A 56,976-nucleotide genomic window follows, 5' to 3' on the forward strand; every position below is an offset into this window, starting at 1 on the left:
GTACACCATCTAAATGTGGCTGTGGCTCATGAACGATAAAGAATTGGCTACCGCCTGTGTTACGGCCAGCATGAGCCATAGAAAGTGATCCTACAAGGTGTCTATGAGGATTTCCATCAGTTTCACATGCGATAGAGTAACCTGGGCCACCTGCACCTGTTCCTGTTGGGTCTCCACCTTGGCTTACGAAGCCAGGAATAACACGGTGGAATGACACACCATCATAAAATCCTTGCTCTGCTAATTTTTTAAAGTTTTCTACTGTTTTCGGTGCTTCTTCTGGGAAAAATTCCAAGTCGATTTTTTCACCGTTTTCCATTAATATGTATCCTAAAGTTTTCATACGTATATGTCTCCTTTCAACTATCTCAGCACTATATTACCACATTCATGACTAGAAACAAAAAGAATCCGACAATCTACATACTTCTTTTTTGAAATGTGGAAAAAGCTAGGTGACAAATAAAAAAAATATACTATAATAACTGTGTTGCCCGAAAATTTTAGAAAGAGAAAGGGAGCGATTTTTCGTGAAAACGAAATTACTAGCTCTGCTATTAGCTGTAACGGTATTTATGATGCCAACAGCTTCATTTGCAGACATCATCGAGGGAGAATCAATTGTTACACTAGGAGAGAACTTATCCGAACAGCAAAAACAAGATCTGTTAAAAGAAATGAAAGCACCGAAAGATGCTACGATCATTACTGTATCTAATGCGGAAGAACATAAATTTCTAGAAGGCATTGTTCCAAAAGCACAAATTGGCACGAGAGCAATTTCCTCTTCTATGATTACATACACAAAACCAGGATCTGGTCTGATTGTACGTTCAAAAAACATTAATTCGATAACAGATGCAATGTACACAAACGCACTTATTACAGCGGGTGTGAAAGATGCGGAGATTCAAATCACCGCACCATTTAAAGTTTCAGGAACTGCTGCTTTAACAGGTTTAATGAAGGCCTATGAAACAACATCGAACAAAGCAATTCCTGAAGAAGTAAAAAAAGTAGCTAATGAAGAAATGGTTCAAACAGCCCAGCTCGGCGATAAAATTGGTGAAGAAAAAGCAGTTCAACTTGTTGCAAAAATTAAAGAAGAGATTGCAAAAGAGCAGCCACAAACGACTGAAGATTTACGTTCATTAATTAAAAAAATTGCTGATCAACTTGGTATTACATTAACGGATGAACAGTTAGATAACTTAGTTGCGCTATTTGATAAAATGAAAAATCTTAATATCGATTGGAATCAAGTTGGCAGTCAGTTAAATAAAGCAAAAGAACACGTTTCTGCCTTTTTAGGATCTGAAGAAGGGCAAAGTTTCCTAGATAAAGTGAAAGATTTCTTCTCAAGTATCATTGATTTTGTTAAATCTTTATTCAAGTAAAAAGAAGCTCGTCGCTGACGAGCTTCTTTTTTTATACGAGTAACGGCAATTTCATAATAGCTTCTTCAACCGAACGAACTATATGATTTGCCTTCTCCTTCACATATGGATGAGCATGATGAAGAGTAAATGAATGCGGGGTTACTTCAAACATAGAAATATCATTGAAAGAATCTCCAATGCATGCAACCTCATTTGCTTCAATTTGCAAATGTTCCATTAGTCTCCTTAAAGCACTTCCTTTACTTACTCCCCTCGGCATAATGTCAACATAGCGTTTACCAGACATGAAAACTTCCGCTTCGCTCTGAAATGTATATCGTAATTCTTGATCTAACGCTTCAATTGTCTCTTCTTCCCCAAAAACAAACAATTTCGCAGGGTGTACAGTTTTACCAAATTCCTCTTCTAATGCTTCTATTTCAGCAATATGTACGCCCATATACGTTTCAAAAGTATGATGATGTTCATTCTTTCTTTTTGTATATCGTTGCTCATTTGCACAAACAATATCTGCTAGTCCCTTTTTATGTATATATCGATATATTTCCTGGGCAATCCCATCTTCAAAGCTTGATTCATGAAATATTTTTCCATCCGGCAGTAACATCGTCGCTCCATTTAAACTAGTTGTGTAATACGGGAATGCAAATCTATTTACGACTTCATCAATTCGATGAGTAAAGCGGCCAGAGGCAAAACAAATCTTTGTCCCTTTTTCAGCTAACCAACAAAGTGCACGTTCATCTTCTTTTTGCATATGATTCACATCGTAAACGAGCGTGTCATCTAAATCACTTACAAATAATTTAATCATGTCCTCTTCCCCTTCCATACACAATATCTACTCTAAGTGTACACAAAAAATGTTTGATTTTTGTTAAAAAACAATAAATTTTCGATAAAAAAATAAGCAGGATTAATCCTGCTTATTTTTGCCTTCTTACATTTTGAGGTCTTACAATACTTGGGCGCACTTTTAAACTAGACATCGTTGGACGGAGTAGAATTTTTGTTAATGCCCCCCAATCAAATGGTAAAAACGGCCATAAATACGGTGTTTGCAGACTTTTTATAGACGTTAAAAATAAAATCAATATCGTCATTCCGACTACGAATCCCATTTCATGAAATATACCTGTCAAAATAATGACGAATAGCTTTCCGACTTTATTCCCAAGCCCTAGTTCATAACTCGGTGTTGCATATGCTCCAATCATAGAAACTGCTACGTATAAAATTACTTCTGGTACAAACAAACCTACATCAATTGCAATTTGACCAATTAATATGGCAGAAATTAACCCTGCTGCAGATGATAATGATGTTGGAGTATGAATGGCAGCCATCCTTAAAAACTCAAGCCCGACCTCTGCCATTAATACCTGTAATAGAATTGGTAAATGTGTCATCTTAGTCGGTCCAATAAAAGCAAGATTTGCCGGTAATAGGGTTGGATCAAATACAAACACTAACCAAAATGGTAGTAAAAATAAGGAGAATAAAACACCTAAAAAACGTACCCAACGTAAAAATGTACCGACAGCTGGATTTTGTCTAAACTCTTCTGCATGCTGTAAATGGTGGAAATACGTTGTTGGCGTAATCATGGCACTCGGTGATGTATCAACGAGCACTAGTACATGCCCTTCTAATAGATGATTCGCCGCTACATCTGGTCTTTCTGTATATCGAATAAGTGGGAAAGGATTATAACTTTGCTTTACAACAAATTCTTCCACGGTTTTATCCGCCATCGTAATTCCATCTACATCGATGTTATTTAATTCCTGTTTTATAATCTTAACTAAATCTGGATTTGCGACATCTTGTACATATGTAATACAAATATCCGTTTGTGATCGATCTCCCACTCGAAGCATTTCATTTCGAAGACGTGGATCCCGGATTCTCCTACGAATTAATGCCGTATTTACAACGATATTTTCAACAAATCCATCCCTCGCACCACGTACTACTTTTTCAGTATCTGGTTCTGTCGGTGTTCGTCCTGGATAGCTACGAACATCTATCGCAAACGCTTCCGTTTCTCCTTCCACAAATATAATAATGAGTCCTGATAATACTTGAAGCATTACCTCATCCATCGTTTTCACTTTACTTACTTGTTGATGAATTAAACGATTCTCTAAAAGCTTCACTGTATCTTCTTCTACATCCCTTATTTCATTTGTATCCACCGCTTCTTCTAGAATAGGGATAATATAATTTGTATCACAAAGTCCGTTTACAAATAACACACCAATTTCTTTATTTAAAATTTGAAATTTACGAATGCCAACATCGTATGTAACACCCAGTCCAGCTGTTTGCTTTAAGTAATTTTCATTATCACTGATGAAAGATGAAATAGGGATTTCTACTTTTTTAGGCTTCGTCATAAAAACCACTCCTTTCCAAAATTAATTGAATCGCTTTTCTAGTAATAGGTGACCCTCTCTCCCATTCATCATTTCCACACATCTTACCAATGTCACCGACACCAACAATGACAGGAACATTCAAGTCATCCAAACAATAAATTGTATCTCCGCTAATTCTGCCAACTTCACCATCTGGAAGTCCAAATTTGTCAACGCCATATTCGGTTAAATTCCCGTTTCGATCTACACTTACATCTACACGTGCCCATTCCCAATGATGTGTATTAGACGCTACTGCCAAAATCCCCAGTACATCAATTTGTTTATGCGTGGCTACATATTTTAAAGCTTTTTCACCAGATCCTTCTCCAATAAATCCGCTGTCATCAAACATGACAAATACAGGGTCATATGGCGTTTGCATAATAAGCTCAACAACTTTCTTCCCTGTCAATTTGGTTGGATTACTTTGTGTTGCTGAAATACACCTTCCCCCAAATTCCTTCGTTAAAAGCTCAATTGTTCGCTTTGCATATTCATCTCCATCTGTGACCAAAACAACCCTTCGTCTCATTTGATTTATCCTTTCGGTTTACATATAAGTGCTACAAAAAATGAAAATAATATCGCTGCAGAAATACCTGCAGACGTTAAACTAAACATACCCATACCAATCCCTATATATCCGTGTTTTTCTGCCGCATGCATTGCCCCGTGCAATAGTGAATGTCCAAAGCTTGTAATAGGAACTGTCGCCCCAGCACCAGCAAACTTTATTAGCTTATCGTACAGTCCGAATCCATCTAAAACTGCTCCTATGACTACAAAGGTAGCCATTAAATGGGCTGGTGTTAGCTTTGCGAAATCTAATAATACTTGTCCAATTACACAAATAGCGCCTCCTACAAGAAATGCATATATAAAATCCACAATTCACTCTCCCTTCACCCTCTCAAATACGACACCATGTGCAATTGTTGGAATTGTTTCTTTCTGCTGCATCATCATCGGACTTAATAACGCACCAGTAGCAACGACAAAAATTCGTTGTAAATTCCCTTTTTGCATCTCGCTTAATAAATGACCATATGTGACAACAGCTGAACAAGCACAACCACTACCACCTGCAAATACTTCTTCTTGATCGGAATCATAAATCATTAACCCGCAATCATTATATATATGCCCAATATCATAACCTTCTTCCAATAAAAGTTGTTTCGCAATTGGTGTCCCAATAGCTGATAAATCACCGGTAACAATCAAATCATAATCTGCTGCACTTCTCTTCAAATCTTCAAAATGTTGTTGAATTGTATGAGCAGCAGCCGGTGCCATCGCCGATCCCATATCTAAAGGATTCGCAATTCCTAAATCTTGCACTTTTCCAATCGTAGCTGCTGTAATTTTAATGGTACTTTTTTCTTTACTAATTAATATAGATCCTGCACCTGTAACAGTGGAATTTGCTGTTCCTGGTTTTTGTCCCCCATACTCTGTTGGATAACGAAACTGTCTTTCAGCCGTTGCATTATGACTACTCACCGTCGCTAAAACACGATTTGCGAATCCACCGTCTATAAAGGCTGATCCAACTGCTAAAGTCTCCATCGAAGTCGCACAAGCACTAAACATTCCTAAAAAAGGAATTCCCCACTTACGCGCAACATAATTTGCTGTCACTGTTTGATTTAATAAATCGCCAGCTAAAAAGAAATCAATTTGTGATGTTTTTACATTTCCTTTTTGTACAACTTGTTGAATCGAGTCTGACATTAATCTTCGTTCAGCAAGTTCCCAATTTTCCTCTCCGCAATGTAAATCATCATATGAAATATCAAAATCCTTTCCAAGAGGGCCTTCAGCTTCTTTCGGACCAACAGCCGTACCGGTTGCATTCACATAAATATCATTTTGAAATACCCACGTTTGTTTCCCTGTCAATCTCATACTAGCCCTCCTTTAAGACATCAAAATTTGAAATGTATATCTTATTAATCCAATAATATATGCACCAACGACCCCAAAAACGATAACACTTCCCGCAAGCTTAAACATATTTGTAGCAACACCAAGCACAATTCCTTCACTCTTATGTTCTAGCGCAGCGCTCGCCATAGAATTTGCAAATCCCGTAACAGGTACGGCCGATCCTGCTCCAGCAAATTGACCGATTTTATCATATACACCACAACCTGTTAAAATTGCTGATAATAAAACAAGAGTTGCAACTGTCGGATTTCCTGCCTCTTGTTCACTAAAATGAAAATAATGTATATAAAATTTCATCAATACTTCTCCAACAGTACAAATGAGTCCACCTACAAGAAATGCCTTAACACAATTTATGAAATAGTTTGGTTTTGGATGGTACTCCTTCACTTTATTTATGTAATCATCCTTTAGTTTTCGTCCTGTCATTTATATATTGCCTCCTACTTTACGAAATAAATCCAGTGAAACAATGAGCCTATTACTTTGCCAAGTACAAGAGCAACGAGTAAAACAACGATTTTCCCTTCTACCCCTACTCGTTTCGCTAAAATAGGTAAAACATTTAACACTTCTGTTAATGCAGCCGCAAGCATTCCAATGAATGTGCCACAAAATATTCCTAATATAACAAGCCAATATTGCGACGTTTGAAATGTAATGTTTTTCAAACTACACCAAGCTCCTGTTAATGTACCTGCAATAACTGCCCACTCAAAATATTGAATGTGCTTTCCACTTCTCGTTAATTGGGCTAATCGAGGGATTATACCAAGTACAGCTAAAAATGCGACATATCCGCTACCTACTGCAATTCCTCCCGCTAAACCAATTAAAATAACAAGACCAAACTCAATCATCGGCAAGTTGTTTCATATTGTCCTTGTTTTCATGAACAATTACATATTGATCAAGTGACTGCTGATATTGGAACATCTCCACTTCTAACGGGCTCGGCTCTTCATTAATTCGCTTTTGAAATACATGATTAAAAAATAAGACCATACCTAACCCAAGACCTATTGAATAAGGAATTTGAAATAGAAGTGGTTGCGCCTTAAATTCTCCCGTAATCATGTAATATAGTCGTTGGTGCACTTGTTGCATACTTACATCTTCATGGAAATAAATGATTGCAAGGGCCGCTCCAATGAAAAGTAACAACCATACAAGTCCGAAGAAAATCGGATGTACTTTCTTTTTTTCATATATAATTTCAACAAGAGTTTGTCCAGAACCGAGTAAATTAATTTGTATATTGGCCGCTTTTTGCCTAATAATCTCAATAATTTTCATAACATCAATTACAACATGCGTCTTATCATGCGCTGTTATTTTGTAAACTACCTCATCCTGTAACGACTGAACTACCAGAGCATCTCCTGCAAGTTGAGCAACATCACCTAGCTTTACCTCATACGTAGGAGAAACTTTTAATCGATTACGCATTTTAATATAAATTGTTCGTTCCAATTTTCATTCACCTCTTCACTCTTCCTCGTAGTTGTAGTATGGTTATTGAATTTTTTTCTAATACAATTTTTTCATAAAAAAACATCTGTACCATTTCGGTACAGATGTTTTTTAGTTTATGCCTTTTTCTTAAATAAATTTGCAATACTTAATGCGAGTCCTCCCCAAATGACTACTATACCAATAACCATCATCATAATCGCTGATCCACTCATTATGAAACACCCCGATCTTTCCATTCTTTTTCAAGCCTAGCAGAATCTGAATGTATTTGTGTATTCCATTTCTTTAGACAAATGATTAGCGCAACGATAAGGAACGCTGCTGCAATTGACCAACCATATGTTACAACAAACTCCGTTGGATAATCTCCGTAGTTCTTTTTAATATTTTGGATTGTGCCATCAATTAACATGTACCCTAACATAAGCGGGGTAATAACGAGTAAACTCACTCTCCAAAACGTCCCTAACTTTATATCAGATACGAAGTTTGCGTGATTTTGATACACTGGTAAACGGCGTAGAATGAGTCCTATCGTAACTACTTCCGCTAGCGCAATCGTAATTAATCCGAAATTATTAGCGAAGTAATCCACAACATCTAGGAACATAAGACCGCCACGTGTTGCAAAAACAAGAGAAACTAGTACAAGAAGCGTCCCCATAATTCCAATTGTTTTTTGGCGGCTTAAGCTGAACTTTTCAGATACGGCAGCAAAGCATACTTCTGCGAGTGAAATAAGTGATGTAATCCCGGCTACTGTTAACGATAAGAAGAATAATACGCCAAATAACGGTGACATCGGTAATTCATTAATAATTTGCGGGAATACTACGAACGCAAGTCCTACACCAGCACTCGCTACTTTATCAACCGGTACTCCCATATTATTTGCCATAAATCCAAGAGCTGCAAAGACCCCAATACCTGCTAATAATTCAAATCCTGAGTTTGCAAAGCCCGTAATAAAAGCATTATTTGTTGTATCTGAGTTTTTTGGTAAATAACTAGAATACGTAATCATAATTCCGAATGCTAAAGATAAGCTAAAGAAAATTTGGCCATAAGCTGCAAGCCATACTTTCCCATCAAAAATACGACTCCAATCTGGTTTGAAGAATGCATCTAACCCTTGCATCGCACCTTCCATCGTCACTGCACGAACTACGATAATAAGAAACATAACAACTAGTAAAGGAATGAAAATGCGGTTAACGACTTCGATTCCTTTTTTAACTCCTTTGAATGCTACACCGAGCACAATAATCCAAACGAGAGCTAACGGGATCAATACTTCTGGTACAAGCCCTCCAAATTGTCCTGGCTTATCTGCAACCTGTAAATATTCTTTAAATAAAAATGATTCCGTGTCTTTTCCCCATGCTCCAGTAATCGCAAAGTATGTATACGAAATAGACCAAGCAATAATTACTGCATAATATGTTGAAACGATAAACGTTACACACATTTGCCACCATCCGATAAATTCAGCACGCGGATGAATACGGAAGAACGTAAGTGGCGCTGAACCACGGTGACGATGCCCAAGAGCAAATTCAAACGCCAATAATGAAATACCAGTCGTTAATAATGCGAATAAGTACGGTAAAAAGAATGCGCCTCCCCCATTTTCATACGCTGTATAAGGAAAACGCCATATGTTGCCTAATCCAACGGCAGAGCCGACCGCTGCGAAAATAAATCCAGCCCTCGTTCCCCATTGTTGCCTCGTTTCCATATTTCCTTCCCCCTTTGTAACAAGTTCATAATTGGATTATATTTTAAATTTACTAAATTATCAATAAATTCTGTTAATTTTTACGAAAGTTTACAATCTCCTCCTAATTTAAGCCATAAAAAAAGATCGAATAGATAGCTATTCATCTATTCGATCTTTCATCTGTTTTAATATTTTCTTTTCAAGTCTTGAAACTTGTACTTGCGAAATACCTATTCGTTCCGCTACTTCTGATTGGGTTTGATCTTTATAGTAGCGTAAATACACAATTAAACGTTCTCGCTCATCTAATTCTCTAATTGCTTCTTTTAAAGCAATTTTATCAAACCATTTCGTTTCAGATTGATCTGCAATTTGATCCAAAATAGTAATCGGATCTCCATCGTTTTCATACACCGTTTCATGTATGGATGAAGGAGCACGACTCGCTTCTTGCGCCAGAACCACTTCCTCTGGCGTTAGTTCTAACGCTTCGGCTACTTCATTAATCGTTGGAGCCCTTCCAAATTCTTTCGAAAGCTCGTCTCTCATCTTTCGTATTTTATTTCCTGTTTCTTTTAAAGATCTACTTACTTTCACTGATCCATCATCACGTAGAAATCGCTGTATTTCACCAATAATCATTGGAACTGCATATGTTGAAAATTTCACGTCGAAAGATAAATCAAATTTATCTACCGATTTTAAGAGCCCAATACATCCAATTTGAAATAAATCATCTGGTTCGTATCCTCGATTAAGAAAACGCTGCACAACCGACCATACGAGACGCATATTACTTTGAACAATTGTATCTCTTGCTTGTTGATCTCCATCTTGACTTTTTTGAATTAACGCTTTTAGCTCGTGGTCCTTTAACTGAGGTTTCTTCTTCTCATTTTTGACCTCTATGTCCATAGGCTATTCTCCTTAATTGCATAGAGCGTTACTATTTGATAAGTATTTTGTCAAATGGATTGTTGTCCCGAAAGATTCGTTTGAAATAACTTCTACTTCATCCATAAAATTTTCCATGATAGTAAATCCCATTCCGGAACGCTCTAATTCAGGTTTAGTTGTAAAAAGGGGTTGTCTCGCTTCATCTAAATCAAAGATGCCAATCCCTTCATCTCGAATCGTGAGTTTCACCATTGCTTCTTCCAAAATTACAGAAATATAAACAACACCTTCTGCATTTCCTTCGTACCCATGAATAATTGCATTCGTAACTGCTTCTGACACAACTGTTTTAATCTCCGTAAGTTCTTCCATCGTTGGGTCAAGTTGCGCAATGAAAGCAGCCACTGTAACGCGAGCAAACGATTCATTTTGACTTAATGCTGAAAATTGAAGGTTCATTTCATTTCTCATCTATGCCACCCCCAACGTCGCGAGCGCATGCGCTTCACTTTCTTCTAAGCGAACAATTTTAAATAAGCCCGACATTTCAAATAGACGTTTAACAGGCGGTGAAATTGCACAAACAACCATTTCTCCACCTAATCCCTTTACATGCTTATATCGGCCTAATATAACACCTAAACCAGAACTATCCATAAACGATAAGTTCTCTAGGCTCAAAACAATATGATGAACACCATGTGTCTCAATCATATTTGTTACTTTCGTTCGCAACTCTTCAGCAGTATGATGATCCAATTCACCCGCTAGTCTCACACATAGGACGTCACGTTTTACTTCTAATTGCATGGAAAGACTCACACGATTTCCTCCTTATGCTCAAACTTTACTCATTTACATACATAAAGATTTTCGTGATACAACATTAGAATCCTTCCTACTGACAAAAGAAGAACTATTTCGCCATAAAGTGAAACCATTCAGCAATTATTTACTTACATACGAATAGAAAAACGGCAAAATGTTTGCCGCTACTTTGATGTTGAAAACATCCCAAAACTTCTTTTAAATAACTCCCACCAGCTCGCTGCTGCAACATCTTCTTTTGCTATAATTGTTTGCTTTAATAAAACATCTTTATCTTTTTTAATAACAAGTGTACCAAGCGCATCACCCTTTTTAATCGGCGCTTTCACTTTCTTTTCAGCAATTACTTCTTGCTTTACCTTGTCCATATTTTCACCCTTCTTCATAAGAAGAGACACATTGTCTGACGCAACTAAATCTACTTTTTCTTTTTTCCCTTTTCCTACTTGGACAGTCTTAATTTTTTCGCCTCGTGTATACAATTTCTTTGTCATATATTGACCAAATGCGTAGTCAAGAAGCTTCGTTACTTGATTGTTCCGTTCTTTCGATGTAGGTGCTCCCATAACAACTGAAATAATACGCATCCCATTCTTTTCAGCCGATGCTGTTAAACAATATTTTGCTTCTGTTGTAAAACCTGTTTTCACACCATCTACTCCAGGATAAAAACGCACTAACTTATTCGTATTAACGAGCCAAAACTTCTTATCCGTATCTTGACGTAAATAGTCTTCGTATTTACCTGTGTATTTGCGAATAAGTGGGTACTTCATCAATTCTTTCGCCATTATAGCCATATCATTTGCCGTGGAATAATGGTCTTTAGCCGGAAGACCTGTTGGGTTTTGAAAATGAGTATTTTTCAGTCCTAAATCTTTCGCCTTTTTGTTCATCATATTTACAAAACCTTCTTCTGAACCAGCGATATGCTCCGCTACTGCAACAGATGCATCATTTCCAGATGCAATGGCAATACCTTTTAGCATTTCATTTACAGTCATTTCTTCTCCAGGCTCTAAAAAGATTTGTGATCCACCCATTGAAGCTGCATGTTCACTCGCTCTAACTTTATCGGTCAGTTTTAGTTTTCCTTTTTCAACTTGTTCCATAATTAATAGCATTGTCATAATCTTCGTCATACTAGCAGGTGGTAATTTTTCATTTGGATTTTTATCAAACAAAACTTTACCTGTATCTTGTTCAATTACAATTGCTGATGATGCTTGTTCTGCTAACTTAGGCGTTGTTTCTTCTGTTTTCTCCTGCTTCGTCTTCTCAGATTGTGCGAAACCAACTGAAGTACCAGAAAGCAATAACATGAAACAAACAAGTATTCCAAAAACTCGCTTCATGACTAACCCTCCATTCTATATCAAACCTATTTTTTCCAATTTTTCATTTTTTAATACCATATTTTTCTAACATTTTCAGTTGACAAACACATTCATCACCTTTATTGTATTAAGTGTATTACACGAAGTAGTACACTTAATACATGTCAGAAAGGAGACATTGCTCTTGCATATTCAACTTGATCCAAGAAGCAACACTCCGATATGGGAACAAATTGTTCAAAATATAAAAGAACTCGTATTGAAAAAAATGTTAGCTCCAAGTGATAAACTTCCTTCTGTACGCGAACTCGCTTCTTTACTCGTTATCAATCCAAATACAGTGAGTAAAGCGTATCAAGAGTTAGAGCGACAAGGGATTATTGAAACATTACGAGGAAAAGGAACATTTGTATCCCAATCGATTACCCCAACATTAGACGAAAGGAAAATCGCTATGGTTGAAAAGCAATTTCATCAATTACTATTAGAAGCCTCTTATCTTGGTGTTACGAAAGATAAAATTCATGATTGGATAGATTCATACTACAAAGAGATTGGAGGAAATGCAGATGCTGAAAGTGACAAGCTTGAAGAAAACGATTGATAATCAAACAATCTTAGATGATGTTTCTTTCACATTACAAAGAGGAAGTATCATCGGATTACTTGGAAGAAACGGTGCAGGGAAAACAACTTTATTACGAACGATGGTCGGCATTTTAGACCCTGATGCAGGGACTGTTACATATGAAGATACAAACATTCATCAGTGTCCTGAAATAAAGCAAAAAATCGTATATGTTCCGGATTCTACTAACATACTGAACGGCTATACGATAAAAGAAATTGTAAAGTTTTATAAAGCAGTTTATGCCGCATTTGATGAAACACATTTCTATGAACTGTTAGAACGTTTTAACTTACCAAACAAAAGAATTCGTAGTTACTCAAAAGGAATGAAAGCACTGCTCGCCATCATTTTAGCTGTTTCTACAAAAGCAGAATATATCATTTTAGATGAACCGACAAATGGACTTGATCCTATTGTGAAAAGGCAGATTTTACAGTTTCTCGTTGGAGAAGTTGCAGAAAAAGAAATTACCATTTTCATCTCAACTCACCATTTAGATGAAGTGGAACAAATTGCAGATACAATTATTATATTAAAAGGCCATACTATATCTTCTATTACATCACTAGACGATGCAAAATCACGATTTGCTAAAATCCAAGTAGCTTATGAACGTTCACTACCTCAAAAACTAGAAAACTTAAGCAATATTAAAATATTAAATCAAATAGGAAAAGTATATACCATCTTAATTGAGGGAAATGTGGCTATAACACTGGAGAAGTTTTATAAAGAACAACCTATACTCATTGAAGAATTAACAATGTCACTTGAAGATGTCTTCGTTACGACACTGGAGGGGGATGAGTATGTTTCATAAGGCTTTGTGGATGTGGAATTGGAAGCGCGGGAAATATGCTGTGTTACTATTCTTCTTTAGTTCGCTTTACTTATTATCTTTTAGCTACTATAGAATCGCGCAGAAAGAACTTGATGCGTATTACAAATTACAAGAAAAAGGGAAGCAGTATTATTATTTTTATGCCTTTTCTTCGGGAGAAGGTAATAGTTTTTTGTTAACAGTTCTTATTATTGCTTTAGCCTGTTTATTGATAGGGTGGGAACGTAGCAACCAATCGAATACACTACTTATGACGATGCCGTTTAAAAGAAAAGATGTTTTCTTATCTAAATGGGCTTTTGGTTCATTTTGTATTTTGGGCTCGTTACTTATAAATTGGATCCTTATGTATGTTATTTATAGAACAACCATTCATTTTGATTATCAATCTTTTAGTCCATTTCATCGATACTTTCTTTATGCAATTGTTTCTTATGTTGCAGTATATACAGCCGCTTTATGTATCGGTACTTTTACTGGAAGCATTGTTTCACAGGTTGTTTTTTGTATTCCATGGTTACTAATGGGGCTTACATTTATTCCACTAGTGTACACTTTTACGATAAACCATTTAGAGGCTACCAATACTAAAAATAATAAATTAGATCAACAACTTTATGAAATCAATAAAAAAACAAATATAGTTGCACCAATATATAACTTCACGATTTATTACCATTATAATCCTGAATCACGTAAAAAAGAAAATGACTCAACTACTTTAAGAGATCCAGCATCTTATCACTATTATTCAGCTAAATCGATGTTAGTCCCTATTTTTTATACAATAGTTTACTTACTACTTGGAACATATTTATATAAACGATCGCCAAATGAAAACAGTCAAAAGATATTTATTTTCCAAAAGCATTTACGAATATGTATATGGGGGACAACCATTTACTTTGCATTACTAGGTGGCTATAAACTAAACCAATTTCATTTCTTACTTAACTACTATATCGCTTTGTTTTTCGCTGGAATTATTACTTATGTTGTATTATCACGCTTAACAAATTATAAAGTTTTTTAAAGGAGAGATCCTATGTTTCAAAAAGCACTATGGCTAAGAACGTATCAACAAAGTAAATATGTTGTATGGTTATTTTGGCTTGCCAGTTTCTATACTTTGTCATATTACTACTATATGACTTCTATTCAACAGCAACAATTTCTAAATGACAACAAAAAGTGGAACTCTGTATATCATTACACCTTTAATTTAACACTTCTAGATTCTGTCATGCTGTTAGGTATTGTGCTTATCGTTCTAGCTTGTACGTTAATTGGATGGGAAAGACAAGATAACTCTAGCGACTTGCTATGGTCTATGCCCTTTAAACGTTCACACCTCTATATAACAAAGTGGTTGTTTGGAATCTGTAATATCACCGCTGTTGTCGTTTTAAACTGGGGGCTATTTGCTATTATGAAAAAGTTAACTTTTCATAATAAATATCAAGTATTCTCCCCCTTTCATAGTTATTTTATATACATGTTAATTGTACTAATTGCTATTTATACACTTGCCTTATGTATAGGAACAATCGCTGGGAATGTTATATCGCAAGGAGTTCTCACTGCCGCTCTATTCATGTTCCCATTATTACTTCCAACACTTATTTCAGGCGTCATTGCTGTTCACTCAAACACTGAATTTCATGAGAACAGTGGCCTTATATATAATGTGACGGAAAACATACGTATTTCTAGTGCAGCAGAAGATTTCAATATTCACTTTAATTATGATCCACAAAATGCTTATACCGATCGAAACGGAGTACGTCATAACGAACCAAACTTTACAAAGATTCCACCGGTAAAAACATTGATTGGACCTATCGTACATATCATTGTTTTATTACCAATCGGTATATATTTATATGCCCGTTCAGTCAACGAGCGAAATGGTAACTACTTATTATATCCGAAACTACAAAAAGTAGTTATAGGTTGTGCGATTTTCTTTGGTGGAATCGTTGGAGGTTTAATACTAAGTCGTGCGCAGTCATTGTCCAGCTTTTACATCGGATTTTTGGTGACTAGTTTCATTACGTATTTCTTCCTACCTAAAATATTAAAATGGAAAGTCTCTTGGAATTTTAAATAAAATAACCTCCTCTCGATGAGGAGGTTATTTCACATTCTCTCTTCTTTTCCCATACTCTTTTTCTTGCTTCGTTCCAAACCCGTCACCATTTGCTACAATTTGATCTGTTGGAGCGACTATGCTTTCAGCAATTCTCCATTCTCCCCCTTGTTGAATAAACACTTGCATAAAATAATTCATTCCATTTAACTGATACGGATTTTCTTTTTTCACTTCATAACGAGCAGCAACATAGTACACTTGCACATTCTCAGCTTCAAACTTAGAAATATATTGCGATAATCTCGGGATATACTGCGATGCTTTCTGAAGTGGAAGTTGTTTTACTTTTACAAGAGAAGAATTTTTCACATTACTTATCGTATCTTCATGCCGAACGTTATCGCTATGATGAAATAAAATCGTATTCTGCATAGAGCGAATCCATAACTTCGAATATAAGACAGGTTGCTTATTTGAAATATGTTGTAATTCTTTTTGGACGACTTGAATTGGCGTTGCAGCATCCACGAATTGATGAAAGCAGAAAAAACTTCCAGTCATAATAAGAAGCGTAAAAATACGTTTCATAATTTTTCACTCCGATTCTTTTTAATTAAAGTATTGGAGTTTCAAAATGTTTTTATTCAAAAGAAAAAGGATAGGAAAGCTTTCGCTTCCTATCCTCATTTATTATAATACGCGGCCAAATAGCTCTAATACCATTTCTATTTCTTGGTCGCTCCAACCTTTAAATCTCTCTTTATAATATTCTTTACGCACAGCTTCAAGTTTTTCAGTTACTTCTCTTCCATGTTCTGTAATTTCTAAGTACACGATACGACGGTCTGAATTTGAACGCTTTCTTTCTACAAATCCTTTTCGTACGAGACGATCAGTAACAGCTGTAATATGACTGGAGGTTACGTTTACTTCACTCGCAATTTGCGAAGCCATCTGTGGACTGTTTAAAAATAACGCGCGTAATACAGAAAATTCATTATATGGCATATGTTCTGCAAAACGTGTATTAATATCATTTTGTAATAAACGTATCATCTTTCTAAATGATCCGGATAACTCTAAAATCAATGTTTCTCTTTTTTCGTTCACTAGCCTCGTCCCTTTTTTATCATATTTACACATATTATAATCTATAAATACCTATGTTGTATATGCTTTCTTTCCTCAACATTCTCATTTATGTAACTTTTTTCATATAAATTTCTTTTTTGTTCACACATATACATATAAAAAGGATGGTGATGGAAAATGCAAGGTGGAATGAATCCATATTTACATAATATCCGTACGACAAATACTGGTAAAGAAGCTACTATTACTGTACAAGGAGAAGGAATCGTAAAAGCAAAACCAAATGTTGTTATATTAACACTTGGCATTCGAACTGATAGTAAAAATGTGAAACAAGCGCAAGAAGAAAATGCAGTGCAATCAAAACAATTGTTAGATGCACTGAAACAACTAGGTATTGCCGACAAAGATATCGAAACCATTTCGTATACAATCACTCCTCAGTACGAATATGTAAATGATAAAGCATTGCTTCAGGGATACCGCGTGGAGCATTTGTATGAAATTACCGTTTTAAATGTACAAAAAGCAGGGGAAGTATATGATATAGCCGTTTCCAATGGGGCAAACGTAGCAAAAGGATTACGCTTTCGAATATCTCATCCAAATAAATATTATGAGCAAGCCCTCATTCAAGCTCTACAACAAGCGGTAGAAAAAGCTCGTGCTATTGCGAGTACATACAATTTAAACATTAATCCTGTTCCACTCTCATTCGTTGAGGAATCTGCTCAATTACCACGGGAAGTTGCATCCTATGCTACTTTACATGCACAAGCAGCTCCTCCCATTCAATCGGGAGAATTAGAAATCATTTCTACAATAAGGGCGATTTTTACGTATTTATAAATAATTTCATTTATAAGTAAACGTTATCATTTTCCTTGTTGTAAAAACATGATGTTCTGATATAATAAAGGACGGTGAGCTCTTACAAAAGAGATATCACGGGTGGGAGAGGGATATGAAAAAGAAGGTTTAACATGAAAGGAATACTTGAAAGAACATTTAAATTAGGTTTACACGAAACATCACCAAAACAAGAAGTTTTAGCTGGAGTTACGTCATTTTTCACAATCGTATATATTATGATTGTAAATGCATCCATTTTATCCGATGCTGGCATTCCTCTTGAAGCTGGAATTTTAGCAACTGTTTTCAGTTCATTTGTCGGATGTCTGCTCATGGCATTTTGGGCAAATGCACCTGCTATTCTTGTCCCTGGTATGGGTGTAAATGCATTCTTCACGTACACTGCTGTGCATACGCTCGGATTAACTTGGCAGGAAGCATTAGCAGCTGTCTTCATCTCTGGTATTATTTTTGCAATTGCTGCGTTTACACCAATCGCTCGCGTGCTTTCAGTATCGATTCCAAAGTCATTAAAGGAAGCTATTACTGTCGGCATTGGATTGTTTTTAGCGTTTATCGGATTGCAAAAAGGTGGTTTAGTCGTTTCGAATCCAAATACTGCTGTTGCAATGGGTAAATTAAGTAACCCTGTCGTTCTTGCGACCGTGCTTACTCTTATTGTTGCACTTGTATTATTTATTCGTAACGTACGTGGCAACTTTTTATGGACGATTGCAATAGGAACAGGTATTGCATGGCTATTTGGTCTTGTTGATACAAGTCAAATCGGAAATAGTTCATTCTCATTCGCTAATTACGGCGATGTGTTTGGTGCTATGTCATTTGGCAAACTTTCTTCCTTACCGTTTTGGATTGCAACATTCTCCTTAAGCATGGTGCTTATTTTTGAGAACATGGGACTTCTGCACGGTTTATTAGAAGATGACCGTAAATTCCCACGTGCTTACCAAGCCAATGCAATTTCAGCAATGACATGTGGTCTATTTGGCACAAGCCCTACCGTATCAACAGTAGAGAGTGCCGCAGGTATTACTGCAGGCGGAAAGACAGGTCTGACGTCTATCGTTACAGGGTTGTTATTCTTTGCATCACTGTTTGCACTTCCGTTTGTCAAACTAATTCCTGATAGTGCCATTGCACCAATCTTAATTATTATTGGCGGCCTGATGATTACAAGCATTCAGCAAATTCCTCTGAACGATTTTTCAGAAGGATTTCCAGCGTTCTTAATTATCGTCATGATCCCGCTCACATATAGTATCGCTGATGGCATTGCGTTCGGATTTATCGCTTATCCTATCTTAAAAATTGCTCTTGGAAAGCGTAAAGAAGTCGCACCTTCTATGTATATCGTTACATGCTTATTCTTAGCCATGTTCGTATTACATGCTATTGGTTAAGTAAAAAACACCGAGGAATTTTCCTCGGTGTTTTTTTACTTAAACCATCCTTTTTTATAAAACCAAGCCATCATGCCGCCGCCAATTAACGCCATGATAAGTAGACAAATAAAATAACTATATTGTCCACCAAGCTCTGGCATATGCGTAAAGTTCATTCCATATACTCCCGCAATAAATGTTAATGGCATGAAAATAGTCGAGAATACAGTTAATGTTTTCATAATGTTATTCATATGATGTGAGTTTAATGAAAAATAGCTATCTCGAATATCTGCCGTTAATTCTCGGCTTGCTTCAATCATTTCGGTCAGTTTAAGCAAATGATCATGTATATCTTTAAAGTAAATTTCATGATCACTTATACCGTAAAAACGAGTCGAGTTTAAAATACGATACAATAAATCACGCATCGGAATGATTGTACGCCTTAGCTTCGATAAATCTGCACGTATATCAAATACCTCTTCTAGTACACTTCCTGCTGTTTCACCCGTTAAATTATCATCAATTGCATTTAAATGATCCTCAATGTAATATACAGGCGCAAAATAGTCATCTACAATTTGATCGATAATTGTATGCGCTACGTGTAAAGGACTATTTTTAATACGCTTCTTTTCTCCAAGTGTTTTCCATACTCTTTCAATCGCATTGTTATGAGAAAAGTGGAAAGACACAATATAACGATCACTAATAAATAAATCAATCTCGTGCGGTTCTAATCCATCCTCACCAAATGCATGAAGAACTAAAAAGTTATATCCATCATAAAAATCAACTTTTGGCCTCTGTACATATTCTATACAGTCTTCAATTGCAAGGGGATGGAACTTAAAATGATCTTGCAAAATGTATGTATACTCTTCTTTCGTTGGCTTATATAAATCTAGCCAATACCATACAATATGGTCTTTCTTTGTTTCCTCTAGCGAAACATCATATAATACTTCATCTGTTTTTGTTATTGCACAAATTCTAATCATAATTTCACCCATTATTATTATAAACAAAAAACAGCAAAAAAAGCCAAGGAGAAATACTCCCTGGCTCTTCTTTATTACTCAGTAACGATGCCGTGCACTAATGTTGGTGCATCTACATGCTCGTTAGTAATCTTCATGTTCTCATAAATTTTTGCTTTTACATCTTCTACATTTTCACGGTTTGCGTAAATGGTAACAAGGGATTCACCTTTTTTCACGCTTTCCCCTACTTTTTTGCGAAGCATTAAGCCAACTGCTAAATCAATTTCAGATTCCTTCGTCGCACGTCCTGCTCCTAAAAGCATTGCTGCTGTTCCGATTTCATCTGCAACGATTTCTGATACATAACCGTCTTCCTTCGCTTCCACTTCAACTTTAAACTGTGCTTGTGGTAATTTAGAAGGATCATCAACAACAGATGCATCTCCGCCTTGCGCTGATAAGAACGTTTTAAATGATTCTAGCGCTTTACCGTTGTTCATTACTTCAATTAATTTCTCACGTGCATCTTCTAAAGATGAAGCTTGTCCAGCAAGGTATACCATTTGACTTCCAAGTGTTAAACATAACTCTTCTAAATCTTTCGGTCCTTTACCTTGTAATGTATCAATTGCTTCTTGTACTTCAAGTGCGTTACCAATAGCCTCACCAAGTGGTTGACTCATATCAGAAATAACAGCCATCGTATTACGACCAACGTTGTTACCAATGCGCACCATTGCCTCTGCTAAACGTTTTGCATCTTCATCTGTTTTCATAAATGCACCTGCTCCAGTTTTTACATCAAGAACAATTGCATCTGCACCAGCAGCAATTTTTTTACTCATAATTGAGCTTGCAATAAGCGGAATTGAGTTTACTGTTGCCGTTACATCACGAAGTGCATACAATTTTTTATCCGCAGGTGTTAAGTTTCCACTTTGACCAATAACTGCGATTTTATTTTCATTTACAAGACGCATGAATTCATCATTTTCGATTTCAACATGGAATCCTGGAACTGCTTCTAATTTATCAATTGTACCACCAGTATGTCCTAGACCACGTCCAGACATTTTTGCAACCGGTACACCTAAAGCGGCTACTAATGGACCTAATACAAGTGTTGTTGTATCACCAACACCACCTGTGGAGTGCTTATCTACTTTTACCCCTTCAATAGCTGATAAGTCGATTGTATCACCGCTATTGACCATTGCCATCGTTAAATCAGCACGTTCTTGATCGTTCATATCTTGGAAGAAAATTGCCATTGCAAGTGAACTTACTTGATAATCAGGAATATCACCATTCGTATATCCTTCAACAATAAAGTTGATTTCTTCTGTCGTTAATGCATGTCCGTCACGTTTTTTTGCAATTAGGTCCACCATTCTCATTGTGAGGTCACCCCTTCATTTGTTTTACGATTGCTTTTACTAATGCTAAGAAGTTAGCTTTAACACGTTCTGTCGTTTCGATTACTTCATCGTGGTGAAGTGGCTGATCTAAAATACCAGCTGCCATATTTGAAATACAAGAAATACCAAGTACTTTCATACCAGCGTGACGCGCTACAATTACTTCAGGTACTGTTGACATACCAACTGCATCTCCGCCAAGTGTACGAAGCATACGAATTTCAGCAGGTGTTTCATATACAGGACCTGTCATTCCAACGTATACACCTTCTTGTACTTTAATATTTAAGTCTGCTGCAACTTGTTTCGCCATTTCGCGAAGCTCTGTCGTATATGATGTAGACATATCAGGGAAACGCACACCCATTTCAGAATCATTTGGTCCGATTAATGGATTTGTACCCATGAAGTTAATGTGGTCTGAAATTAACATAAGATCGCCTGGTTCGAATGATGTATTTACACCACCAGCTGCATTTGTTACAACAACTGTTTCTACACCTAGTTCTTTCATAACACGAACTGGGAATGTTACTTTTTGCATGTCGTATCCTTCATAGAAGTGGAAACGTCCTTGCATTGCTACTACTGTTACACCTTGAAGTGTACCGAATACTAGTTGACCTGCATGGCCTTCTACAGTTGAAACTGGGAATTCAGGGATTTCACTGTAAGGTACTGTTACTGCGTTCTCGATTTCATCTGCTAATACACCTAGTCCAGATCCAAGGATTAGTCCTACTTGTGGTGTCTCTTGAAATTTCTCTTTTAAGTATGAAGCTGATTTTGTAATAAGTTCACGATTCATTTGTATATCCCCCTATTTCTTTAGCTCGTTTAAGAAGCTTGTTCCGTATTCTGGCATTTTCACACCGAAGTTTTCTGCTACAGTTGCACCAATATCAGCAAATGTTTGGCGAAGTGGTAACTCTTGTCCGCCTTCTTTCATGCTTGGACTATATGCTAATAACGGTACATATTCACGTGTATGGTCAGTACCAGGGTGAACTGGGTCATTACCGTGGTCTGCTGTAATTAATAATAAATCATCTTCTTTTAGTTTTTCGAATACTTCTGGAAGACGCGCATCATAGTCTTGCAGAGCTTCTCCGTATCCTTGTGGATCACGACGGTGACCGAATAATGCATCAAAGTCAACTAAGTTTAAGAAGCTAAGACCTGTAAAGTCCATATTTAATGTATCTACAAGCTTATCCATTCCATCCATGTTAGACTTCGTACGAAGTGATTCAGTTACCCCTTCACCATCATAGATATCAGAGATTTTACCGATAGCAATCACATCATAATCACTATCTTTTAGTTCATTCATTACTGTACGGCCAAATGGTTTTAATGCATAGTCATGACGGTTTGGCGTACGTGTAAAGTTTCCAGGCTCACCAACGAATGGACGAGCGATAACGCGACCTACCATGTACTTCTCATCTAACGTTAATTCACGTGCAATTTTACAAATTTTATATAACTCATCAAGCGGTACTACTTCTTCGTGTGCTGCGATTTGTAATACGCTATCAGCAGAAGTGTAAACGATTAAAGAGCCTGTTTCCATTTGTTCTTGACCAAGTTCATCAAGAATCTCAGTTCCAGAAGCTGGTTTATTACCGATGATTTTACGGCCTGTTTTTTCTTCTAATTCATCAAGTAATTCTTTCGGAAATCCTTCAGGGAACACTTGGAATGGTGTATCAATGTAAAGGCCCATGATTTCCCAGTGGCCTGTCATTGTATCTTTACCAGTAGATTTCTCTTGCATTTTTGTATAATATCCAAGTGGTTTTTCTACTTTAGAGATGCCTTTCATTTCACGAATGTTACCAAGACCTAATTTCACCATGTTAGGCATTTGTAATCCATTCATATGTTCAGCAATGTGACCAATTGTGTCAGATCCTAAATCACCAAATTGTTCAGCATCTGGTGCTTCACCGATTCCGACAGAGTCCATTACGACTAGGAATATACGTTTATATTTATTCATAACTGCGACCTCCTATAAGTTCAGTTCTACTTCTTGTAGTATGTTCAAAACGCTATAAAGTGAAACTGTTCTCCATAAGAATTATCTTTCGTTCTCATTGTCAAACAGTACTTCTTTAAATCATTCTCTAACCTATTTCGTTTACCTTGAAACGACGCAAAAACATTTCTAGTTTTTTCTAAGTCAGATGTCAGACATCTGATACTGATATCATAACATGTTTACGCTTTCTTTTTAATACATTTTCGTAGAATTTCTCATTTTTTTCACACTTCTATTGTAATCCATTATGCACAGAAGTGCTAATTATTTTATGATTTATTTCTTCATATAAAATGAAATTTTAATTAACCCGCAAATAACGAGACAAAAATAAAAAGCAGCTCCAAAGAGCTGCTTTTTATTTTACTTCTACTGTTTCTTCTTTATGTTCATGCAGCTCACCTTTTCTAACATGAACTTTCACTTTGTAAGAACCGTTTTCTTTGAAAGTATGCTTCGTTTCATACTCTCCTTTATTTCCTTCTTTCGCTGGAATAAATTCGTGTTTTTCAACACCATCTTTCCAAATCTCAAGTTGTACTTCAGCACCAGTTAACGCTTCTTCTTTTTGTTTTAAATGAACTTTCATTGTTGATTCAGCATTTGCTTTTATGTCACCAGCCATAAGGTGGATCATTGTATCGCTTTTATGATCGCCATGTCCTGCACCATGATCACTATTTTCTTTTTTCGCATCTTCTACTTTCGCATTTCCTACAGCCACTTTTACTTCTGGCATAACATGCATTTCACGCGCATTTGTGTGAGCGATAATATGGTACACTCCATCCGTCTCGAACGTTTTCTCTACAGCATAAACACCTTTACCTTTATGCTTACCATCTAACATCTCGTGCTTTTCGTCCCCAGCTTTCCAAATTTCAAACTTTACATCATCAGCATCCGTTACCTTTTCTTTTCCTTGTGTAACAAGTGCTTGTACTTCTGTTTTTTCACCAGGTTTAATTTCTTTCGGATTTGTTTGAACTGCTACTTTTACAGCTTCCAGTTTCTGTTCTTTTTTCGGTTCTTCTTTGTTTGTATTACAGCCAGCCAATGCTAGCATCGCGATAAATAAAGTCATAATAAGTTTTTTCATCATCATTTCCTCCTTCATACCTTATTTAGTATAGAGGAAATACATTGTAATATTCTAGTCTTCTGCTGAAAACAATGTACGAAATGTTTGTGAAGTTTCTGTGAAGTACTTCATCCTTTTGAATCTATGAAAAAAGAGCATAGTAACTATGCTCTCGGATGGAACTGTTTATATACATCTTTTAATCTAGTTTTTGAAACATGCGTATAAATTTGTGTCGTTGAAATATCTGCATGTCCAAGCATTTCTTGCACAGCACGCAAATCTGCTCCATTTTCCAATAAATGCGTAGCAAAAGAATGGCGCAACGTATGAGGTGTAAGCTCTTTTTCAATATTTGCTTCTTTCGCTAATCGTTTTAAAATTTTCCAAAACCCTTGTCTTGATAATCGATTCCCATGATGGTTTAAAAAGAGTGCATCTACTACTTTTTTACCCATCAATTCTCTTCTTCCCTTTTCAATATACTTTTGAATCGCTTCCGTCGCTAAACTTCCTAGTGGAATAATTCTTTCTTTATTCCCTTTCCCTATGCAACGAACAAATCCCATTGTTAAATGTACATCTTCTAAATTTAAGGCAATTAATTCCGAAACACGAAGTCCTGTTGCATACAGTAACTCTAGCATCGCTTTATCACGAACCCCAAAAGCACTCGTCATTTTTGGTGTCTGAAGTAACGCCTCTACTTCATCAACTGATAATACTTTCGGTAATTTCCGTTCTCCTTGCGGCGTTTCAATATGTACGGATGGATCGTGCTCTACCGCTCGTTCACGAAGTAGAAATTGGTGGAACGAACGAATCGACGCAATATGACGTGCTAATGTTTTTGAAGATTTTCCGTTTTCTTTTAAGTGCTGCAGAAAATTAACAATGTGCAAGCGTGTCACTTCATGAAAGCTTTTCGCTTGTTCTACGTTTTGCAAGTACTTTACATAACTTTTTAAATCACGTTCATAAGATACTACTGTATTTTTCGCTAACCCTTTCTCGACAACCATATAATGAATAAAATCTTTTAATTGATCTTCCAATCTACACTACTCCCCATTTTCATAGAAAAACATCATTCTATTTACGAAAGCATCCTTTGCCGGCTCTTCATTCCCTGATACTTTTTCTACAGTCTCTTCTTTTGGCTTTTCATAACGATGATAGCTTTCATATTCTTCATTTATCCATAGTATAGCGAAATAAAACAAAATCGTACAACTTGTAAATAATAAAAATACTTTTACCCCATCAAAAGTTAATTTTAAAGCTCGGCGCATTGTAAATTCCTCCAAAATATAAGTTATTACAACATATGCCAAGCTTTCACCAATTTATACCTTATTCAAATAAAAAACCTCTTCCTAGTTAAATAGGAAAAGGTTATTTTTCATCCGTTTCATTTTCTTGACAATTTTTACAAATCCCATGGAATGTTAAACGATGATCCTTCACCTTAAAGCTCCAGTCACGTTCTACTTTCCTTTCCACTTCACCAAGTAAATCTTCTTGTATTTCTTGTACAGCACCACATTGTGTACAAATCAAATGATGGTGGAAACGCTGCGCACCTTCTTGGCGTAAGTCATAGCGTGAAACACCGTCTCCGAAGTTAATCTTATCGACAACTTTTAACTCAGATAATAGTTCTAAAGTTCGATAGACGGTTGCTAATCCGATCTCTGGCGACTTTTCTTTTACAAGGAGGTAAACATCTTCTGCGCTTAAATGATCTTCTTCATTTTCTAGCAGCACACGAACTGTTGCTTCACGTTGCGGTGTTAATTTGTAGCTCGCTGCATGTAATTGCTTCTTAATTCGTTCAATTCTTTCTTCCATTCGGTACTACTCCCTCCTCGCCACTCTTACACCATTATATCAGAAGAAGGGCTTCTGTCAAAAGAAAAACAATAAAAACAAATTGATAATTATTCTCAAAAAGTATTTATTTTTTATTAATAGCCTCAACGACTTCTTTCATTAAAACTGGTGATGCGTAAGCCTCCACACTAGAAGCAAGTGCTAACACCACTCCAATTACGAGAAAGAAGCATGTATAACGGATTAATAATGGTAATAGTGGCTCGGTTATTTTTCTAATAAATTGATGCCTAATCATCCGTAAAGAAAAACTTGCAGCAATAGTTGTCATAACGAGAAAGACTGGAATGATAATTAAATTTTGTGGCAAAACAGATACAAATGCTAGTAATAATCCATTCCATCCATGCTGACTTACTAAAAAACCTACTGTAAATCCGACAACTACTCCTTTTACAAATAATAAAATAAAAATAAGTGGCAATCCAATAATTGAAATTCCCAAAATCCAAATAAATCCAATGTATTTTAATTGCGAAAAGTAACTTTCTCGAAACATTTCGCCTGCAATAGCAAATTCTCCTTTAGAAACTTGTCCAAAAAAACGTTGTAAATAAAATGATAAATCTTGTTTTTGATTTAATTGTAAACTATTTACAAGAATGGCCCCAAATATTACTCCCATCAATAATAAAACAGCGTTAAATATATATAATGAAGAGTTTTCCTGTATGTGAGACACTACACGGTCTTGCCAAGTTTTTCGCCACATTTTTCTTCCCTCCGTTCACACTCTTACTAAAAATGTATGAAAGAAAGAAAAAAGTATGACGAATTAACATTGAAATTCCGCTCTACTTTGCTAAACTAAAAAGTAGAGAATAGGAGGGATTTCTCTTGAAACCATTATTATTAGATTTTCCAACATTATTTCAAACTGAACGCTTACAAGTTCGTAAGCCATTTCCAGGTGATGGTGCAGAAGTGTATGAAGCAATCCAAGCTTCTCTAGAAGACTTAGTACCGTGGATGCCAATTAACGCTGAAACAGAAGAAAGTGCTGAAGAAATCGTTCGTAACGCTCACGGACAGTTTTTACTTCGTGAAACACTTGATTTTCACTTATACGATAAAGTATCTGGTACATTCATCGGAGCTATAACGCTCAAGCCTGAAAACTGGGATATTCCAAAGTTTTCACTTCACTTCTGGCTGCATAGCGCTTATACAAAACAAGGTTATATGACCGAAGCTGTTAAAGGTGCCATTCAATTTGCCTTTGATAAGCTAAGTGCTAGAAGAATTGAAATTCGTATTGATGCAACAAATACAAATGCATGTAACCTAGCAGAACGTTTAGAATTTATTCTAGAAGGTACAATGGAAAATGATTTCATAGCACCAGATGGTAGCTTACGTGATGCACGCGTATATGCAAAAATCAATTAAAAAACACTCGCCTTTGGCGAGTGTTTATTTTTGTAGTTGTAAATATTGTACTGCAAACATTGTCTTTGCATCATGAATACGAAGATCTTTCATAAGAATAACCGCTTCTTCTAACGATACTTCCATCAATTCCACAAACTCATCTTCATCTAACTCAGCTTTATTTTCTTTTTTCGTCAAACCTGTCGCTTTATATACATATAAAATTTCATCTGCGAACCCTGGAGATGTGTAGAAAGAAGTAATAAGCTCCATATTTTCACATACATATCCTGTTTCCTCTTCTAATTCACGAACTGCTGTCACCTCAGGTTTTTCACCAGGTTCTAACTTGCCGGCTGGAATTTCTATAATCGCCTTTTCAAGCGCTTTACGATACTGCTCAACAAGCACAATTTTCCCCTCATCAGTAATAGCAATAATAGCAACTGCACCAGGGTGATTTACAATTTCACGTTTACTCATTGCTCCATTTGGTAATACTACATCATCAACACGAACTTTTATAACTCTACCATCAAAAATTGGTTCAGTTTTTACGGTTCTCTCTGCAAGATTACTCATACTACTTCATCTCCCTGTTCTATTTCCTATTCTTTCCTCATACATTTTACCACATTGAAAGGAGCGTGATAGAAATGAAAGTTTATATTTTACCAAATCGCGTCACTTTAGTCGGAAAAGCGTGGCAAATTCGCCATAAGCTAAAACAATATGGCAAAGAGTATACCACTGTACAAGAGTGGATTACAGCAAATAAAGTAAAACTTTAATCAGAGGGGGCATCCCTCTAATTATTCGTCTTCACCAATCCGGATAAAAGTAAAACGTTTGTCAACCTCTTTTCCCTTGCGTACAATACAGGTAAGGAGGTTGACCTATGAAAAAACGTCAATTAGGAAACTCGGATTTATTTGTGACAGAAATGGGACTTGGCTGTATGTCTCTCGGTACATCTGAAACAGAAGTCCTGCGTATTATCGATGAAGCAATCGATTTAGGAATCAATTTTTTTGATACCGCGGATTTATATGATTATGGATTAAACGAAGAATTTGTTGGTAAAGCCTTAAAAGGGAAACGAAATCAAATCGTCCTTACAACGAAGGTTGGAAATCGATGGACAGAAGCAAAAAACGGCTGGTCTTGGGATCCTTCTAAGGATTACATAAAGGCTGAAGTGAAAGAAAGTTTACGTAGACTTCAAACTGACTATATTGACCTTTATCAACTTCACGGCGGGACGATTGAAGATCCTATAGATGAAACAATTGAAGCCTTTGAAGAATTAAAAAAAGAAGGTATCATTCGCCATTACGGTATTTCTTCTATACGTCCAAATGTCATCCGTGAGTATGCAAAGCGTTCAAATATCGTTAGTGTCCTAATGGAATATAGCCTTTTAAATCGTCGCCCTGAAGAATGGTTCCCATTTCTTAATGAACATCAAATTAGCGTCATTGCTCGCGGACCACTTGCAAAAGGAATTCTAACTGACAAGAATGCAAGAAAGATAGAAAGAGTAAAAGAAAAGGATTACCTTTCTTATTCTTATGATGAATTACATGCGACACTAGCGAGTGTAAAAGAAATAATCGGGGAAAGCTCTTTAACAGGAACAGCTATTCAATATTGCTTGCATAACGAAACTGTTGCAGCTGTTATACCTGGGGCTAGCTCTATTCAACAATTGCAAGAAAATGTACAAGCTAGTAAACAAACACAGTTAACAACAGCAAAATATATACAGCTTCAGCAAATTGCAAAATGTGATACCTATGCTTCACATCGTTAAAAAGACGCTACCAGTATGGTAGCGTCTTTTTATAACGTATCATATTTATCAGGATTCGTTCCTACATGTAAATTACGATTTAACGTATTAATTTGAGTCATCTCTTCTTCCGTGAGTGAAAAATCAAAAATAGTAAAATTCTCCTTAATGCGAGATGGTGTAACAGATTTAGGAATCGTTACTATCCCACTTTGAATATCCCATCTCAATATAACTTGCGCAGGTGTTTTTTCATATTTGTTAGCAATAGCCTGAATGATTGGATGCTCAAATACTTCTCCGCCCCTCATTAATGGACTCCACGCTTCCATTTGAATTTGCTCACCTTGACAGAAATTACGCAATTCAGATTGTGTTAACATTGGATGAAGTTCTACTTGGTTTACCATTGGCTTTACTTTGCAATTTGGTAATAGCAGCTCTAAATGGTGTTTATGGAAATTAGAAACACCAATCGCACGCACTTTACCTTCTTCATACAATTTTTCTAACGCTCGGTACGTATCAACATACTTCCCTCTTATTGGCCAATGTATTAAATATAAATCTACATAGTCCATTTGTAATTTCTTTAAACTTTTCTCAAATGCCTCAAGTGTTTCCTCGTATCCTTGATCGTCGTTCCAAACTTTTGTTGTAATAAATAAGTCTTCTCTCGGAATCCCTGATTCACGAACCGCTTCTCCGACACCGCTTTCATTTTCATATACAGTTGCTGTATCAATCGAACGGTATCCAACTTCTAACGCTGTTTTTACTGCTTGTTTTACTTCGTCGCCTTCTTTTGCTTTATAAACGCCTAGACCAATCATCGGCATTCTCACGCCATTATGAAGTGTAGTTGTTGGAATATGCACATTCGTTCTTCCTTTCCTTGTTACATTTTTATAAGCCACCACTTTATTTCAACAAGATTCAATTAAAAAGTCAAAACATATGTACAGTTTACATAATAAATTTATACATCTTCAAAAATAATGCGAACTCATTCATTCCCGTTTATTTTCTATCCAGTTCCTCGCTTTTTCATCAACATTACGTACAAACTCAGTTTTCCCTTCCGAATATAACGTACCATCATATGTATACTTTTCAGCTAACTCTTTCTTTAAAGTTGCATACGCCTCTGCTTCTTCACAATGAGCCATCATATAATCACGAAACGCTAAATGCCTTACTATCTCTGCATTTCCTTTTTCAAACACGTGTAAATGATACGAACGTTTTGCCTCCGTTCCATGAATAAAATAACGACGTCTTGAAATACCATTTTCCCCTTTTGCGATGTAACCAAGCTCTTTAAAACGTTCATTCCAATGATCTACTCTGTCGATACTCTCTACTTCCATAATCATATCTATAATTGGTTTAGCTGCCAGTCCTGGCACTGACGTACTTCCAATATGATGAATTTTCACGGTTTCTGGCATCGCCGATTTTAATCTTTCGGCTTCCATTTTAAATTTTTCACCCCAATGATTTTCATGCGGAACAACTACAATTTCCCTCATTCTAACTCCCCTTTTCTTACAAGCTCGTCAAAAAAATGATCAGTGAAATATCACTGATCATTTTTTTATTATTTAAAGTCTTTCCAAGTAAGGCTACTTTCACTTAACAGTTCTTCAAATGATTTATTCTTTTCACGTTCTTTTTGTTCTTGGCGCTTTCTTTCCAGCTCTGCTGCCTCTTTTTTCTCTTCTCTCACTTGCAATTCTTTCTTCTTATTCTTTAATTGCTGCATAAGTGAATCATTTAATTGATCACCTAATGTAACAGATTCTTTCTTTGGTTGATTCACTTGAGATTGTCTTTGCATTTGTCTTTGTTTCTTTTTCTTCATGCTGCTCACCTTTTACTTTTTTCTCCATTATAGTAGATACACGATGAAATCGACAACAAAAAAGGGTCATTACTCTATGATTCATCTTTTGTAAATATGTTAATTTTTCGAAAAAACTAAATTTTTATATAGATATAATCCTATGAATCTATTAAAATTATGTCGTATGATGTCAGATTATAAAAAAAGGAGAATTAAATTATGTGGAAAAAAATTATTCCTGCTGTTGCCGTTTTAAGCACCATTACTTTTTCAAGCGTATTTGCCGCTCCCCCATCTCAGACTCCAGCTGAACAAAACCGCTACATAGACGTACAAATGCTTGGTATTAATGATTTTCATGGACAACTAGATACTGTTAAAAAAATTAATAATAAAGAAGCTGGTGGCGCTGATTACTTAGCTACTTATTTAAAAGATCGGAAAAAACAAAACCCGAATACACTTCTCGTACATGCTGGTGATATTGTAGGTGCTAGCCCACCAGTTTCAGCATTATTACAAGATGAGCCTACTATTGAATTTTTAAATGACTTAAAGTTTGATGTTGGTACAATCGGAAACCATGAATTTGATGAGGGTATTGATGAAATGAAACGCCTCATTTACGGTGGATATCACGAAAAAACAGGAAATTTCAAAGGGGCTAACTTCCCTTATGTCGCTGCAAACTTCTATAACAAATCAACCGGTCGCCTATTTTTACCGCCATTTACTGTCAAAATGGTAAATGGTGTGCCTGTAGGATTCATTGGCGTTGTTACAACTGATACACCAAATGTCGTTATGCCTACTATGCTTAAAAATGTAGAAATCACTGACGAAGTAGAAGCAATTAATAAATCAGCGCAACAATTAAAGCGTCTCGGTGTTAAATCTATTGTCGTCCTTGCTCATGTCGGTGGAACAACAGATGAATCTGGTATAACAAATGGCGATCTCACTCGAATCGCAAATGAAACAGATCCAGAAGTTGATATTATTTTCGGTGGACATAGTCATACATATGTAAATGGTACAGTAAATAATAAACTAATTGTCCAAGCGAACTCTTACGGAACAGCTTTCTCTGATGTGGATGTAACAATTGATAGAAAGACAAAAGATATTGTGAAGAAAAAAGCTGAAGTGGTTACAACATACCATGAAGGTGTAGCACCTGATAAACAAGTAAAGCAAAAACTGGATCAATATAAAGAAAAAATCGCACCACTTGTAAATGAAGTTGTAGGAAAATCTACAGCACCTATCGATCGTAAACAAAATGCTGCTGGTGAGTCCACTCTTGGAAATTTAGTTGCCGATGCCCAGCGCCAAACGATGCAAACTCAAATCGCACTTATGAATCCGGGCGGCATTCGTAATGACTTAGATGCTGGCGATATTACATGGGGCGAATTATATGGTATTCAACCTTTTGGAAACCAATTGATTAAAGTAGGTTTAACAGGTCAAGATATTCGCGATATTTTAAATCAGCAATGGCAAAAAGGAACGACAAGAATGCTTCAAATTTCAGGTATTCAATATACGTGGGATGCAAACAAACCAAACGGTGAAAAAGTTACAAATATACATTTAACAAACGGAGAAGAATTATCTCCATCTAAAACGTATAGCGTAGTAGCGAATGCTTTCTTAGCTTCTGGTGGTGATGGATTTGTATCATTTAAAAATGGGAAGAATTCAGAAACTGGTCCAAACGACTTTGAAGCACTAGTCGATTACGTAAAACAATTAAAAGAACCAATTCAGCCAGTTATTGATGGAAGAATTCAAAAAGTAAATTAAGTATTTTCCGAATAAACAATCCAATTTTTTCACTGCAAAGGATATGCACTTATCCTGTATATTATTCGTAATATACAGGAAACAAAGAAAAGGATACTCGTTCTTACAATGAACATAGTATCCTTTTCTTTAGTTATCAAAATTTGATGTTTTATTAAAATCATATTGTTGTAAAAATTGTTGTAACGCCTCTTCTACAAGTTTAGATTTTTGAATTCCTTTCGATTCTGATATAGCGTCTAATTTTGCTAATATTTCTTTATTAATAGAAAAGGTACGTTTCTTTTTTTCTGTACTTATATTCATAATGGGCGCAATTACTTCTTCCCTCTTTCTTAATAGCTCATAAATACTTTGTAATTGCTCATAAATTAATAATTGATAATCCGTTGTCGCATATTGAAGGGCTGTCGCTTCTTGGAGTTGTAAGTGACGCGGTTCTTCTCCATCTCCTACAAAAATACGTTTTTTCTGTTCTCCATCATATTCGTATCCAATCAACCTTAATTTCTTTGATAATGTATACGGGCTTATTTCAAGACGTTTTGCTATAATAGCGATGGATTCACGTCTATTTAAACAATCTATAATTTCTCCAATCGTCACAATTTCCCACCTCCCGTGTTGAAATGACACTAGTATGGTATGTTACAATGATTTTCTAACAGTATATGCAAAACGAATAGCCTGTGCGATTCATAAGATTTCAGAAAAGGAGGTTTTCAATATGCTTTTTCGTAGCTATACCCCGCAGTTCCATAATGAAAATAAACAACTCATTCCTCATAGTATCGCTACGATGGAAAGCGTTATGATTAATAATCGAAAACAAACCCTCCTTATGCGCGGGCAAAACGTAGAGCAGCCTATTTTATTATGCTGTCACGGCGGACCTGGCATGGCACAAATCGGGTTTATTCGCCATTTTCAAAAAGAATTAGAGAAGCACTTTATCGTTATTAATTGGGATCAACGCGGGGCAGGAAAATCCTTTTCAATGAAAGATTTCGGAGCAAGTTTTACAATCGAACAATTCGTTTCCGATGCAAAAGAAGTGATTCAATATGTATTGAAAAAGTTCAACAAACAAAAACTCTTTCTCGCTGGTCATTCTTGGGGAAGTATTATTGGTCTTAAGATAGCACATCGATATCCACAGTATATAGAGGCTTATATCGGTATTGGTCAAATTGTACATATGAAACAAAACGAAGAATTGCTATATCAACATTTAATTCGTTCTGCTAAAAAACATGATCATAAAAAAGCATTAGCTTCCCTTTTAAAATTAGGCAAACCACCATTTTTAGATACGAGACGTCTCATTATTCAAAGAAAGTGGCTTGGCACATTTGGAGGAGCAATCCAAAACGGATCTTCCTTTTCTTTCATACGAAAAGGTTTCTTTTCTCCTGAATATACGCTATTAGATTGGTTCAAGTTTCTCGCAGGAAACTTGAAATCTGGCGTTTTATGGGAAGAAATGCTGACAATTGATTTCTTTTCGTCCATTTCAAGTTTATCTATTCCTGTTTACTTTTGTTCTGGTCGCTATGATTATCAAACTCCTTATGCACTCGTTCAGGAATATTGTGATGTTATGGAAGCACCCATAAAAAAGATGATTTGGTTTCCAAATTCAGCACATTCTCCTGATTTAGAAGAACCTGAATTATTTGCTAATTCTTTACGATCAATTAAACAAGAGCTAGCTTTTCAGCATTAGTAACAAAAGGCTCTTTTACATTTCATAGAAAACATTTTATAATAATATGTCGCAACTATGTATAAATCTAGCAAAGTGCTTCATATTTACTTGCCTTAACAGAATAAAAATTTAGGGAGATTACATTTATTATGAATGCTGTACTCGTCGCAGTAGCAGTTATGCTATTGCTTAGTTTGTTACGTGTCCAGGTCATTGTCGCCATCATTGTTGGAGCTTTAACAGGCGGAATTATCGGCGGACTCGGTATTTCAGAAACTATTAACACTTTTACAACTGGTCTTGGAAACAGCGCTCCAATCGCTTTAAGTTATGCAATGCTTGGCGGTTTCGCTATTTCTCTTTCCAAAACAGGACTTCCAGATGCCATGATTCAAACTGCATTAAAATGGATTGGCAATGAACAAGACACGAAAAAACAAGTTTATTCAAAAATACTTATTTTATTCATTATCTTAACGATGGCTTGTTTCTCACAAAATGTTATCCCTGTTCATATCGCTTTCATCCCCATCTTAATTCCAGCACTTTTAAAAGTATTAAATGAGCTGAAAGTAGATCGAAGACTTGTTACATGTATTATTACATTCGGATTAATTACTCCTTACATGTGGATTCCTGCAGGATTCGGAAAAATTTATCATGACGTATTACAAACAAATGCCGCGCAAAGTGGTCTTACATTTGACGTTACGCTTATTCCAAAAGCGATGACTATTCCATCAATCGGTATGATTATTGGATTATGTGTCGCGGTATTTATTACGTACCGAAAACCTCGTACGTATGAAACAGAACAAATTCATACTACCGAAAATGAAATCGTTCCCTATACAAAACGAAGCATTATTTTCGGACTAGTATCTATCTTAGCTACATTGACTGTTCAATTAGCAACAGAATCAATGATTTTCGGTGCTCTAGCGGGGATTATCGTTTTATCAGTTAGTGGTAGTCTACCTCTTAAAGAAGCAGATGCAATTTTAACAAGCGGAATGCGTATGATGTCCTTTATCGGATTTGTTATGATTTCTGCTGCTGGATTCGGTGCTGTCCTTCGAAAAACAGGACATGTTGAATCCCTTGTGCAAACGAGTGCACATATAATTGGAAATAACAAACCACTCGCTGCATTTCTTATGCTCGTTATTGGACTTCTCGTTACGATGGGAATTGGTTCATCCTTTTCAACCATCCCTATTTTAACAACAATTTTTGTACCTCTTTGCATTCAGCTTGGGTTTAGTCCAATGGCTACAATTGCAATTATCGGTACAGCCGGAGCGCTAGGCGATGCAGGATCTCCAGCATCAGATAGTACACTTGGACCAACATCCGGTTTAAATGCTGATGGTCAACACCATCATATATGGGATACATGTGTACCAACTTTTCTGCATTATAATATACCGTTACTTATATTTGGCTTTATTGCCGCAATTACATTATAAAAGGTGCGTTTTATACGCACCTTTTACTTTTTTATTTTTCCTTTTAATTGTTGCAAAGCTATTTTCCCATTTTCCTCGACATAACTTTCAATTTTCATGAGTGACGGGCCTATCCATTCACTGTCTACACTCCCGTTCAGTCCAATAATTTTCAATTTATCCGGTATACGGATATTTAAATTTTTCGCTGCTCGAATTAACTCAAAAGTAGTCTTATCACTTGAAGTTACAATTCCATCTATATACGGATTGTTTTGCAATAATGTAATAAACTGTTTATTCGTATACCCTTGTACACATTCTTCTCGATAAGAGATTCCTTCCTCCCAAACAGCATCTAAAAATCCTGATATGTGCTCTTCCATTTCTTCACTATCTTCTCCCTCACTGAAATAAGCAAGAAAGTGACAGCCTTTCTCTTTTAATAAAGAAACCGCTCTTTGTCCACTTTCATAATAATTTGCATGGGAGTTTTTTTCATCAATCACAACGAACGGAAGTGGAATTTCTCCTATACTTTTAAAAACGGATTTTGTCAAAATAACACCTGCAACGTTATTTCCCTCCAACATACGTATGTATCTCTCTTTATTCTCTATATTACAAACAATGATTTGATATCCTTCTTTATATGCTATTTCCTCAATACAATGTAGCAAAGTGATGTTTGATGGGTCATATAAATTATCTACAAGTAATGCAATTATCGTTGAATCTTGTTTAAACAATGGCTTCGCTGTAACATTTGGCCTATAACGTAATTCTTCAATTGCTTCCTTTACTTGTTTTACTGTGTCCTCATGAACGTATCCTTTTTCATTAATAACTCGTGAAACGGTTGCGACTGAAACACCTGCCAATTTTGCAACATCACGTATAGTTGCCACATCGTCACCCCTTAATATGGTAATAGATTACAATTTTACGGTAACCTATATTCTAATATTCGTCAAGATTAATAACTTATATTTCTGAAAATTGTTACATCATTTCGTTAAACGATACTCTAATTGAATTTCATGTAAAATTTGGATATTATCGTACCCAATACGCGGAATTTCTTTCTTTATCTTTCGTGCTTCATCCACTGCGTTCACATATAAATGAGTCATCACAAAATTACGTTTTTGGTAAAAACGTAACGCATTCATATTATCATTTGTTGTAATAAGCCAAACCTGCCTGCACCGCTCTTCTTCTGCAACTTGCAATACACAATCCACAAGCTTCGTCCCTATTCCTTTTCTTTCTTCAAAGCTATCTAACGATACAATTTCGCACATATTTCCTGTCACTTCATACGTTATAATTCCGATTATTCTGTCATCTGATAGCGCAATAAACCCTGGCAACCCTTCTAACTGATGCCTCTTCCCACGCGAAACCATCAATGAACTTCCCCAGTTCTCACACATGAACATTCGGATTGTTTCTCTCATCGCTGGCGTAATTTTTTGTATATGCAGCATTTCCTATTTCTCCCCTTTTCTATCATTGTGATACAATGTAAGTGTATCACATGTAACGGTATTTGGAGGATGAGGTAAAGTATGAAACGTTTTTTTGCAGCATTGTTTACTATACTAGGTGCGATAACTGCCCTTGGGATTTTCTTTACAAATAAAGTGATGTACTTAAAGAAAAAAACAGAGGAAGAAGTACTCGAAAGAGAAACGAAAAAACATTTTCGTTTAGAGGATTTTGATGCTCTTCATAAAGAAGAAATTCATATCCCTTCGCAATTTGGATATGATCTTCACGGATATTACATTCCTGCTGGTCATTCCAATAAGTTTATGGTTTTTTGTCACGGCGTAACTGTAAATAAAATGAACTCTGTAAAATATGCACAGTTATTTTTAAACAAAGGATATAATGTCGTTATTTATGATCATCGTCGTCATGGTAAAACTGGCGGAAAAACAACAAGCTATGGATACTATGAAAAACATGATTTAAAATCTGTAGTTGATTGGCTAAAAAGTCGTTTTGGCACAAATATAATCCTTGGTATTCATGGTGAATCTATGGGAGCTGCAACACTTCTTCAATACGCAGGACTTGTAGAAGATGGTGCTGATTTTTATATTGCGGATTGTCCTTTCTCTGATTTTTACGGGCAATTACAGCACCGTTTAAAAGTGGAATTCCATTTACCAAAATGGCCTTTATTACCTTTAGCAAACGCATTTTTAAAAGTTCGTGACGGTTATACAATTCGTGAAGTTTCACCAATCGACTGTATAAAAAACATTAACAATCCCGTTCTCTTTATTCATAGTAAAGATGACGATTATATTTTAGCTGATATGACAAAAGCGCTATATGAAGCAAAAGAAAATAATAAGCAACTTTATATTGCAGAACACGGTGCACATGCTTGCTCTTATAACGAAAATAAAGAAGAGTATGAAGCAGCCGTCGATCAATTTTTAAACACATATGTGAAAGAAACAAAAAACAGGCTTGCATAAGCCTGTTTTTTTATTGCGCTAAAACGTCTGTAACTTGTTCCATATTTTCAGAAATCCATTGCATTGCATCATCTAACGTTGGAAATTCTGTCGTTTGAAATGTTACTTCATCTTGAAGTAACCAAACATCCTTCGATTCTTGTCCTACACCTGCAATGGACCAATGTAACAAACTATATGGATGATTATCATTCAAAAATGATGCCCACGTGCGCTCATCTGCAATATTTCGTAATGTACGTAATTGTTTATCCATCTTTCGTCACCTTACTCTAGTCAGTTATAAAAAACATTATAACACTCTCTTCTCTTTCGAACAAAGTGCTCTTTTTGCCCCGCTATTTGCGGGCAGTAAAAATCCTACCTCAAAACTCGGCTGAATCAAAGAAGTTAGGTGGGATAGTAACTGCCCCTAAAAGCCCGATTGGTTCAACTAATAATCAGTGAGATGCCCCCCCACTAATTAAAGTTTCACTTTATATTGTCAAGTACTTCCCTTGATTATATGATGGAATTAAGCGTTTGGGAAGGAGGGATAGTGTTGGCAAAAGTACAAATTAAAGTAAATGACAATGGCTCTTTTCGCGTTACAGGGGACGTGGAATTAGTCGACTCACAAGGGAATGTATTCCCAGCAAAACCGGCATTTTCTTTATGCCGCTGTGGTTTATCAAAAAATATGCCTTATTGTGATGCTTCGCATAAAGGTAAGTTCGAGTCTGTTGTTAGAGCACCAGAGGCAGAATAATTTCACATGTGACATGCACATTTTTTTGTGCATGTTTTTTCTTTTTATCGACTCCGCTATATCCCTTCTCCTTACAATATTTCTAATACTTTTGTCTCCATTCCAGCCTACATATATTTTCACACAATTCTTCACATTCGAATACTTTTTACTAGCCTTTTATTTTTTTTGTGCTATAATTTGACCAAACAGCATCCTTCGGGGTCGGGTGAAATTCCCAACCGGCGGTGATGAAGCGAGCGCTTCTAAGTCCGTGACCCGTTTTCAACTCGAAAACGGTGGATCTAGTGAAACTCTAGGGCCGACAGTATAGTCTGGATGGGAGAAGGATATGTTTCTAGTTTTTTATATAGTGAATACACTTTTATTTCAGTATGCATATTTTTAAAGATTCATTTTGATTCTTTATATATGTTTTGTTTTCTATACTCATTTTTTATACTGAAATAAAAAGAGACAACTAGCGTTTAAAAAATCCGATATTTTGCTAGGTTTTTTCCTTATGCAGAAATATGGATTATCGTTAGGTTTCTTTCCTATGCTTTCGTATTCGGACTATATTTCTAGAAATCACGTCTCCCAAACCCCAAGGATATTAAAATCCTTGGGGTTTTTTGATTTTTTTAGGAGAGGTGAAGAAAATGACAGATCAAGAATATATGAGGATTGCCCTGCAGTTAGCAGTAGGAACATCAGGACAAACAAGTCCAAATCCTATGGTTGGTGCTGTTGTTGTAAAAGGTGGAAACATCGTCGGTATGGGAGCTCATTTACGTGCTGGTAAAGAACACGCAGAAGTTCATGCTCTTCATATGGCTGGTGAAAAAGCAAAAGGAGCTACAGTCTATGTCACACTTGAACCATGTAGCCATTTTGGAAAAACACCACCTTGCTGTGATTTGCTCATCAAAAAAGGAGTCAAACGGGTTGTAATTGCTACTCTTGATTGCAATCCTCTCGTTTCTGGTAATGGAAAAAGGAGATTAGAAGAAGCTGGAATCGAAGTAACTACCGGTGTCCTTGAAGCAGAAGCAGTTTTATTAAATCGCTACTTTTTTCACTACATGAAAACGAAACGCCCATTTGTAACAATAAAAACAGCGATGAGCTTAGATGGAAAAATAGCAACTGTAACTGGTGACAGTAAATGGATTACAGGTGAAGAAGCACGAGCTGATGTTCATCAATATCGCCATACACACGATGCAATTCTTGTTGGAGTGAATACAGTTATAGCTGATAATCCGCATTTAACAACAAGAATTCCTAATGGGGGTAAAAATCCTATACGCGTTATTTTAGATACTCATTTAAAAACGCCACCATCTTCTCATGTCATAACAGATTGTTTAGCACCGACATGGATTATGGTTGGTCAGGGTGTAAATAAAGAGAAAATAGCTTCTTTTGAATCTAAAAATATAGCTATATTCCAAATGAAAACGAAACAAATTGAAATTCAAGATGTTTTAGACCTACTCGGCGAAAAACAAATCCTATCTCTTTTCGTTGAGGGTGGTCAAACGGTTCATGCAAGTTTCTTACAAACAAATAATTTCAATGAAATTGTAACTTATATAAGTCCAAAGTTAATTGGCGGGAAAGATGCCCCTACTTTATTTGGCGGAAATGGTTTTTCAAAATTACAAGATGCGCTTTCCTTAAAAATTCAAGAGATGAAACAAATTGGCGATGATATAAAAATCGTTGCGAATGCCCGAAACGAGGTGACGAAATGTTTACAGGAATTGTAGAAGAATTAGGAACGATAACAAATATGCAACAAAGCGGGGAGGCAATGAAGTTAACGATACATGCAAATGAAATTTTATCAGATGTTCATTTAGGCGATAGTATAGCGGTTAACGGTATTTGCTTAACTGTAACGAGCTTTACACCTACTTCATTTACAGTTGATGCAATGCCCGAAACGATGAAATCAACATCACTTCGCCTGCTCAAATCACACTCTAAAGTAAATCTAGAGCGAGCTATGGCTGCAAACGGACGATTCGGTGGACATTTCGTTTCAGGACATATTGATGGCATCGGGACGATATTAAACAAAAAACAACACTATAATGCCATCTATTACAAAATAGCTATTTCGGATGAACTGCTACGCTATTGTTTGCATAAAGGATCCATTGCTGTTGATGGAACGAGTTTGACAATATTTGATATAGACGAATCTTCCATTACAATCTCACTCATCCCGCACACAGTAAGCGAATCTGTTATCGGAGAAAAGAATGCCGGTGACATCGTAAACATTGAGTGTGACATGATTGGTAAATATATCGAACGCTTTATTACTAAGCCTGTAAAACGAAAAGGTTCAATGACCGAAAGCTTTTTACAAGAAAACGGATTTCTATAAGGGGGAAGCATTATGTTTCATCGTATTGAAGAAGCTCTAGAAGATTTAAAACAAGGAAAAGTCGTTATCGTATGTGATGATGAAAACCGTGAAAACGAAGGCGATTTTATCGCTTTAGCAGAGTATATTACGCCAGAAACGATTAATTTTATGATTACACATGGACGCGGTCTCGTTTGTGTACCGATTACGGAAGAATACGCAGAACGCCTACAACTAGAACCAATGGTATCTCATAATACAGATTCGCATCATACTGCATTTACAGTGAGCATTGACCATGTTTCTACCACAACAGGGATTAGCGCTCACGAACGTGCAACTACGATACAAGAATTGTTAAACCCTGCATCAAAAGGTACTGATTTCAATCGTCCTGGACATATCTTTCCATTAATCGCGAAAGAAGGCGGTGTCCTGCGCCGTGCAGGTCATACAGAGGCTGCTGTCGATTTAGCACAGCTTTGCGGAGCAGAACCAGCTGGCGTCATTTGCGAAATTATTAATGAAGACGGTACGATGGCACGCGTACCTGATTTACTACAGTGCGCAAAACAATTTGATATAAAAATGATTACAATAGAAGATTTAATTGCTTATCGCCGCCACCATGAAACACTTGTGACGAGAGAAGTGGAAATTACATTACCTACAGATTTCGGTACTTTCCATGCAATTGGCTATTCTAACTCATTAGATACGAAAGAACATATCGCACTCGTAAAAGGTGATATTTCAACAGGTGAGCCTGTACTTGTACGCGTTCATTCAGAGTGCTTAACAGGAGATGTATTTGGCTCGTGCCGCTGTGATTGCGGACCACAACTCCATGCTGCACTTGCTCAAATTGAGCGTGAAGGAAAAGGCGTTCTTCTTTATATGAGACAAGAAGGACGAGGCATTGGGCTTCTTAATAAGCTTCGCGCTTATAAGTTACAGGAAGAAGGCTTCGATACTGTAGAAGCAAATGAAAAGCTTGGCTTCCCAGCTGATTTGCGTGATTACGGTATTGGCGCTCAAATATTAAAAGATTTAGGTTTACAACATTTACGATTATTAACGAATAATCCAAGAAAAATTGCTGGCTTACAAGGTTACGATTTAAAAGTTACGGAGCGTGTACCGTTGCAAATGCCAGCAAAAGAAGAGAATAAAGCGTATTTACAAACGAAAGTAAACAAATTAGGACATTTATTAAACTTATAATTAAAGGAGAGATTTATTATGGTATTCGAAGGTCATTTAGTTGGTACAGGATTAAAAGTTGGGGTTGTTGTTGGACGTTTTAATGAATTTATTACAAGTAAGTTACTTGGCGGCGCTTTAGACGGATTAAAGCGTCACGGTGTAGAAGAAACGGATATTGATGTTGCTTGGGTTCCTGGCGCATTTGAAATTCCTTTAATCGCTAAAAAGATGGCGAATAGCGGGAAGTATGATGCTGTTATTACGTTAGGTACTGTAATTCGCGGTGCTACAACACATTACGATTATGTTTGTAATGAAGTAGCAAAAGGTGTTGCATCTTTATCACTACAAACCGACATCCCAGTTATTTTCGGTGTATTGACGACAGAAACGATTGAGCAAGCGATCGAACGCGCGGGCACGAAAGCTGGTAATAAAGGCTACGAATCCGCCGTTGCTGCGATTGAAATGGCTCACTTATCAAAACAATGGGCATAAAAAAAGAGGCTGCGGCCTCTTTTTTATTTCTTTACTTTTTTCCGTACATCTTTTATTAATTCATTCATTGTTTTTCCTTCTGTTTGTATATGAAGAGTTTGTGCTGTTCTCCATACATTCTCTCTTTTCTTCGCTTCTTCTATAATAGTAATTTCTTTTCGTACTTCCTTTAAATCTTTCCCTTCTGTTTTCAATCCAAAATGTTCAGCTTTCGTTCGAAAATGTTGTTCAATTCGTTGTTGCATCTCTTTTTGTTCAGGATTTTCAGCGGCCTTAACTGGATCAGCACTTATTGCTTTTAGTAAAATGAGACAAGTCATAATCGCTAATATATATTTGTGCATGTAAAATCCTCCAACCCAATATAAATTACATATTTACTATGTACAATTGGCGCTTGGAAAATTCGTCCACCAAAATTCTTTTTTTCGCTCAAAATCCGTTCATATCAAGTGTTAACAGCTTTTTATTACATTTTATTTACAAAAAAAGCAAACTCTTTTACAAGTTTGCTTTTTCCTCTATCTTATAACGCACATTTTTCAATCTCAAATCCTAAATCTTCAATCATACCCCAATCTGCAGTCGGTTCTTGTCCAGCCGTTGTTAAGTAATCTCCAACAAAAATAGAGTTTGCTGCAAATAAACCGATTGGCTGTACAGAACGTAAATTGATTTCACGTCCTCCTGAAATACGAATTTCTTTCGTTGGGTTTACAAAGCGCATCATCGCCAGCACTTTTAAACATTCTACTGGTGTTAACTCCTTTTGCCCTTCAAGCGGCGTACCCTTTACAGCAACAAGGAAATTACATGGAATTGAATCTGCATCTATACGTTGTAATTCAAATGCAATTTCAGCACGCTCTTCTATTGTCTCCCCCATTCCAAAAATCGCCCCAGAGCATGGTGAAATACCCGCTTGTTTCGCCTTTTGAACCGTATCAACACGGTCGTCATACGTATGAGTGGAGCAAATACTTTCGTAATTATTTGCATGTGTATTTAAATTGTGGTTATAACGATGTACACCAGCTTCTGCTAAACGTCCTGCTTGATCTTCATTTAAGAAACCTAAACAACAACAAATCTTTAAATCTGTCGTTTCACGAATCTCCTTAACTGCTCCAATTACGTGATTCACCTCTTTATCTGTTGGGCGACGACCAGATGCTACAATACAATATGTACCCGCTTTACGGCGAATCGCTTCGTGTGCTCCTTCTACAATCTTTTCCTGCGTTAGCCATGCATATTTATCAATCGGTGCCTCTGAAATAATAGACTGAGAACAATATCCGCAATCTTCAGGACATAATCCAGACTTCGTATTAATAATCATATTCAATTTTACTTTCTTACCAAAGTGATGATGGCGAATAATATAAGCCGCATTCATAATTTCTAAAATCTCTGTATCGTCAGCTTCTAATATCGCTATTGCATCTTCTTTCGTAATCATTTTCTCTTCTACTACGTCGTATGCAAGTTTGTTCCAATCCCTTTTTGTTTGTACTTGTTTCATTTCATCTCTTCCCCTCTTTTGTTATATGCACAAATAAAGCATGATACGTTGCCATTATCCCGTCATTTCCCGTGAAGTCTCTTTCGTATATGCGAAGCATTGCGCGAAAGAGTGAGGGACTTTGGCAATATGGTTCTTCATTACTATTAGTCGCTCCTACTTTTCGAATAGAATGCAGAAACTCCCTAACTTCTGTAAAACTCTCTATGTAACATGTTTCAGAAACATGCACATCCCCTGTTTCTATTTCACATATATGTCGTAACTGATTTTTCGAATAAAAACGTTGCCCAATCGATGTTTCGTTTTGTATATTTTTTTCTTCTTTCGCCCGCCGGAACGAAGCATGCAATTCTTGAAATGTTTCATGTCCAAACGTTGAAAAGAGTACTATCCCATCTATAGACAGATGATCAAATAAATTTCTTATCACTTGTTTTAAATCATTTAGCCATTGAAATGTGGCATTTGAAATAATGACATCATATGTTTCTTCTAGTCGTAACCTTTCGATATCCTCACAGTAAAACGTTACATTTTTCACATTTTGTCTAGTTTTCGCAATTGCGATCATACTTTCAGCAAAATCAACAGCTGTAATATGCGCTTTCGGAAATAAGTTTGATAATTGCGCTGTAACATATCCTGTCCCGCATCCAAGTTCTAAAATACGTATCGATGAATTTGCACTATATCGCCGATTCAATATAGAAAGTAATGAGTGTGCCATCTTTTTTTGTACATTTGCATATTGATCGTAGGATACAGCTGCCACGTTAAACCGTTTTTGTAGTAACGTTTTGTTGATCATGTCGTATCCCCTCTACAAATTGAATTATCTCATTTCCGCAATATTCGAAATTCGTCACGCATAATGCGTGTCCAGCCTCACTTACTACCTTGAGCATGGCAGTCTCATTTTCAGCCATACTACGCGCTGCAGACAATGGACATATTACATCCTTCTCCCCATGAATAAGTAGTATAGGTACTTTCACTTCTTTCAGTTCTTCTCTCATATCTGTTTCTATTAAATAATCCAAACCTAATTGTAAAGACTGAATAGAATCACCTTTAAAACGGTCTACAATGTCTTCAAAGTTTTTATTCTCTTTTAGCTCATCTTTCGTAAACATATTTTCATAAAACCGCTTGAGCGTATCTTCTTTCTTTCTCGCCAAATTCTTTTTCAGCCGTTCCACATGCAAAGCATTCCATCCACTCGTATAGTCGCTCGTATTTGTAAATTTGGCAGTACCACCAATTAGTACAATACCTTTTGCCTTAATCTTTTTATGAGCTTGAACTGCCGCTAACGCTCCTAATGACCATCCAACTAAAATTACATTTTCATCCTTTGCTACATCTATTATTCGCCCCGCAAATTCACTTTGTTCTTTCACGTTACGCCAATTGATACATTGAACAGAATATCCTTTAAAATACGGCAGAACTAAAGTCCAAACACCTTCTTCCATTCCCCACCCAGAAATAAAAATAATCTTTAGCTCTTTCATACTAAAAACCTCTCTTCTTTACCAATGCGTATAATATGCTGAATAGCCCATTTCAAATCAGCTATTGTATGTTGTGATGTAACTGCAAAGCGAATTCGAGAACTATTGACTGGTACAGTTGGCGGACGAATTGCAATAGCTGCAATACCTGCCTCTTGTAACCCTTTACTAAACCGTAAAGCTGTTTCATTTGAACCGACCACAATCGGTACAATATGAGTTGAGCTATTCCCAATATCAAAACCAGCTTCTCGTAAATGGTTTCTGAAATAAGCTCCATTCTCTATAAGTCTCTCTCTTCTTTCATTATCTTCTTTCACAATTTCAATTGCTTTTTGTACCGCTCCTAAAGTCCCTGGTGGTAAAGCAGTAGTAAAAATAAAGCTTCTCATCATATTTTGTAAATACTCTATATAAATTGCATCACCTGTCAAATACGCACCATAACACCCTAAAGCCTTGCTAAACGTCCCCATATGTATATCAATTTTTTGAGCAAGATCTTTTTCTATATGAGATAATCCAGCTCCGCCGATTCCATATATTCCACTCGCATGCGCTTCATCAACTATAATGATTGCCCCGTATTTCTCTTTTAGCTGCACTAACTCCCTCAAATACGCAGTATCACCATCCATACTAAAAACAGTATCAGTTACAATTAATTTCCGCTTTTCAGGAGATGCTGTTTTCAACAACTTCTCTAAATGCTCCAAATCATTATGCCGATACCTTTTATGTTCTGCCCCGCTTAATATAATTCCATCAACAATGCTTGCGTGATTTAATTTATCACTAAATACAATATCGTGACGACAGGCTAAAGAAGATATTACCCCTACATTCGCTGTATACCCACTATTTACGATTAATGCTCTTTCAGTATCTTTCCAGTTGCATATACTTCTCTCCACCTCTTCATACAATGGATAATTTCCTACAACGAGACGAGAGGCAGTCGAACCAGTTCCATATTCTTTTGTACACGCAATAGCAGCTTCTTTTAACCTCACATCTCCAGCTAACCCTAAATAATTATTTGACGCTAAATTTAGCATCTTTTTCTCATCTCGAATAAGCCATGTCTCTTCTGCTTGCTCTGTTACATGCAAATTGCGATACTGCCCTTGCTCATGTAATTGTTGTAATTTAGATTGAAGATGTGTGCGCCACATTTGATTCATTTCGGATGAACTCCTCTAACTTTGAAATCATTATATATTCTTTAGCAGCTTCCAAGACTTCTTCTTTTGTAAACTCACCTTCAAAGAATGGTAATAAGCCTAAAACCGGTACCCCACTTAGCTCTTCAATCATTACTTTATTTTCTTGTACCCTTTCCATTTCGCATTCTTTGCAGCCAGATAAAATGACACCTGCTACTGTTAAGCCATGTGCCTTTGCATAATCAATCGTTAAAACTGTATGATTTACTGTTCCTAATGTAGGACGCGCTACTACAATAAGAGGGAGCTGTAATTCTTTTGCGAAATCAATTACTAAAGCGTCTTCTGTATATGGAACAGCTAATCCACCTGCACCTTCTACAAGTAGGCTATTAAACTCTTTCAATCGTTCATTATAGTGGTGAATAATGTCTTTTAACGTTACTGTCCTTCCAGCTCTTTTCATGGCAAGTCTCGGAGCAAGTGGTTCTTCAATAGAATAAGGGCAAATTTCATCTTCTTTTGTCGATACACCTGATAATACTTTTAACCTTGCTGCATCTCCCTCTGGATTCGATGCAACATGTCCACTTTGCAACGGTTTATATACCCCTACGTTATATCCTAATTCTCTAAATACACCTGCTAATGCACCTGCAACTACAGTTTTCCCCACTTCAGTATCCGTTGCTGTTATGAAAAAACCGCTCATCCTTCTCCCCCCGTAACATCCGAGATTGCTTTATATAAAATACGTAACATATCATCAATCTCATCAATTGTAGAAGCAAGCGGAGGCATAAATACAATCGTGTTGCCAAGCGGCCGCAAAATCATGCCCAACTCTCTTGAGCGTTTACATACTTGAACACCGACTCTCTCTGTCCATTCAAACGCTTCTTTCGTTTCCTTATTCTTCACAAGTTCAATTCCAACCATTAACCCACACTGACGAATATCCCCTACATGTTTAAATGCAAAGAGCTCTTCTAATTGCGTCGCCACATATTCTGTTTTACGTGCCACTTCTTCTATTAAATTTGTTTTTTCGTATAGTTCTAGATTCGCAATTGCTACCGCACACCCTAACGGATTCCCTGTATAACTATGACCATGGAAAAATGTTTTTTGTTCTTCATAGTCTCCTAAAAAGGCATTATAAATTTCATCTGTCGTTACGGTAATTGCAACTGGTAAATATCCACCTGTTAAACCTTTTCCGGCTGTTAAAATATCCGGCGTTACATTTTCATGTTCACATGCAAACATTTTCCCGGTACGCCCAAACCCAGTCGCTACCTCATCTGTAATAAATAAAACGTTATATTTTGTACATAAATTACGTAGTCCTCTTAAGTATCCTTTTGGCATTGTAATCATACCGCCAGCACCTTGCATTAAAGGTTCTACAATAATCGCTGCAATTTCTTCATGTTTATCTTTCAGCAGCTCTTCCATTTCTTCTAAATGTTTTTTCACAATTTCCTCCTTATTATTTCCATAAGGAGAACGATATGTATATGGATAAGGCATTTTAATTGCCTCAAATAAAAGTGAACTATACACTTGGTGAAACAAGTCTATTGCTCCTACTGAAACAGCTCCAATTGTATCACCGTGATACGCTTCTTTTAATGTTACAAATCTTTGTTTCTTCGGTTTTCCTTTATGCTGCCAATATTGAAATGCCATCTTAATTGCAATTTCAACAGCGCTAGAACCGGAGTCGGAATAGAATACTTTCTTCAAACCTTCTGGTACAACTTCGATTATTTTTTCTGCTAATAAAATAGATGGAACGTTAGCGAGTCCTAACATAGTAGAATGGGCAATTTTATTTAATTGCTCACGAATTGCCTCATCTAGTTCCGGCACTTGATGCCCATGAACATTTAACCAAATAGACGAAACACCGTCCCAATATTCATTTCCATTTACATCGTATAGCTTTCGCCCTTCTCCACGTTCAATAATGACAGGATCTTCTTCTAAATAATCCTTCATTTGTGTAAATGGGTGCCATACATAGGCTTTACTTTTTTTCGATAACTCTTCATATGTATAAGATGGTTTGTCAGTCGTACTCTTACTAAAAGTCACAATTGTCACCCCTAATGTTAACTTGTTTATAAATATAGTTAACATTAAATCTAAATTACTGTCAATTATTTTTAAATCAAAAAGTTCTTAAAAAAGAACAACTTATCATACGATAAGTTGTTCTACTTTCCGTGTTGTATCTTTCCGATTTCTAAAATAATCTCTTCATCTTTTTTGCCTTCTGTATCAATGCCAAGTTGTTTAGCATGCTCAATTAATAAATCATGACGCTGCTCAAATCTAGCCTTATCTACTTCTTTCGTAATTTCTTCTTTTGTTTTCCCATCAGTAGAAACTCCTAGTTTCACAGCTGTTTTTTCCATCGACTTCTTCTCTTCCGCTTCTTTCACTTTTTTCACTTCTGATTGCTGGATTTGCTTTTGCTTCGCCTGCTCTGATTCAGCTGCAAAAGCTGTGTAAATTCCAGCACTTCCGCCAATGACTAGTAAGGTGGTAAAAAGAATTATTTTTTTCTTCACTCTTTCCTCCCCTTTCAAATTCATTATAACGTACAAATTTAGAACATTAAAAACATTTAACCTTTATTTCCCTAAAAAAATATTACACATTTTTATTGACATGTATGATGAATATATGTTAAAAATTTAACTAACATCATATGAATCGGCATTGATAGGATTTAGTAGTATTTCGATTTCTGATTTCAGAGAGCTGGTGGTCGGTGCGAACCAGTACAGAGCGAATTATGAATTACCCCCTGGAGCTTCTTTTGCGAAACGTAAGGAGTAGTGAAAGACGGTTATAGACCGTTATATCTAAAGAGTGGTGAAACGAAACTGTTTCACAATTTAGGGTGGTACCGCGAATTTTTCGTCCCTGCATATATTGCAGGGGCGTTTTTATTTTATTAGCGCATATCATACGACCCTTTATTTTGTGATACATTCATTTCACAAGCTAGGGTGGTACCGCGATTTCTTCGTCCCTGCATAATTATATGCAGGGACGTTTTTTTATCCAATCATTTCCGTATCATATTGAAGGATCAACAATTACCGGTAATTTGTCACAAAATTCTAAATTTTAGAAGGAAATAGACAATTTTGGCGAATTTTATATAAAAAAGAGCTATTTTAGATTACTTAGGAGGGGAAAACAATGGTTTCAAAAATTGAATCTGTTCTTTTAACATTATTTATCTTTTTCTGTATTGGCTTTAGTGTTATTCAATTAGAAGTTTCACCACACATCCCAATTTTATTTGGTATCGTTCTTTTATTAGCATTTGGATTTATGAAAAAAATCTCTTGGTCTACTATGGAAAAAGGGATGATCAGTAGTATTTCAGCTGGTATTCCATCTATTTTTATTTTCTTACTTGTAGGCGTATTAATTAGTGTTTGGATCGCTGCTGGAACAATTCCAACTTTAATGGTGTACGGCTTCCAGCTTGTATCTCCAAAGATTTTCGTTCCGACTGTTTTTGTTGTTTGTGCAATTGTTGGAACAAGTATCGGTAGTGCCTTTACAACTGCCGCAACTGTAGGACTTGCCTTTATGGGCATGGGTAGCGCTCTCGGATACGACCCGGCTCTAATCGCTGGTGCAATTATTTCTGGTGCATTCTTTGGAGATAAAATGTCTCCTTTATCTGATACAACTAACTTAGCTCCTGCTGTTACGGGTGTAGATTTATTTGAGCATATTCGTAACATGCTTTGGACAACAGTTCCAGCTTTCATTATTGCTTTTATCGCATTTTTCATTTTAGGAGGCGGTACTAGTGGAGACGTTGACTTCACTAACTTTATTAGCACATTAGAAAAAAATGCAACGATTTCTATCGTTACACTTATTCCAATTTTATTACTGTTCCTATTCGCATTTAAAAAGGTTCCAGCCGTTCCAACATTACTTGCAGGAATTGTGGTAGGAATTATTATTCTCTTTATTTTTAAACCTAGCACTTCTTTAGCTGATTTAATGAAAATCATGCAAGACGGCTACGTTTCTAAAACTGGTATTAAAGACATTGATAGCTTACTATCTCGTGGTGGTCTACAAAGCATGATGATGTCGATTGCCCTTATTTTCCTAGCTCTTTGTATGGGAGGGTTATTACAAGGAATGGGTATTATCACGCAGCTAATGAATATCATCTCTAGCTTCGTAAAAAATAGCACACGCTTAATTATTTCTACTGCTTCAACTGCAATTGGTGTAAACTTCTTACTTGGTGAGCAGTACTTATCCATCGTTTTAACAGGACAAGCATTTGCTAAAAAATACGATGAAGTTGGTTTAGAACGTCGCAATTTATCACGCGTATTAGAAGATGCTGGTACAGTTATTAACCCGCTCGTACCATGGGGTGTAAGTGGTGTATTCTTATCGAACGTCCTTGGCGTTCCGACATTTGATTACCTTCCATTCGCAATTTTCTGTTTAGCGTGCCCGGTCTTAACAATTATCGTCGGCTTTACTGGATTTGGACTTTCATGGAAGAAAGAAAAAGCAGTTACAATGTCATAATATAAAAAAAGGATTACCTGAATCGGTAATCCTTTTTTTATATTTCTCGACTATCTATTTGCTTTCTTTCTTCTAAATAACAGAAGTAATCCCGCTCCAACAAACGCCAAGCCTGCTCCAATTGTAGAAGCAACACTTGTACCTGTTTTCGGTAAATCACGTTCTTCTTTATTTTCACTTACAGTTGTTGTTTCTTTTGAGTTTTGATTATCCGTTGTAGTTTGTCCAGATCCTGCATTATTACCTTCATCTGTTGGTGGTGTCGTTGGATTCCCTCCATTATTTCCTTCACCTGTTGGTGGTGTCGTTGGATTCCCTCCATTATTTCCTTCACCTGTTGGTGGTGTCGTTGGATTTCCTCCATTATTTCCTTCACCTGTTGGCGGTGTTGTTGGATTTCCTCCATTATTTCCTTCACCTGTTGGCGGTGTTGTTGGATTCTCTCCACCAGTTTCCTTATCATCATCGTTCTTCTTCGTTATATCAATTGCATATTTAGCAAATTCATTTTCAGATGGTCCAACATATGATATTTTCCCATCTTTCTTTATATACTTTTGTGCATTTGGTGAAGAATCAAATGTTGTATTTAATTTATCTGCAACAATTGGTTTAAATGTCCAATTTTTATCTGCTGCCGGATCAATAACTGGTGTTTCTTGCATATACTTCACAATGATTTGACGTGTTTCATCTTGGGATTGGTATACAACTTCCCCTTTACTTACACCTGGGAACGTTTGACTACTTCCACGATAGTTATTTGTAGCGACGATGAACTCTTGATTGTCAGCTACTGGCTTACCTTCATATGTCATATTTATAATACGATTCGTATTTGCATTTACAACTTTTCCATCTTTATCATATTTCGCCGGTTGTGTTACATCAATTTCGTATTTTAAGCCATCTAAAATATCGAAGTTATATGTAGGATAGCCTATATTTACTAACGGCTGTTCTTCTGTTTTCTTTGGATCAATTTGATTAAACTGACCTGCAGACATTTCAAGCCATTCTTTCACTTGTGCCCCATTTACTTTTACAGCATATAACGTATTTGGATATACATATAAATCTGCAACGTTTTTAATTGCTAACGTTCCAGCTGGAATATCCGTATAATATGTAGCACCGTTTCGGCCACCTGCTTTAAATGGTGCGCCCGCAGATAAAACTGGAATTCCTTTATATTTGCTATACTGTCCATTTTCAGCAAATAACTTTTCTACATACCATTTTTGTGCATTTGTCACAAGTTGTACAGAAGGATCATCTTGTACTAATGAGAAATAACTATTAATTGGCGCTGTCGTTTTTCCTACAGCTGTATTCACATAATCAATTGTCGCTTGATGATCATCTTTAATTTCATTAACTAATTTTTCATCGGATTTTACTAGTGGGTTTCCTTTACTATCAGCAATCGGACGAAGTTGCGGCTTCGATTGCTCTTTTTGCACTTCCCATTTTCCGTTTACCTTTTTCAATTGCATATCAATAATACCTAGGTTACTTCCAAAGACACCAGGCATTACAACTGGAACACCATTAAATACGTCCTTCACTTCAGTATGTGAATGTCCCATTAATACTGCATCTACACCAGGAACCTCTGTTAAGTAATACGACGCGTTTTCCATGCCAACGTTGTATCCACTCTTATCAACACCGGAATGCGCTAGTGCAACGATAACATCTGCACCTTCTGCTTTCATTTTTGGCACCATTTTCTTCGCCGTTTCAACTATATCTTTTGCTTTAACTTTTCCTTCTAAATTTGCTTTATCCCAGTTCATAACTTGAGGTGGAACAAATCCCATTACCCCAATTTTCACCTTCTGTTTTTGTCCTGATTCATCTTCTACTTCTTTTTCAAAAACATGATATGGTTTAAAGTAATTTTGGTCGTTCTCTTCATTATTATCTTTATCATCTTTATAGACGTTCGAGTTAATAACCGGGAACTTTGTTTTACTAATCACTTTGTTTAAATAATCTAAACCGTAGTTAAATTCATGATTTCCAAGAGAGATGACGTCATACTTCATTAAATTCATTAAACGATATAATGGATGTGTATAACTAGGATCCACAGAATTTTTCGGATCGTTTATTTTATTAGCTACATAATCTCCAAGCGGTGTCCCTTGTAATGCATCCCCATCATCAAATAGGACAGAGTTCTTCGCTTCTTCACGTGCTTTATTAACAAGTGTTGCCGTTTGCACGAGACCTACTTTATTATCTGTTTTCGTTTGATAATAATCATAATTCATTAAGTTAACGTGAATATCTGATGTTTCTAGAATTCGTAAGTTAACTGTACTCTCCCCAGCTTTCTCATCCGCATGAGCTATTGTTGGCAATACTTGTGGTGCTATTACACCAATAGCAAGAGTTGCTCCAGCTAGCATTTTTTTTGACTTTTTCACAAAAAATCCCCCTTATACAATTACCAAAGAATAATGAAATGAATTTCTATTCGTCTCTAACCACATACCTTTTTTCTTCTATTAGATACACGATTTTCATTTCACCCTGCGCTAACGAGTAGTCCCCCTAAACGATTCATTGATGAAGACTAGCAATTAACGTGAGATAAAGCTCCCACTATGTAGAATTTTACCTTATCTGACATTATCATATATAATGTTCTTTCATATCGTCAATATTTTTTGACATACTTCTACAAATTTTCTGTAAAGTTATTGTAAACTTTTCATAAACATATAATATGCCCTTACATTGTTAATACTGCTGAATATGATACAATTACCAATTACAAGGAGGATGAATTTATGAAAAAAGTCATCTTAACAATTGTTTGTCTCCTCCTTCTAATCATTTCTTATTCTTATTTTGAAAAGAACGATGAGACAAAACAAAATGAACCCGAAGAAAAAACAGAAAAAACATCTACTCCAAGTTGGATTGATAAGCAAACAAACGATTCCTTTTATCATCTCGTACTAGGTGATTCGCTCGCCAAAGGATATGGATCGACACAAGGTGGATTTGCTGAATTAGCCTCTAAACAAATAGAAGCACAAATTCATAAACCAATTACTGTAGAAAACCTTGGGATAAACGGTCTTACAACAGACCGTCTCGCTAAAAAAGTTCAATCAGAAGATGTAAAGCAAAAAATTAGAGCAGCAAATATAATTACAATTAATATTGGGGGAAATAATTTATTTCGCTTAAATCGTGATGTCGGTGTTATAGATGGTATTAAAATGTTAAATAAAGAAAAAGCTCACTTTGAAGCGGATGTAAAAAATATTGTAAAGACAGTTCGAGATCAAAATCCGGACGCTTTACTCATTCTTTCTGAACTCTATAACCCGTTACAGCTCGATGACTCCATCGCAAGTTATGCAGATATGTTTTTAGATGGCTGGAACGAATCCGTTTATTCCATTTCAAAAGTAAATCAACCATCGATCGTTTTACCAATTCGTAAATTAATATCAAATGATAAAAAAGAATTACTCTTTGACCAAGTACACCCAAATGATAAAGGCTATACGATTATTGCCGATTCATTTACAAAAAAAGTGCTGGCCTACAAATATTAAAATTTCCATGAAACAATTCTATTTTTATAACATGTCTTTTTTGTTACAATGAGAGTGGAAGGGGGCCTTTATATGGAATCACGCGAGTGGGAACGTATTGTTGATCATCTTCTTTCGCTAGTGCCTCTTTTTTATCGCAAATTTATGCTTCCTGGAGAATTTTCTTCTCAAAGACATATGCCGCCATCACATACACAAGTATTACTGCTTCTGCATGAAAATGGCACATTAGCAGTTTCCGAAATCGGCAAGCGGCTAGCGATTTCAAGGCCTAACATGACACCTCTATTAAACAAACTGATTCAAGAAGAACTAATAGAGCGTCATTATAGCGAAAAAGATCGACGGGTCATTTTAATTTCCCTAACAAGTGAAGGGAAATTGTTAGTAAATCAGTATCAACAATTCATTTTAGACAAATTAAAAGAAAATTTCCAAACATTATCTGAGGAAGAGCGTGAAAAGCTCATTCACTCTCTTCAAACCATTCAAAATTTAATTTTGAAAACCAACGCATAAAGCTGCTTCTAAATAGAAGCAGCTTTATGATTCGTAATAATTACCATAGTATACATTTGAATATGGCCATGTCGTTAAATATGGTTTTTGATCTTGTGTAGGTTGTTGTGATGGTATTTGTGGTAATTGCTGTAATTGTTGTTGTCGATATAATTCGTATTGTCTGTTCATATCATAAACCGGATGATAATTTACATATGGATATACTTGCGGTACGTAATAATAATACATTCATTCTCTCCCCCTTTTTCTTAAACATATTCAAAGGAGAAAATGAATGTGACACTCTTTATATTTGCATGAGTGGTTCTCTCACTCGTTTCTTTCTATTTTTCAGGCGTAACTTACGGTTCTTTTCATATAAATAATGCACAACGAAATATGAAACTACACCAAATACAACTCCTAAAATCGTCATTCCAATT

At 36.2% G+C, this 56,976-nt stretch carries 67 protein-coding genes, 1 riboswitch and 1 other annotated feature (2 of these 69 only partly in view); of the genes, 22 read left to right on the top strand and 45 right to left on the bottom strand.

Annotated elements, in window-relative coordinates; translation table 11 throughout:
* On the bottom strand, positions 1-343 hold the 5' portion of the coding sequence (locus tag DN390_RS10875; protein WP_060632143.1) for a peptidylprolyl isomerase. The gene continues 95 nt to the left of window position 1, outside the view; only the first 343 of its 438 coding nucleotides appear in the window; it begins with the start codon at positions 341-343; its stop codon lies off the left edge, out of view.
* A 187-nt stretch (positions 344-530) separates the two neighbouring features.
* Between DN390_RS10875 and DN390_RS10880 the strand changes: the two genes are divergently transcribed.
* On the top strand, positions 531-1,397 hold the full coding sequence (locus DN390_RS10880; RefSeq protein WP_060632144.1) for a DUF1002 domain-containing protein: 867 nt from the start codon (positions 531-533) through the stop codon (positions 1,395-1,397).
* 31 nt (positions 1,398-1,428) lie between these two features.
* Here the strand turns inward: DN390_RS10880 and DN390_RS10885 are convergent, their stop codons facing one another.
* The 14 genes from DN390_RS10885 to dacF form a co-directional block, all read right to left on the bottom strand.
* Entirely contained in the window at positions 1,429-2,232 is an 804-nt protein-coding gene (locus DN390_RS10885; RefSeq protein ID WP_147807325.1) for a Cof-type HAD-IIB family hydrolase, read from the bottom strand.
* A 94-nt stretch (positions 2,233-2,326) separates the two neighbouring features.
* The gene (spoVAF, locus tag DN390_RS10890) at positions 2,327-3,799 is read right to left on the bottom strand and encodes a spore germination protein SpoVAF (RefSeq protein WP_147807326.1); all 1,473 of its coding nucleotides are present in this window, start codon (positions 3,797-3,799) and stop codon (positions 2,327-2,329) included.
* On the bottom strand, positions 3,786-4,355 hold the full coding sequence (spoVAEA, locus tag DN390_RS10895; protein ID WP_097950665.1) for a stage V sporulation protein SpoVABEA: 570 nt from the start codon (positions 4,353-4,355) through the stop codon (positions 3,786-3,788). The genes spoVAF and spoVAEA overlap by 14 nt, the downstream gene beginning before the upstream one ends.
* A 5-nt stretch (positions 4,356-4,360) precedes the next feature.
* Positions 4,361-4,711 carry a stage V sporulation protein AE gene (gene spoVAE, locus DN390_RS10900; RefSeq protein ID WP_000345909.1) on the bottom strand — a complete coding sequence of 117 codons (351 nt, stop codon included), beginning with the start codon at positions 4,709-4,711 and terminating at the stop codon, positions 4,361-4,363.
* 3 nt (positions 4,712-4,714) lie between these two features.
* Positions 4,715-5,731: a stage V sporulation protein AD gene (gene spoVAD, locus DN390_RS10905; protein WP_147807327.1), complete on the bottom strand. Its 1,017-nt coding sequence runs from the start codon at positions 5,729-5,731 to the stop codon at positions 4,715-4,717.
* Between the two features lie 12 nt (positions 5,732-5,743).
* On the bottom strand, positions 5,744-6,202 hold the full coding sequence (gene spoVAC, locus DN390_RS10910) for a stage V sporulation protein AC (RefSeq protein WP_098608655.1): 459 nt from the start codon (positions 6,200-6,202) through the stop codon (positions 5,744-5,746).
* Positions 6,203-6,216: 14 nt separating this feature from the next.
* Positions 6,217-6,633 carry a stage V sporulation protein SpoVAB gene (spoVAB, locus tag DN390_RS10915; protein WP_097950661.1) on the bottom strand — a complete coding sequence of 139 codons (417 nt, stop codon included), beginning with the start codon at positions 6,631-6,633 and terminating at the stop codon, positions 6,217-6,219.
* The gene (gene spoVAA / locus DN390_RS10920) at positions 6,626-7,246 is read right to left on the bottom strand and encodes a stage V sporulation protein SpoVAA (protein WP_097950660.1); all 621 of its coding nucleotides are present in this window, start codon (positions 7,244-7,246) and stop codon (positions 6,626-6,628) included. The genes spoVAB and spoVAA overlap by 8 nt, the downstream gene beginning before the upstream one ends.
* 116 nt (positions 7,247-7,362) lie before the next feature.
* Entirely contained in the window at positions 7,363-7,461 is a 99-nt protein-coding gene (locus DN390_RS10925; RefSeq protein ID WP_000016826.1) for a methionine/alanine import family NSS transporter small subunit, read from the bottom strand.
* Positions 7,461-8,987 carry a sodium-dependent transporter gene (locus DN390_RS10930; protein ID WP_097950659.1) on the bottom strand — a complete coding sequence of 509 codons (1,527 nt, stop codon included), beginning with the start codon at positions 8,985-8,987 and terminating at the stop codon, positions 7,461-7,463. Before DN390_RS10930 ends, DN390_RS10925 begins: the two co-directional genes overlap by 1 nt.
* 138 nt (positions 8,988-9,125) lie before the next feature.
* On the bottom strand, positions 9,126-9,884 hold the full coding sequence (gene sigF / locus DN390_RS10935; protein WP_000350729.1) for an RNA polymerase sporulation sigma factor SigF: 759 nt from the start codon (positions 9,882-9,884) through the stop codon (positions 9,126-9,128).
* A 12-nt stretch (positions 9,885-9,896) separates the two neighbouring features.
* Positions 9,897-10,337: an anti-sigma F factor gene (gene spoIIAB, locus DN390_RS10940; protein ID WP_001243399.1), complete on the bottom strand. Its 441-nt coding sequence runs from the start codon at positions 10,335-10,337 to the stop codon at positions 9,897-9,899.
* Complete coding sequence (gene spoIIAA / locus DN390_RS10945; RefSeq protein WP_147807328.1) at positions 10,338-10,688, bottom strand: anti-sigma F factor antagonist; 351 nt, start codon at positions 10,686-10,688, stop codon at positions 10,338-10,340.
* A gap of 170 nt (positions 10,689-10,858) precedes the next feature.
* On the bottom strand, positions 10,859-12,049 hold the full coding sequence (gene dacF / locus DN390_RS10950; protein WP_147807329.1) for a serine-type D-Ala-D-Ala carboxypeptidase DacF: 1,191 nt from the start codon (positions 12,047-12,049) through the stop codon (positions 10,859-10,861).
* 166 nt (positions 12,050-12,215) lie between these two features.
* Between dacF and DN390_RS10960 the strand changes: the two genes are divergently transcribed.
* Genes DN390_RS10960 through DN390_RS10975 form a run of 4 tightly spaced genes read left to right on the top strand, consistent with a single transcriptional unit; the run spans position 12,216 to position 15,613 of the window.
* A complete protein-coding gene (locus DN390_RS10960; RefSeq protein ID WP_147807330.1) occupies positions 12,216-12,635 on the top strand; it encodes a GntR family transcriptional regulator in 420 nt (139 codons plus the stop codon).
* Positions 12,601-13,482, top strand: a complete 882-nt coding sequence (locus DN390_RS10965) for an ABC transporter ATP-binding protein (RefSeq protein ID WP_147807331.1) — start codon at positions 12,601-12,603, stop codon at positions 13,480-13,482. Before DN390_RS10960 ends, DN390_RS10965 begins: the two co-directional genes overlap by 35 nt.
* Positions 13,472-14,536, top strand: a complete 1,065-nt coding sequence (locus tag DN390_RS10970) for an ABC transporter permease (RefSeq protein WP_147807332.1) — start codon at positions 13,472-13,474, stop codon at positions 14,534-14,536. Before DN390_RS10965 ends, DN390_RS10970 begins: the two co-directional genes overlap by 11 nt.
* 12 nt (positions 14,537-14,548) lie before the next feature.
* Positions 14,549-15,613 carry an ABC transporter permease subunit gene (locus DN390_RS10975; RefSeq protein ID WP_147807333.1) on the top strand — a complete coding sequence of 355 codons (1,065 nt, stop codon included), beginning with the start codon at positions 14,549-14,551 and terminating at the stop codon, positions 15,611-15,613.
* Positions 15,614-15,637: 24 nt separating this feature from the next.
* Here the strand turns inward: DN390_RS10975 and DN390_RS10980 are convergent, their stop codons facing one another.
* Positions 15,638-16,183, bottom strand: a complete 546-nt coding sequence (locus tag DN390_RS10980; RefSeq protein WP_147807334.1) for a hypothetical protein — start codon at positions 16,181-16,183, stop codon at positions 15,638-15,640.
* 102 nt (positions 16,184-16,285) lie between these two features.
* On the bottom strand, positions 16,286-16,705 hold the full coding sequence (locus tag DN390_RS10985) for a MarR family winged helix-turn-helix transcriptional regulator (RefSeq protein WP_001003313.1): 420 nt from the start codon (positions 16,703-16,705) through the stop codon (positions 16,286-16,288).
* A gap of 159 nt (positions 16,706-16,864) precedes the next feature.
* Between DN390_RS10985 and DN390_RS10990 the strand changes: the two genes are divergently transcribed.
* Together DN390_RS10990 and DN390_RS10995 are read left to right on the top strand one after the other, a co-directional pair.
* Positions 16,865-17,536 (top strand): SIMPL domain-containing protein, encoded by a 672-nt coding sequence (locus tag DN390_RS10990; RefSeq protein ID WP_147807335.1) that lies wholly within the window; start codon positions 16,865-16,867, stop codon positions 17,534-17,536.
* 134 nt (positions 17,537-17,670) lie between these two features.
* Positions 17,671-18,960 (top strand): NCS2 family permease, encoded by a 1,290-nt coding sequence (locus tag DN390_RS10995; RefSeq protein WP_098289007.1) that lies wholly within the window; start codon positions 17,671-17,673, stop codon positions 18,958-18,960.
* Positions 18,961-18,995: 35 nt separating this feature from the next.
* Here the strand turns inward: DN390_RS10995 and corA are convergent, their stop codons facing one another.
* The 9 genes from corA to spoIIM all read right to left on the bottom strand — a co-directional run bounded on the left by corA (position 18,996) and on the right by spoIIM (position 27,049).
* Complete coding sequence (gene corA, locus DN390_RS11000) at positions 18,996-19,958, bottom strand: magnesium/cobalt transporter CorA (RefSeq protein WP_001976329.1); 963 nt, start codon at positions 19,956-19,958, stop codon at positions 18,996-18,998.
* 62 nt (positions 19,959-20,020) lie between these two features.
* Positions 20,021-21,325: a pyrimidine-nucleoside phosphorylase gene (locus DN390_RS11005; RefSeq protein WP_060632160.1), complete on the bottom strand. Its 1,305-nt coding sequence runs from the start codon at positions 21,323-21,325 to the stop codon at positions 20,021-20,023.
* A gap of 7 nt (positions 21,326-21,332) precedes the next feature.
* Positions 21,333-22,154, bottom strand: a complete 822-nt coding sequence (locus DN390_RS11010; protein ID WP_001078444.1) for a purine-nucleoside phosphorylase — start codon at positions 22,152-22,154, stop codon at positions 21,333-21,335.
* A gap of 12 nt (positions 22,155-22,166) precedes the next feature.
* A complete protein-coding gene (gene deoB / locus DN390_RS11015; protein WP_060632161.1) occupies positions 22,167-23,351 on the bottom strand; it encodes a phosphopentomutase in 1,185 nt (394 codons plus the stop codon).
* 400 nt (positions 23,352-23,751) lie between these two features.
* Positions 23,752-24,495, bottom strand: a complete 744-nt coding sequence (locus DN390_RS11020) for a FixH family protein (protein ID WP_140350537.1) — start codon at positions 24,493-24,495, stop codon at positions 23,752-23,754.
* Between the two features lie 143 nt (positions 24,496-24,638).
* A complete protein-coding gene (gene xerD, locus DN390_RS11025; RefSeq protein WP_000390084.1) occupies positions 24,639-25,529 on the bottom strand; it encodes a site-specific tyrosine recombinase XerD in 891 nt (296 codons plus the stop codon).
* Positions 25,530-25,535: 6 nt separating this feature from the next.
* Complete coding sequence (locus tag DN390_RS11030; protein ID WP_060632164.1) at positions 25,536-25,766, bottom strand: YqzK family protein; 231 nt, start codon at positions 25,764-25,766, stop codon at positions 25,536-25,538.
* Between the two features lie 103 nt (positions 25,767-25,869).
* Positions 25,870-26,325, bottom strand: a complete 456-nt coding sequence (fur, locus tag DN390_RS11035; RefSeq protein ID WP_000392657.1) for a ferric iron uptake transcriptional regulator — start codon at positions 26,323-26,325, stop codon at positions 25,870-25,872.
* 106 nt (positions 26,326-26,431) lie between these two features.
* Positions 26,432-27,049, bottom strand: coding sequence for a stage II sporulation protein M (spoIIM, locus tag DN390_RS11040; RefSeq protein WP_234415812.1), 618 nt, complete (start codon positions 27,047-27,049; stop codon positions 26,432-26,434).
* Positions 27,050-27,204: 155 nt separating this feature from the next.
* Here spoIIM and DN390_RS11045 point away from each other — a divergent pair, with 155 nt between their 5' ends.
* Positions 27,205-27,756: a GNAT family N-acetyltransferase gene (locus DN390_RS11045; protein ID WP_000803491.1), complete on the top strand. Its 552-nt coding sequence runs from the start codon at positions 27,205-27,207 to the stop codon at positions 27,754-27,756.
* A gap of 24 nt (positions 27,757-27,780) precedes the next feature.
* Here DN390_RS11045 and DN390_RS11050 read toward each other — a convergent pair whose 3' ends face one another.
* Complete coding sequence (locus DN390_RS11050) at positions 27,781-28,320, bottom strand: NUDIX hydrolase (RefSeq protein ID WP_060632166.1); 540 nt, start codon at positions 28,318-28,320, stop codon at positions 27,781-27,783.
* Between the two features lie 74 nt (positions 28,321-28,394).
* On the opposite strand from DN390_RS11050, the gene mciZ reads away from it, so the two are divergent.
* Together mciZ and DN390_RS11060 are read left to right on the top strand one after the other, a co-directional pair.
* Positions 28,395-28,529 (top strand): Z-ring formation inhibitor MciZ, encoded by a 135-nt coding sequence (mciZ, locus tag DN390_RS11055; protein WP_000870297.1) that lies wholly within the window; start codon positions 28,395-28,397, stop codon positions 28,527-28,529.
* A gap of 107 nt (positions 28,530-28,636) precedes the next feature.
* The gene (locus DN390_RS11060; protein ID WP_147807337.1) at positions 28,637-29,551 is read left to right on the top strand and encodes an aldo/keto reductase; all 915 of its coding nucleotides are present in this window, start codon (positions 28,637-28,639) and stop codon (positions 29,549-29,551) included.
* Between the two features lie 29 nt (positions 29,552-29,580).
* Here DN390_RS11060 and DN390_RS11065 read toward each other — a convergent pair whose 3' ends face one another.
* The 3 genes from DN390_RS11065 to DN390_RS11075 form a co-directional block, all read right to left on the bottom strand.
* Positions 29,581-30,408 carry an aldo/keto reductase gene (locus DN390_RS11065; RefSeq protein ID WP_097950645.1) on the bottom strand — a complete coding sequence of 276 codons (828 nt, stop codon included), beginning with the start codon at positions 30,406-30,408 and terminating at the stop codon, positions 29,581-29,583.
* Between the two features lie 132 nt (positions 30,409-30,540).
* Positions 30,541-31,062, bottom strand: coding sequence for a GrpB family protein (locus tag DN390_RS11070; RefSeq protein WP_147807338.1), 522 nt, complete (start codon positions 31,060-31,062; stop codon positions 30,541-30,543).
* Positions 31,063-31,130: 68 nt separating this feature from the next.
* Positions 31,131-31,394, bottom strand: a complete 264-nt coding sequence (locus DN390_RS11075; RefSeq protein ID WP_147807339.1) for a YqkE family protein — start codon at positions 31,392-31,394, stop codon at positions 31,131-31,133.
* 201 nt (positions 31,395-31,595) lie between these two features.
* Here DN390_RS11075 and DN390_RS11080 point away from each other — a divergent pair, with 201 nt between their 5' ends.
* Positions 31,596-33,185: a bifunctional metallophosphatase/5'-nucleotidase gene (locus DN390_RS11080; RefSeq protein ID WP_147807340.1), complete on the top strand. Its 1,590-nt coding sequence runs from the start codon at positions 31,596-31,598 to the stop codon at positions 33,183-33,185.
* A 129-nt stretch (positions 33,186-33,314) separates the two neighbouring features.
* Here DN390_RS11080 and DN390_RS11085 read toward each other — a convergent pair whose 3' ends face one another.
* Positions 33,315-33,791 carry a ribbon-helix-helix domain-containing protein gene (locus DN390_RS11085; RefSeq protein WP_048562375.1) on the bottom strand — a complete coding sequence of 159 codons (477 nt, stop codon included), beginning with the start codon at positions 33,789-33,791 and terminating at the stop codon, positions 33,315-33,317.
* Positions 33,792-33,912: 121 nt separating this feature from the next.
* Here DN390_RS11085 and DN390_RS11090 point away from each other — a divergent pair, with 121 nt between their 5' ends.
* The gene (locus DN390_RS11090) at positions 33,913-34,911 is read left to right on the top strand and encodes an alpha/beta fold hydrolase (protein WP_147807341.1); all 999 of its coding nucleotides are present in this window, start codon (positions 33,913-33,915) and stop codon (positions 34,909-34,911) included.
* A gap of 131 nt (positions 34,912-35,042) precedes the next feature.
* The gene (locus tag DN390_RS11095) at positions 35,043-36,362 is read left to right on the top strand and encodes a Na+/H+ antiporter family protein (RefSeq protein ID WP_097950642.1); all 1,320 of its coding nucleotides are present in this window, start codon (positions 35,043-35,045) and stop codon (positions 36,360-36,362) included.
* Positions 36,363-36,385: 23 nt separating this feature from the next.
* Here the strand turns inward: DN390_RS11095 and DN390_RS11100 are convergent, their stop codons facing one another.
* Both DN390_RS11100 and DN390_RS11105 read right to left on the bottom strand, forming a co-directional pair.
* Positions 36,386-37,249 (bottom strand): LacI family DNA-binding transcriptional regulator, encoded by an 864-nt coding sequence (locus tag DN390_RS11100; protein ID WP_147807342.1) that lies wholly within the window; start codon positions 37,247-37,249, stop codon positions 36,386-36,388.
* 99 nt (positions 37,250-37,348) lie between these two features.
* Complete coding sequence (locus DN390_RS11105) at positions 37,349-37,831, bottom strand: GNAT family N-acetyltransferase (protein WP_147807343.1); 483 nt, start codon at positions 37,829-37,831, stop codon at positions 37,349-37,351.
* A gap of 81 nt (positions 37,832-37,912) precedes the next feature.
* Between DN390_RS11105 and DN390_RS11110 the strand changes: the two genes are divergently transcribed.
* Positions 37,913-38,836 (top strand): alpha/beta hydrolase, encoded by a 924-nt coding sequence (locus DN390_RS11110; RefSeq protein ID WP_147807344.1) that lies wholly within the window; start codon positions 37,913-37,915, stop codon positions 38,834-38,836.
* Positions 38,837-38,846: 10 nt separating this feature from the next.
* On the opposite strand, the gene DN390_RS11115 is transcribed toward DN390_RS11110, so the two are convergent.
* The gene (locus tag DN390_RS11115) at positions 38,847-39,092 is read right to left on the bottom strand and encodes a DUF2552 family protein (protein ID WP_060632177.1); all 246 of its coding nucleotides are present in this window, start codon (positions 39,090-39,092) and stop codon (positions 38,847-38,849) included.
* 285 nt (positions 39,093-39,377) lie between these two features.
* On the opposite strand from DN390_RS11115, the gene DN390_RS11125 reads away from it, so the two are divergent.
* The 5 genes from DN390_RS11125 (at position 39,378) to ribH (ending at position 43,650) form a co-directional block, all read left to right on the top strand.
* On the top strand, positions 39,378-39,584 hold the full coding sequence (locus DN390_RS11125) for a CDGSH iron-sulfur domain-containing protein (protein WP_001151582.1): 207 nt from the start codon (positions 39,378-39,380) through the stop codon (positions 39,582-39,584).
* A gap of 190 nt (positions 39,585-39,774) precedes the next feature.
* Positions 39,775-39,918: riboswitch (FMN riboswitch) on the top strand.
* 307 nt (positions 39,919-40,225) lie between these two features.
* Positions 40,226-41,338 (top strand): bifunctional diaminohydroxyphosphoribosylaminopyrimidine deaminase/5-amino-6-(5-phosphoribosylamino)uracil reductase RibD, encoded by a 1,113-nt coding sequence (gene ribD, locus DN390_RS11130; RefSeq protein ID WP_147807345.1) that lies wholly within the window; start codon positions 40,226-40,228, stop codon positions 41,336-41,338.
* The gene (ribE, locus tag DN390_RS11135) at positions 41,320-41,964 is read left to right on the top strand and encodes a riboflavin synthase subunit alpha (protein WP_097950639.1); all 645 of its coding nucleotides are present in this window, start codon (positions 41,320-41,322) and stop codon (positions 41,962-41,964) included. Before ribD ends, ribE begins: the two co-directional genes overlap by 19 nt.
* A gap of 12 nt (positions 41,965-41,976) precedes the next feature.
* Positions 41,977-43,170: a bifunctional 3,4-dihydroxy-2-butanone 4-phosphate synthase/GTP cyclohydrolase II gene (ribBA, locus tag DN390_RS11140; RefSeq protein WP_060632180.1), complete on the top strand. Its 1,194-nt coding sequence runs from the start codon at positions 41,977-41,979 to the stop codon at positions 43,168-43,170.
* A gap of 18 nt (positions 43,171-43,188) precedes the next feature.
* Positions 43,189-43,650 carry a 6,7-dimethyl-8-ribityllumazine synthase gene (gene ribH, locus DN390_RS11145; protein ID WP_000230900.1) on the top strand — a complete coding sequence of 154 codons (462 nt, stop codon included), beginning with the start codon at positions 43,189-43,191 and terminating at the stop codon, positions 43,648-43,650.
* Positions 43,651-43,673: 23 nt separating this feature from the next.
* Here ribH and DN390_RS11150 read toward each other — a convergent pair whose 3' ends face one another.
* From DN390_RS11150 to DN390_RS11185, 8 genes are all read right to left on the bottom strand, one after another.
* Positions 43,674-43,994 (bottom strand): hypothetical protein, encoded by a 321-nt coding sequence (locus DN390_RS11150; protein WP_097950637.1) that lies wholly within the window; start codon positions 43,992-43,994, stop codon positions 43,674-43,676.
* A 182-nt stretch (positions 43,995-44,176) separates the two neighbouring features.
* Complete coding sequence (gene bioB, locus DN390_RS11155) at positions 44,177-45,175, bottom strand: biotin synthase (protein WP_147807346.1); 999 nt, start codon at positions 45,173-45,175, stop codon at positions 44,177-44,179.
* A 1-nt stretch (position 45,176) separates the two neighbouring features.
* Positions 45,177-45,986, bottom strand: coding sequence for a malonyl-ACP O-methyltransferase BioC (bioC, locus tag DN390_RS11160; protein WP_147807347.1), 810 nt, complete (start codon positions 45,984-45,986; stop codon positions 45,177-45,179).
* Positions 45,952-46,692, bottom strand: a complete 741-nt coding sequence (locus tag DN390_RS11165) for an alpha/beta fold hydrolase (protein WP_098289018.1) — start codon at positions 46,690-46,692, stop codon at positions 45,952-45,954. The genes bioC and DN390_RS11165 overlap by 35 nt, the downstream gene beginning before the upstream one ends.
* Positions 46,689-47,876 (bottom strand): 8-amino-7-oxononanoate synthase, encoded by a 1,188-nt coding sequence (gene bioF / locus DN390_RS11170; RefSeq protein ID WP_147807348.1) that lies wholly within the window; start codon positions 47,874-47,876, stop codon positions 46,689-46,691. Before bioF ends, DN390_RS11165 begins: the two co-directional genes overlap by 4 nt.
* Complete coding sequence (gene bioD / locus DN390_RS11175) at positions 47,842-48,570, bottom strand: ATP-dependent dethiobiotin synthetase BioD (RefSeq protein WP_147807349.1); 729 nt, start codon at positions 48,568-48,570, stop codon at positions 47,842-47,844. Before bioD ends, bioF begins: the two co-directional genes overlap by 35 nt.
* A complete protein-coding gene (gene bioA / locus DN390_RS11180; protein ID WP_141439195.1) occupies positions 48,567-50,003 on the bottom strand; it encodes an adenosylmethionine--8-amino-7-oxononanoate transaminase in 1,437 nt (478 codons plus the stop codon). The genes bioD and bioA overlap by 4 nt, the downstream gene beginning before the upstream one ends.
* Before the next feature lie 77 nt (positions 50,004-50,080).
* On the bottom strand, positions 50,081-50,437 hold the full coding sequence (locus DN390_RS11185; RefSeq protein ID WP_147807350.1) for a hypothetical protein: 357 nt from the start codon (positions 50,435-50,437) through the stop codon (positions 50,081-50,083).
* A gap of 142 nt (positions 50,438-50,579) precedes the next feature.
* Positions 50,580-50,800 (top strand) — a binding site (T-box leader).
* 277 nt (positions 50,801-51,077) lie between these two features.
* On the opposite strand from DN390_RS11185, the gene nhaC reads away from it, so the two are divergent.
* Positions 51,078-52,451, top strand: a complete 1,374-nt coding sequence (gene nhaC / locus DN390_RS11190) for a Na+/H+ antiporter NhaC (protein ID WP_147807351.1) — start codon at positions 51,078-51,080, stop codon at positions 52,449-52,451.
* A 50-nt stretch (positions 52,452-52,501) separates the two neighbouring features.
* On the opposite strand, the gene cpdB is transcribed toward nhaC, so the two are convergent.
* Positions 52,502-54,886, bottom strand: coding sequence for a bifunctional 2',3'-cyclic-nucleotide 2'-phosphodiesterase/3'-nucleotidase (cpdB, locus tag DN390_RS11195; protein ID WP_147807352.1), 2,385 nt, complete (start codon positions 54,884-54,886; stop codon positions 52,502-52,504).
* Between the two features lie 366 nt (positions 54,887-55,252).
* Between cpdB and DN390_RS11200 the strand changes: the two genes are divergently transcribed.
* The gene (locus DN390_RS11200; protein WP_098264618.1) at positions 55,253-56,032 is read left to right on the top strand and encodes a GDSL-type esterase/lipase family protein; all 780 of its coding nucleotides are present in this window, start codon (positions 55,253-55,255) and stop codon (positions 56,030-56,032) included.
* A 72-nt stretch (positions 56,033-56,104) separates the two neighbouring features.
* The gene (locus DN390_RS11205) at positions 56,105-56,551 is read left to right on the top strand and encodes a MarR family winged helix-turn-helix transcriptional regulator (RefSeq protein WP_060632191.1); all 447 of its coding nucleotides are present in this window, start codon (positions 56,105-56,107) and stop codon (positions 56,549-56,551) included.
* 24 nt (positions 56,552-56,575) lie between these two features.
* On the opposite strand, the gene DN390_RS11210 is transcribed toward DN390_RS11205, so the two are convergent.
* Both DN390_RS11210 and DN390_RS11215 read right to left on the bottom strand, forming a co-directional pair.
* Entirely contained in the window at positions 56,576-56,782 is a 207-nt protein-coding gene (locus DN390_RS11210; RefSeq protein ID WP_060632192.1) for a hypothetical protein, read from the bottom strand.
* 58 nt (positions 56,783-56,840) lie between these two features.
* A protein-coding gene (locus tag DN390_RS11215) for a DUF2062 domain-containing protein (RefSeq protein WP_002028428.1) crosses the window boundary here: on the bottom strand, positions 56,841-56,976 show its end. It continues 425 nt past the right edge of the window; 136 of the gene's 561 nt are visible here — the last part of the coding sequence; its start codon lies off the right edge, out of view; it ends in the stop codon at positions 56,841-56,843.

The organism is Bacillus sp. SH7-1, from assembly GCF_008042405.1.
Taxonomy (GTDB): Bacteria; Bacillota; Bacilli; order Bacillales; family Bacillaceae_G; genus Bacillus_A; species Bacillus_A thuringiensis_N.

Bases quoted from the DNA above. Each gene is read 5' to 3' on its own strand.
- DN390_RS10885 (WP_147807325.1), bottom strand. From the start codon at position 2,232: ATGGAAGGGGAAGAGGACATGATTAAATTATTTGTAAGTGATTTAGAT.
- spoVAF (WP_147807326.1), bottom strand. From the start codon at position 3,799: ATGACGAAGCCTAAAAAAGTAGAAATCCCTATTTCATCTTTCATCAGT.
- spoVAEA (WP_097950665.1), bottom strand. From the start codon at position 4,355: ATGAGACGAAGGGTTGTTTTGGTCACAGATGGAGATGAATATGCAAAG.
- spoVAD (WP_147807327.1), bottom strand. From the start codon at position 5,731: ATGAGATTGACAGGGAAACAAACGTGGGTATTTCAAAATGATATTTAT.
- spoVAC (WP_098608655.1), bottom strand. From the start codon at position 6,202: ATGACAGGACGAAAACTAAAGGATGATTACATAAATAAAGTGAAGGAG.
- spoVAB (WP_097950661.1), bottom strand. From the start codon at position 6,633: ATGATTGAGTTTGGTCTTGTTATTTTAATTGGTTTAGCGGGAGGAATT.
- DN390_RS10925 (WP_000016826.1), bottom strand. From the start codon at position 7,461: ATGAGTGGATCAGCGATTATGATGATGGTTATTGGTATAGTAGTCATT.
- DN390_RS10930 (WP_097950659.1), bottom strand. From the start codon at position 8,987: ATGGAAACGAGGCAACAATGGGGAACGAGGGCTGGATTTATTTTCGCA.
- sigF (WP_000350729.1), bottom strand. From the start codon at position 9,884: ATGGACATAGAGGTCAAAAATGAGAAGAAGAAACCTCAGTTAAAGGAC.
- spoIIAB (WP_001243399.1), bottom strand. From the start codon at position 10,337: ATGAGAAATGAAATGAACCTTCAATTTTCAGCATTAAGTCAAAATGAA.
- dacF (WP_147807329.1), bottom strand. From the start codon at position 12,049: ATGAAGCGAGTTTTTGGAATACTTGTTTGTTTCATGTTATTGCTTTCT.
- DN390_RS10965 (WP_147807331.1), top strand. From the start codon at position 12,601: ATGCTGAAAGTGACAAGCTTGAAGAAAACGATTGATAATCAAACAATC.
- DN390_RS10970 (WP_147807332.1), top strand. From the start codon at position 13,472: ATGTTTCATAAGGCTTTGTGGATGTGGAATTGGAAGCGCGGGAAATAT.
- DN390_RS10975 (WP_147807333.1), top strand. From the start codon at position 14,549: ATGTTTCAAAAAGCACTATGGCTAAGAACGTATCAACAAAGTAAATAT.
- DN390_RS10980 (WP_147807334.1), bottom strand. From the start codon at position 16,183: ATGAAACGTATTTTTACGCTTCTTATTATGACTGGAAGTTTTTTCTGC.
- DN390_RS10990 (WP_147807335.1), top strand. From the start codon at position 16,865: ATGCAAGGTGGAATGAATCCATATTTACATAATATCCGTACGACAAAT.
- DN390_RS10995 (WP_098289007.1), top strand. From the start codon at position 17,671: ATGAAAGGAATACTTGAAAGAACATTTAAATTAGGTTTACACGAAACA.
- corA (WP_001976329.1), bottom strand. From the start codon at position 19,958: ATGGGTGAAATTATGATTAGAATTTGTGCAATAACAAAAACAGATGAA.
- DN390_RS11005 (WP_060632160.1), bottom strand. From the start codon at position 21,325: ATGAGAATGGTGGACCTAATTGCAAAAAAACGTGACGGACATGCATTA.
- DN390_RS11010 (WP_001078444.1), bottom strand. From the start codon at position 22,154: ATGAATCGTGAACTTATTACAAAATCAGCTTCATACTTAAAAGAGAAA.
- deoB (WP_060632161.1), bottom strand. From the start codon at position 23,351: ATGAATAAATATAAACGTATATTCCTAGTCGTAATGGACTCTGTCGGA.
- DN390_RS11020 (WP_140350537.1), bottom strand. From the start codon at position 24,495: ATGATGAAAAAACTTATTATGACTTTATTTATCGCGATGCTAGCATTG.
- DN390_RS11030 (WP_060632164.1), bottom strand. From the start codon at position 25,766: ATGCGCCGAGCTTTAAAATTAACTTTTGATGGGGTAAAAGTATTTTTA.
- fur (WP_000392657.1), bottom strand. From the start codon at position 26,325: ATGGAAGAAAGAATTGAACGAATTAAGAAGCAATTACATGCAGCGAGC.
- DN390_RS11050 (WP_060632166.1), bottom strand. From the start codon at position 28,320: ATGAGTAATCTTGCAGAGAGAACCGTAAAAACTGAACCAATTTTTGAT.
- mciZ (WP_000870297.1), top strand. From the start codon at position 28,395: ATGAAAGTTTATATTTTACCAAATCGCGTCACTTTAGTCGGAAAAGCG.
- DN390_RS11060 (WP_147807337.1), top strand. From the start codon at position 28,637: ATGAAAAAACGTCAATTAGGAAACTCGGATTTATTTGTGACAGAAATG.
- DN390_RS11070 (WP_147807338.1), bottom strand. From the start codon at position 31,062: ATGAGGGAAATTGTAGTTGTTCCGCATGAAAATCATTGGGGTGAAAAA.
- DN390_RS11075 (WP_147807339.1), bottom strand. From the start codon at position 31,394: ATGAAGAAAAAGAAACAAAGACAAATGCAAAGACAATCTCAAGTGAAT.
- DN390_RS11080 (WP_147807340.1), top strand. From the start codon at position 31,596: ATGTGGAAAAAAATTATTCCTGCTGTTGCCGTTTTAAGCACCATTACT.
- DN390_RS11090 (WP_147807341.1), top strand. From the start codon at position 33,913: ATGCTTTTTCGTAGCTATACCCCGCAGTTCCATAATGAAAATAAACAA.
- DN390_RS11095 (WP_097950642.1), top strand. From the start codon at position 35,043: ATGAATGCTGTACTCGTCGCAGTAGCAGTTATGCTATTGCTTAGTTTG.
- DN390_RS11105 (WP_147807343.1), bottom strand. From the start codon at position 37,831: ATGCTGCATATACAAAAAATTACGCCAGCGATGAGAGAAACAATCCGA.
- DN390_RS11110 (WP_147807344.1), top strand. From the start codon at position 37,913: ATGAAACGTTTTTTTGCAGCATTGTTTACTATACTAGGTGCGATAACT.
- DN390_RS11115 (WP_060632177.1), bottom strand. From the start codon at position 39,092: ATGGATAAACAATTACGTACATTACGAAATATTGCAGATGAGCGCACG.
- ribD (WP_147807345.1), top strand. From the start codon at position 40,226: ATGACAGATCAAGAATATATGAGGATTGCCCTGCAGTTAGCAGTAGGA.
- ribE (WP_097950639.1), top strand. From the start codon at position 41,320: ATGTTTACAGGAATTGTAGAAGAATTAGGAACGATAACAAATATGCAA.
- ribBA (WP_060632180.1), top strand. From the start codon at position 41,977: ATGTTTCATCGTATTGAAGAAGCTCTAGAAGATTTAAAACAAGGAAAA.
- ribH (WP_000230900.1), top strand. From the start codon at position 43,189: ATGGTATTCGAAGGTCATTTAGTTGGTACAGGATTAAAAGTTGGGGTT.
- DN390_RS11150 (WP_097950637.1), bottom strand. From the start codon at position 43,994: ATGCACAAATATATATTAGCGATTATGACTTGTCTCATTTTACTAAAA.
- bioB (WP_147807346.1), bottom strand. From the start codon at position 45,175: ATGAAACAAGTACAAACAAAAAGGGATTGGAACAAACTTGCATACGAC.
- bioC (WP_147807347.1), bottom strand. From the start codon at position 45,986: ATGATCAACAAAACGTTACTACAAAAACGGTTTAACGTGGCAGCTGTA.
- DN390_RS11165 (WP_098289018.1), bottom strand. From the start codon at position 46,692: ATGAAAGAGCTAAAGATTATTTTTATTTCTGGGTGGGGAATGGAAGAA.
- bioF (WP_147807348.1), bottom strand. From the start codon at position 47,876: ATGAATCAAATGTGGCGCACACATCTTCAATCTAAATTACAACAATTA.
- bioD (WP_147807349.1), bottom strand. From the start codon at position 48,570: ATGAGCGGTTTTTTCATAACAGCAACGGATACTGAAGTGGGGAAAACT.
- bioA (WP_141439195.1), bottom strand. From the start codon at position 50,003: ATGTTAACTATATTTATAAACAAGTTAACATTAGGGGTGACAATTGTG.
- nhaC (WP_147807351.1), top strand. From the start codon at position 51,078: ATGGTTTCAAAAATTGAATCTGTTCTTTTAACATTATTTATCTTTTTC.
- DN390_RS11200 (WP_098264618.1), top strand. From the start codon at position 55,253: ATGAAAAAAGTCATCTTAACAATTGTTTGTCTCCTCCTTCTAATCATT.
- DN390_RS11205 (WP_060632191.1), top strand. From the start codon at position 56,105: ATGGAATCACGCGAGTGGGAACGTATTGTTGATCATCTTCTTTCGCTA.
- DN390_RS11210 (WP_060632192.1), bottom strand. From the start codon at position 56,782: ATGTATTATTATTACGTACCGCAAGTATATCCATATGTAAATTATCAT.